This window comes from Stieleria tagensis (assembly GCF_024129865.1).
GTDB classification, from domain to species: Bacteria; Planctomycetota; Planctomycetia; order Pirellulales; family Pirellulaceae; genus Stieleria; species Stieleria tagensis.
Map to the genome: position 1 here is coordinate 57,672 of NZ_JAMYFE010000022.1, position 57,671 is coordinate 115,342.

A 57,671-nucleotide genomic window follows, 5' to 3' on the forward strand; every position below is an offset into this window, starting at 1 on the left:
CAGTACTGCGGCAACGGTAACTTGACCGCCACGATTCGATCCACGTCGACGCTGCGAGCCTTGAGCACGATGCCCATGCCTCCGCTGCCGACCACGCCCAGCACTTCAAATCGTCCCAGTCGACCCAGCGAGTATTCGTCTTCGGTCGGCCCCAGCAATGTTTTGACCAACGACAAAATCGCCGGATGCGCCTGGTCGGTCGCTTGCGGTTGATGCAGAACTTGCGTCGGACTGTCGGCCAAGTCATCCAGCCAGTCACGGCTGGACAACCCGCTGGCCTGCAACGCTTGACGGGATTGGCGAAAGAAAGCATCTCGTTCCGACAGCGCTGCCACGCGATCCTGGCAGGACGGACAACGATCCAGATGTGCCAGCAGCACGTCGTCGGCAAGCGCGACGTCCCCCTCAGCGGCGACCCAGTCGTGCCACTGGTCCTCGTCCGGGCAATCGTCCGGGCTCACTTGTTTCTGGGGGCGCTGCTCGCTCATGTGTCGATCTCCGGTTGGGACTCTCCGGCAAACTGGGTTTCCTCCAGCCGCTCGATCCGCGTGACCGCCTGCCGCAACCGGCGCAGCACTCGGCTGCGGATCGCATAGACCGAACCGATCGATCGGCCCGACAATTCAGCGGCGCGCGCAATCGACACGCCGTCGACGTGGGTTTGCCAAAAGATCAACCACTGCTCGCTTTCCACCTGTGATTTGACTACCGACGCAGCGGTGACGAACAGATGCTGTTGCTGCTCGCGTTGCCAATCCGTTCGCGACTGATCGTCCGGCAGTGGTCGTCCGGCGAGCGACAATTGATGGCTCGTCCCCCCGGTGCCACGCCGCGATAATTGGCGGGTCACAAGATTCAGCAATGCGTTTTCAGAAACTCGGTGCAACCAAGCACTGAATTTCAAAGGGCGATCACTGTCACCGGGCTCGGATTCCGTCGACCATCGCTGGGCCGCTCGAAAGACACGGGCGATGACATCGGCCACCAATGCCTCGGCATCACTGTGCTGCAACCCGCGTGATCGGGCATAGCGATAGATCACCGGCCGATACAACGCATCAAACCGATTCCAAGCGGCATCATCGCGGGGATCCGCAATGCGTTGCAGCAGGGTCGGTTGCGTATCAGGCCAATGGCTCATCGATTTTGACTCTTCGCACTACGGGGATCAGCTCTGGCAATCGGTTCGTACAATGAGTTGACCCACCTCGCGGCGATCTCTGACAAGAAAACTTAAAAAACAACGGCATTGCGACAACCTCGGATTCGGATTTTGAAGTTGCGCTTTCGCGTGGGGCATTGTTTTTGGGTAACCCGAAGCGTCAGCGAGGGATCCCGTTAACTCCCTAAATTCGTCGCTGACGCGTCGGGTTGCGATTCAACCGCAACTGCAAAACTGACATGCCGGGTTGTGGTAAAAGAGCAACTGCAACAGTTTCAGATTTGGCCAGCGTGTCAAATGGGCTGTCAATCTGGCAACCTGCAATTTACCTCGAACTGGGTGCTCAAGTCGGCACTGCCAGAAAAGGTTTTTGTTCTGCAGACACGTCTCAGAAACCGCTTGTAATGGGGAAAAACGGCTCATCGAAATGGCAGTCGAAAAAATTATGGTGGCTTGGGACCCGACTGGCACGGGCTTTGCCTAACACACTCTGCAACGCCACAACTGGCGAAAACGACAGACCGCTCGGCGACGTTCCCGAACCACCGACGGCCTTTAATAAAGCACCCACTACAACCCACTCGGTCCCCAAAGTCACTGCGCGGCTCCCCTTGGCTCTGCCGTCGCCGCAACAAACTTGACCTCACTACGATTTTCACGGAGACAGATTAGTCATGGCGCAAGGCGAAAAAATTATCGGTATCGACCTCGGTACGACCAATAGCGTGGTCGCGATCATGGAAGGTAGTGAGCCGAAAGTGATCCCCAACCCCGAAGGCAACCGACTGACACCCAGTGTCGTCGCGTTCACCGACAAGAAGGAAACCATCGTCGGCGAGCCGGCCCGTCGTCAAGCGGTCACCAACCCGACGCGAACGGTCTATTCGGCCAAGCGTTTCATGGGTCGCCGTCACAACGAAGTCGAATCAGAGGAAAAGATGGTGCCCTATGGCATCGTCGGCGGTGACAACGAATACGTCAAACTGCAAGTCGGTGACGAACAGTACACGCCGCAAGAAATCTCGGCCAAGGTGCTTCGCAAGTTGAAGGAATCCGCCGAGTCGTACTTGGGTCACAAAGTCAACAAGGCTGTGATCACTGTCCCGGCCTATTTCAACGACGCACAACGCCAAGCCACCAAAGACGCTGGCCAAATCGCCGGTCTGGAAGTCGCTCGAATCATCAACGAACCAACCGCCGCCGCACTGGCCTATGGTCTGGACAAAAAGAAAGACGAAAAAATCATCGTCTTTGACCTCGGTGGTGGTACCTTCGACGTCTCCGTTTTGGAAGTCGCCGACAGTGGTGACGAAGAAAACGAGAGCCGAGTCTTCCAAGTGATCAGCACCTCGGGTGACACTCACCTCGGTGGAGATGACTTTGATGAAGCCCTGATCAACTACGTTGCCGGCCAGTTCAAGCAAGACAACGCGATCGATCTGCGGAACGATCCAATGGCATTGCAACGGCTTCAAGAAGCTTGCGAAAAAGCCAAGAAGGAATTGTCGACTCTTCCCGAAACCGACATCAACCTACCCTTCATCACGATGGACCAAACCGGTCCCAAACACCTGACGATGAAGATCACCCGCAGCAAGTTCGAAGAACTGATCGACGATCTTGTCGAACGCTGCCGAAAACCTGTCATGCAGGCCCTGAAAGACGCCGGTTTTGCGGCTAGCGAGATCGATGAAATCGTCTTGGTCGGCGGTAGCACGCGTGTGCCAAAGGTTCGCGAAGTCGTTAAATCAATCTTCGGCAAAGACCCTCACCAAGGCGTTAACCCCGACGAAGTCGTCGCCATCGGTGCGGCGATCCAAGGCAGCGTGTTGGCCGGCGAGCGGACCGACGTGTTGTTGTTGGACGTGACCCCACTGACGCTGGGGATCGAAACCGAAGGCGGTGTGATGACCGCGTTGGTCGAACGCAACACCACAGTTCCGGTGGAAAAGAAGAACGTGTTCAGTACCGCCGCTGACAATCAATCGGCAGTGACCGTTCGCGTGTTCCAAGGTGAACGCAAGATGGCAGCTAACAACCGCTTGCTGGGCGAATTCAATCTAGAAGGCATCCCGGCGCAACCGCGTGGCGTTCCTCAAATCGAAGTCAAATTTGATATCGACCAGAACGGTATTCTCAGTGTTTCGGCAAAGGAATTGAAAACCGGCAAAGAAGCATCCGTTGAGATCAAAGAGGCTGGCGCACTGAGCGACAGTGATATCGAAACGATGCGTCGTGACGCGGAACAGAATGCCGACGAAGACCGTCGTCAGTTCGAATTGGCCGAGGCTCGCAACAAAGCCAACCAACAGGTTCACCAGTTGGAAAAGGACATGAGCGAACATGCCGACAAACTGTCCGACGAAGACAAAGAACCGTTGGGCAAAGCGATCGAAAAAGTGAACACCGCTGCGGCCGGTGAAGACGTGGCGGCTATCAAGCAAGCCACCGAAGAACTTGATGCGGTGGCCAAAGCGTTCAGCAAAGTGTTGTACGAGAAAACCCAAGCAGCCGGCGGTGATGACGCCGCTGCGGCCGGAGCCGCCGGTGCAGCTGCCGCCGGAGCAGACTCGGATGACGACGATGCTATCGATGCCGATTTCGAAGTCAAAAACTAGGCCGACCCGCTGAATCGAATGAACTGTACCGCCACGGTGATTGCCGTGGTGGCGTGGGACGGGTGACACGTCGCCCGTCTTTTTTATGCGCCTTGCGAATCCCTCGCTGGCACCACTTTTCAATTGCAGGAGCACCCCTCAATGGCTTTCCGTTTCGACAAATTGACCACCAAAGCGCAAGGTTTGATCGCCGAAGCACAAGGGCGTGCTACGTCAGCGGGAAACCCAGAAATCACTTCGTTGCATCTGCTATCGGCAATGCTGGATGAAAGTGATGGGATCACCGGTGCGCTGCTGTCCAAGATGAATGCCGATGCCAATCAATTGCGTGGATTGGTCGACAGCGAACTGACAAAACTGCCACAGGTCAGCGGCGGCCGGCAACCGAGTGTCTCCGCAGAACTGCAGTTGGCGTTCAACCAAGCCGCCGAGACCGCGGAATCGTTGAAGGATGAATTCGTCAGCACCGAACACCTGTTGCTGGGGATGGCCAAAGCCAAAACAAAAGTACAAAGCCTGTTGTCGCTGTGTGGAATTAGCGCCGCTGATGTTCTCAAGGCGGCAAGCGAAGTCCGAGGCAGCGCACGCGTGACGGATCAGAATGCCGAAGACACCTACCAGGCATTGGAAAAGTATGGCATCGATCTGACCAAACTGGCCGCCAGCGGCAAACTGGATCCCGTCATCGGGCGTGACAACGAAATCCGCCGCGTCATTCAAGTGCTGTCGCGACGGACAAAAAACAATCCGGTGCTGATCGGACAACCTGGCGTCGGTAAAACCGCAATCGCCGAAGGGCTGGCGCTGCGTATTTTTGAAGGCGATGTCCCCAACAGCTTGCGCAACAAACGTGTGATCTCGTTGGACATGGGCGCGCTGGTCGCCGGTGCGAAATTCCGTGGCGATTTCGAAGAACGATTGAAATCGGTGCTTCGCGAAGTCAAAGATGCCGATGGGCAAGTCATTCTGTTTATCGACGAATTGCACCTGGTCGTTGGCGCCGGCAAGGCCGAGGGATCACCGGACGCGGCGAATCTGTTGAAACCGGAACTCGCACGCGGCGCACTGCGCTGTGTGGGTGCGACGACGTTGGACGAATACCGCCAAAACATCGAAAAAGACGCTGCTTTGGAACGCCGCTTCCAACCGGTCTATGTCGATGAACCCAGCGTGGAAGACTCCATCGCAATCCTGCGTGGACTGAAGTCTCGCTACGAGTCACACCATGGCGTTCGCATCACCGATAGCGCACTGGTCGCCGCGGCAACGCTTGCCGACCGATACATCGCCGACCGGTTCCTGCCGGATAAAGCGATCGATTTGGTCGATGAAGCGACCAGTCGGATCGCGATGGAAAAAGAGAGTGTGCCAGAACCGATCGATCGCATTCAACGTCGATTGCGGCAATTGGAACTCGCCCAGCGTCAATTGGACGACGAGGATTCCGGCGACGCATCGATCGTCACGCGACGCGACGAAATCCATACCGAAATGGAATCGCTGGGTAAAGAGCTAGCCGATCTGCGCGAACAGTGGGAAAGTGAAAAAATCGGCTTGGAAGGCGTGCAATCGATTCGCCAAGAAGCCGAGACACTGGCGCATCAGTTTGCAAAACTAGACACCGAAGCCAAGCAGACTCAATTGCGAGGCGAGAACCCCGAAAACCTGTATCGGGAGATGCTGGAGGTCCAATCGCGCCAAGCCGAATTGCAAGCCAAACTGGATGATCTGGAAGCTCGCGAAGCCAACGCCAACCAAGACGATAAAGAAGCCAACCCGGCATCCGAGCGGCGACTGCTGCGGCGTGAAGTCACGGCCGACGAGATCGCCGAAGTGGTGTCGGCTTGGACCGGCGTCCCGGTCAATCGAATGATGGAAACCGAACGCGCCAAACTGCTGGTGATGGAAGAACGGTTGCACACACGCGTGATCGGTCAAGACGAAGCGGTTCGCGCCGTTTCCGATGCCGTTCGCCGCAGTCGCAGCGGGCTGGCTGATCCGAATCGACCGATCGGATCGTTTCTGTTTCTCGGCCCCACCGGCGTCGGGAAAACGGAATTGTGCAAAGCGCTGGCCGAAATCATGTTCGACGACGAAAACGCCATGGTGCGGATTGATATGTCCGAATTCATGGAACGGCACAGCGTCGCGCGAATGATCGGTGCGCCGCCCGGATACGTCGGCTATGAAGAAGGCGGCAAGCTGACCGAAGCCGTTCGCCGACGCCCTTACAGCGTGGTCCTGTTGGACGAAATTGAAAAGGCGCACCCGGATGTGTTCAACATTCTGCTGCAGGTCTTGGACGATGGTCGACTCACCGACGGCCAGGGCCGAACGGTCAATTTTGCCAACACGGTGATCGTGATGACCAGCAACGCCGGCAGCCAAGAAATTCAACGCATTGCCGCCGAAGGTGGCGACGCCGATGAAATGCAAGATGCGGTGCAACAAGCCCTACGGACGCGTTTCCTGCCAGAGTTTTTGAACCGGATCGATGACACCGTGATCTTCAAACCTTTGGATCAGGCACAGATTCGCAAGATTGTCAAAATCCAACTGGATCATTTGGCCAAACGATTGGAAGCCAACGGTTTATCGCTGGAAGTGACCGATGCCGCGATCGATGAAGTCGCCAAAGAAGGCTATGACCCGACCTATGGTGCGCGTCCCTTGAAGCGGGTCATCCAGCGCGAGATTCAAAATGAGTTGGCAACCACGTTGCTGAAAGGCAATTTTGAAGAAGGTGCAACCATCACCGTCGATCACGACACAACCGGTTTCACGTTCCGATAATAGTAGGTGAGGTGAAACCTGGCGTAGCGGATTCGCCAGGTTGCACCTGGCCTAGGGGTTACTAACAGAGTTGGGCGAGCGTGCGATCGAGATAGCTTTTGGTGTGGTCGAGCAATTGTTCGTAACCGATCGTTTCGACGTCTTCACCGATCAATTCGACTTCCCACGCCCCGCGATAGCCGTGTTCTTGCAATCGTTCCATCAACTCTCGCAGCGGAACGCAACCGTCACCGAGTAGGCAACGATTCATCTCTCCATGCGGGCAATGACGACCATCGCCCAGTTGAACCAAATGGATATGGCGGGCGACATCGGGCAACCAACGTTGCGCTTCACGATCCATTCCCATGTGGTAGGTGTCCATCACCAATCCCAACGATGGATTATCAACGCGTTCGATGATATCCAAAGTAGATTGCAAGTCGTTCACAAACGACCATTCGTCGCCACAGCCTGGGTGAATCGGTTCCAGTGCAAGTTGGATCCCATGTTCGGAGGCGACAGCGGCCAATCGGGAAAGCGCTTGGCAAAGCGTCCGCCGCAGATGGGTTTGGATGTGATTGTTTTTGCCGCCTGCCAAGACGATCAAGGTGTCCGCACGCAGTTCAACCGCTTGCAACACGGCGCTGATCGCGTCCGACACCGCATCTTCGAAAGTACGTCCGTCGCTGCCGGTGAATCCGCCGACCCAAGACAGCGACGTGACACTCATCGAGTGTTCGTCGAGCAGTTCGATTGCACGCTGCAATCCATAGTCATCCAGTTTGGGACGATAGAGTCCAATGCCGTTGAATCCACGCTCGGCGTAAGCATGAACCTCTGATTCCAGATCCCAACGAAGTGTTGATAGCTGGCTTACGGAAAGCGTGTTCATCCGTGCTTCGGCCCTGATGGTTATCTGCAAACAATTCAGCTCGCCCGTGCGAGACTTGCCGTTCCGAATGGGACGACGGCGTGATTGTAGCGGATCGCTCAAGCCACCGATGCGCGAACTGTTTGATGGCAAAAGACTTTTTCGAAGATCGTGTTAAAGCCCTTCAAAAGCCGTTTCCAGCAACTCTTTTTGTTCCAACAGGTGAGCCGCCATGCTACCAGTGCTGGGGCTGGCCGATTCCTCACGTGTCACGGGAACCAAAGTCCATCCGGCGCTGACAAAGTCATCACCAAAGTTCAATTTGATGTACGGCCAGCTGCCCATGTTCAACGGTTCGTCTTGCACAAAATAGACTTCCGAGCCACGCGGCAATCCATCGAGCGCGCCGAGCAGTTCTTGGCTTTCAAGCGGATACAGTTGCTCGATCCGCAACAGTGCAACGTCATCAATCCCGCGTTCCGTACGACTCTTTTTCAGATCATAAAAGATCTTTCCGGAGCACAGCATGACACGTTTGGCTTGGCTGATTTCGACATCGGGATCGTGCAGAATTTTTTCAAACGTCCCTTGGCACAATTCGTCGCGGCTACTGACCACCTCGGGGTGCCGCAGCAAACTCTTGGGCGTCAGCACGACCAACGGCTTGCGCCATTTGCGGATCACTTGCCGGCGGAGCAAATGAAAGTACTGCGCCGGCGTGGTGGGCTGGCAAACTTGAATGTTGTGTTCGGCTGACATCGCCAAGAAACGTTCGACGCGGGCGCTACAGTGCTCCGGCCCTTGGCCTTCGAAACCATGGGGCAACAACATCACCAAACCACTTAACCGATTCCATTTGTCTTCGGCGCTGGCGATGAACTGGTCGACGATCACTTGGGCACAGTTCCAGAAGTCACCGAACTGGGCCTCCCAGAGGACCAAATCGCTAGGCGAATCAAGCGAATAACCGTATTCAAATCCCAGCACCCCGGCTTCGCTAAGCGGGCTGTTGTGCATTTCGATCGGCCCCTGATCATCACTCAGATGTTCCAGCGGCATGTAGGTTTGCCCGGTCTTGACATCATGCAACACCGCGTGACGTTGGCTGAACGTACCACGCTGGCAATCTTGCCCGGTCATCCGCACCCGCAAACCGTCGGACAACAGGGTGGCGAATGCGGCCAGTTCGGCGGTTGCCCAATCAAAGGGCTTTTTGCCGGTTGCCATACTGCGACGGTTGGCGATCAACCGTTTCAGTTTCTTGTGCTGTGAAAAACCACTGGGAAGCCGTGTCGCGGCATCGACCAACTGTTCCAGTTTCTCTTCGTCAAACGTGGTGTCGGTCGGTTCGGCCGGCTCGGGTCCACCGAAAAATTCGCTCCAGTTGTCGGCCAACGTCTGCGTATCGGGAACAAATTTTTCGTGCTTGCTAGCTGCAAACTCGGATTCCAGTTTTTCCGTTCGCTTCTTTTGAATCTTCTCGGCTTCTTCGTCGGTGATTTTGCCAAGCGTTTTCAAGCGGTTCAAATACTGTTCGCGAACGCCCGCACGACGGTCGATCTCGGCGTACATGCGTGGCTGAGTGAATCGCGGTTCGTCGCCTTCGTTATGCCCCCATCGGCGGAAAGCGTACAAATCGATCACCACATCGCGCTGGAACGCGTGACGGAAATCCATCGCCAGCGAAACCACTTGGGCGACCGCTTCGGGGTCTTCACCGTTGACGTGAAAAATCGGCACCTGCAGCATTTTGGCAACGTCGGTTGCATAGGTTGAACTGCGGCCCTCCTCCGGTTCGGTGGTGAATCCGACTTGGTTATTGATGATCACGTGCAACGTGCCGCCGACGCGATAGCCCTTCAATTGGCTTAGATTCAATGTTTCTTGAACCACGCCTTCACCGGCAAAAGCAGCGTCGCCATGGATCAGGATTGTCATCGCCTTGCGGCGTTCGGTGTCACCGCCATGGTCTTGTTTACAACGGGTGCGGCCCATCGCAACGGTGTTGACATATTCCAGGTGACTGGGATTGAAACACAGCGAAATGTGCAACCGGTGGCCGCTGGCTGTTTTCCAGTCGCTGCTGTAACCCAGGTGATAACGGACATCGCCGCCCCCACGACTCATTTCCGGGTTGGGATCGTCGAACGACCAGAAAATGTTCATGGCGCGCTTCTTCAGAATGTTCGCCATCACGTTCAAACGACCGCGGTGCGCCATCCCCATCACGACTTCCAGCACGCCATGCTCGGCGGCTTTTTCCAATGCCAAGTCCAGCATCGGAATCAGCGTCTCGGCGCCTTCGAGTGAAAAGGTTTTCGCCCCGACAAATTTGCGGCGCACGAATTCTTCGAAAATCGAAGCGTCTGCCAAGCGGGCATAAATTCGCCGCTGCACGCTGTGCGAAAGCTCCAACCGATTCTCGGTGCTCTCCATTCGTTGCTGCAACCAATCGCGGATATTGCGATTGTCGATGTGCATGAATTGGGCACCGATCGAGCGACAATAGGTGTTTTTCAGCTTGGTCAATATGACGTCAAGCGTGTCGCCCTGGACATATTCGACCGCCGTCGTCTGCAGCGGACGCTGCAGGTCTTGGTCGCTCAGCCCGTAGCGTTTGGGGCTCAATTCGGGGGCTTCGCCGCGATCCATGCCCAACGGGTCGAGCTGGGCTTTTAAATGCCCCCGGACGCGGTATTCACGGACCAATTGGTTGACGCGATCCTGCATCCGCGACATCCACAACGCCTGGTCGGTGGCTTCGTTGCCCGTGGAACCCTTGCGATTAGCGACCACACTGCGGTCGCCGCCAGTTTTGCCGCCGGGTTTATGGGCGGTTCCATTCGCTGCGGCGCTGCTGTCACCAGCGGCGGCAACTGGCGGTTTCCCGACCAGGAACTGCTCGAAATACTGCCGCCAGGTATCCGACACGCTGCCGGGGTCCTGCACGTATTGGACATACAAATCGTCGATGTAGTCCAAGCTAAAACTATTCATATCAACCGATGCCGATCACGGGCGTGGTCTTTGGAGGGGCGTGTGAACGTGTAACGCAGTCGTTAGGGAACATCGATCGACCTCGCATGTCTTTGCACCCGTTGCACACAGTCTAGAATTAGGTCCGACAAACGTCACCCATCCTGCGGCCAGGCCTGAGCGATTTTTGCAAAAACATCTGTCACATTGCCCGCAGTTGTTGTTGGCCAAATTCAGATCACCACGTTATCGTTCTGTGGTCGCGGCTTTGCAACGGGACAATCATTCCGAGCAAAGATTTCAAAAGTTTGTCATTCGAGAAATCTTCCATCCGGCTTCCGTTCACAGGACACTTTGCATGACCAACCTTCGATTTCGGCGTTCGGCCGTGCTGGCGGTCGCCGCTACGGTGTGCGTGTCCGGATGGGGACTGGTTGCTCAATCCCCACCCGACGCTCCGCTTTCACAGCCGGCACCGTCGCAGCCGACTGAACTGGTGGTGCCTGACCAACCGTTGCCGCCCCGCGGGCCCGCGCCGGACGATCCCGTTTTGCGAGAGCGGATCGAGCGGGCGCTGGACGGCGATCCCGATGCAACCTCCGGCAATCCGCTGCAGAGCGATGTGCTGGATCTGATTCGCCGTCGCGGAAGCCTACTCAAGGGCAGCATACTGGACCCCGACAGCGATTCCGACCAGGATTTCCGTGGGGGGCCGCGCCCGGTCGCCAATCAACCAACCGGTGAATTGAGTTCCCAGCAACAAAATCAATTCTATGCCGCCGAAATGTTGCTCAAGACGGCTCGATTGCTGGGAAAATTGAATTCCGACGACGATCAAACTCAACAACTCGCCAGCCAGATGCGTGGGCAAGCCGCACGCCTGCTGGCCGACGCGCTGTCTGCCGATGAGTTGACAGCGAACAGATTGCCTGCCGATGCAGGCAGGGCTGATTCGCGGCCCTAACACTCATTGCGGCCGACACCCCCTCCCGGCAATCGCTGTGACGCTTGCCACCATCCTCCGTTCCATAATCCACACCGACTGACATTCGCCGTGACGGCACCCACCGAACCGACCCCCGTGCCGCCCCGGCAACCTTCCAAGCGGCTTTGGCTGCCATTGGTTGTCGTGTTGACGTTGATCGCCGGCGCCGTATTTGCCGATTACTGGTCGGCAGAACCATTGGATGTATCGCCTAAATTTGTCGGCCGTGATTCCTGTGTCGCCTGTCACCAGACCGAAGCCGACGCGTTTGCCGGTTCTGACCACGACAAAGCAATGGACCTGGCCACCGCAGAGACGGTGCTAGGCGATTTCAATGATGTCACGTTTGAGCACGACGGGATGTCCAATCGCCTGTTTCGCGACGGCGATCGATTCATGGTTCGCACCGACGGCGAAGACGGCCAGATGCAGGACTTTGAAATCAAGTACGTGTTCGGCGTCTACCCGCTGCAACAGTACATGGTCGAATTCGACCGCCCCGACGACAGCCAGGCTTGCGAGATCGGGCGTTTGCAAGTGCTGCGAATCTCGTGGGACAGCCGCAACAACAAATGGTTTTATCTGCGTCCACCAGACGTCACCGACAAACTGGCCGCCGACGATCCACTGCATTGGACCGGAATCGCACAGCGCTGGCAAACGATGTGCGCCGATTGTCATTCGACCAATTTAGAAAACCATTTTGACACCCAAACGGCCACCTATCACACAACGTTTTCGGAAATCGATGTCAGCTGTGAAGCCTGCCACGGGCCGGGCTCGCTGCACATCAAATTGGCCAACAAAAAGTCGTTGTTCTGGGACCGACACCATGGCTACGGGTTGGCAAAACTAAAAGGCCACGATCCCGAACCGCAACTCCAGACCTGCGCGCCCTGTCACAGCCGCCGCGCCGTGATGGCTACTGGCTTTGAACCGGGTGCGGACTACTTTGATCATTTTCGCATGGAAACGCTCGGCGAGTCCACTTATCACGGCGACGGACAGATCAAAGACGAAGTGTACGTGTACGGTTCGTTCATTCAAAGCAAGATGTATCACAAAGGGATTCGTTGCACGGATTGCCACGACCCGCACTCGCTGAAACGAAAACACCCCGGCAACGAAACCTGTACCTCGTGTCACCAACACGCCGCGGGCAAATACGATGTGCCCGCACACCATCATCACGCCCCCGGCAGCGAGGGCGCCAAGTGTGTGAATTGCCACATGCCACACACCACCTACATGGAATTGGATCAGCGACGGGATCACAGCATTCGAATTCCACGCCCCGACCTATCGGTCAAACTCGGCACACCAAACGCCTGCAGCCACTGTCATGTCAAAGACCAACTGGAAAAGTTTGCCCCCGACCAGCAGGATACATTCCGCAGCCGTGAATACGCGCAGTGGTTGTTGGCTGCCGAGCAGGACGGCGGACAAATCGTCGGAGTGGACGGGGAATCGTTGTCGGAAATGATTCGCAAAACCGACCAGTGGTGTGATGACGCCTGCGCGAAATGGTACGGGGACCAGCGAAACCTGACCCCGCACTTTGCCGAAGCACTCGTGCCGCTGCGGCGGGGTGATGCCGATGCGGAACAGGCCGCTGCCAAGTTGCTGCAGATCAATGACGAGCGCGCACCGGCGATCGCCAAAGCAACGTTGTTGGAAGAACTGGCCCGACGCCGCTACCGCGGATTGCCTAAGATCGCGTTGGAGTTGAGCCAGCAAGCCGACCAGCATCCGATGGTCCGCTCCGCTGCTACCGCATCCTTGGCGATGGCTAATCCCGCGATTGCCAAGCCACGGTTGATGCAGCTGTTGAAAGACGACTCGCGATTGGTACGGATCTCCGCTGGCCGAGCCCTGTTGAGTTCACCGGCCTTTGCCGAACTTTCAGCCTTCGAACGCAACCAGTTGGATCCAGTCATCAAAGAAATTCATCACGAATTGATGGCCACGCCGGACCGCAGTGGCGCGCACGTCAACTGGGCCATGGTCTGTGAACAACTCGGGCGCTATGGCGAAGCGATCGAAGCCTATCAGACCGCGATTCGTGTTGAGCCCCGAACCACGGGGCCACGATCGAATCTATCGAACCTGCTGGAACAACTCGCCCCCAGCGTGCCGCCTGGCGAACAAGCGGCGTTGTTAAAACGTGCCAAGCAATTGAAGCAAGAGGAATTGCCGCTGCTGGCCCGCGATGCCGGCCTGGCACCCGAGTTGGGCGCAATCCAATATCGCTATGGGCTGGCGCTGTACCTGGACGGTCAAATGGACAAGGCCCTCCAGCAGTTGGAAAAAGCCGTCCAGCTGGAACCGGACAACCAGGATTTTCAAACTGCCGTCAAGCTGCTGAAAGAAAAGATGGCCGAAGAATAAAGGGGCATTCCCGGGCGGTTTGTCCCGCAGTCGGATCCCGCCAGAGGTCCGTTTCAGACACATCGCCGCGACAAGGTGTTTACTGTCGCTGATGATTCATCAACCGTGGAACGTTAGCTCACGGTTCCTGATTACCGACACGACATAGGCCAGGGAACCGGACGCTAACGCGTGCCGGCTGATTTGCGCAGATCGTGTTCTGACTGTTTTTCGCAACACTTGACCAACGATGAATTTGCGTCGCTTCGATGCCAATGTCATGAATCATCCGCGACTAGTGCTGGTGGTCAGAGTGATCGTGGCCGTCGTGTGAACCGGCTTGCTTGAGCTCTTCGGCTTTGGCGAGCACTGCGGCCGGGTCGGCCTGAGCCTTCTTTGTACAACCAGCACAGCACAAGTAGACGGGTTTGCCATCGACTTCCAATTTGATCGGCGCGCCCATTGATCCGAGCAAGCTGGTGTTTGCCACAGCACAGAACTTTTGTGCTTCCACGGCACTGCGTTCTTCGACTGGCAACTTGGCAAGTGTTGCAGTCGAGGCCCTCAATTTGGCCACGGTTTTCAGTGTCTTTGCACCTTCTTTTTCCGCGTCTTTGACACAGCCCTTGCAGCACAAAAAGACGGGTTTGCCTTCGATCGCCACCTTCAGCGGAGTGCCCATCGCGCCCAGACGATCGTAGGTCATGATGGGGCAAAAGCGTTGCTCCTTGGCAAGCTTTTGATCCTCAGCCGAAAGCGACGACAGTGCGGCGGTGATCTTCTCTTCCGTTTTCTTGATGTCCTGATGGTTATGAACGGCGTGATCTTCAGCTTCGTGTGCAAACGCAGACAATGATCCAAAGCTACCCGCAATGAGTCCGAGCGTTAGCGATAAAATGAGCGGTGATCGTTTGGTTGACATCAGTAAAATCCTTGGATTAGGGGATGGGGGGAACCAATCGTTCGCCAAGAAGCGGAATCGATGTTCGTTATTGATTTAGATGCGCGGTCCCACCGAATCCTTCACCAAATTCCAAATTCTTTTCGACCAGATACCACAGCGCGAGTTTTCGTGTGCAGCATTGTTTTTTGGTAACCCGACGCGTCAGCGAAGGATCCCGTTTACACCCTAAATCCCTCGCTGACGCGTCGAGTTGCGATAAAAACGCAACTTCAAAACTGACGCGTCGGTTTTTTCAACTCAAATGGATGGGCAAATCGCCACGTTGATCTCTTCACTTGCCCGCTAGTCACTATCCACGGGATCCAGTGGAATTGGCCCCTCCAGGCCGGAGGCCGACACATGAATTGCCGGTGGTATCAGCCACCGGTCTGGAACCTTAACGAACCCGCCAAGCCCCGGAGGGGCGACACAGCTGCCCATCTGTGTCGCCCCTCCGGGGCTTGCGATTTCATTGCCACTCTTTCCGGTGGCTGACGCCACCGGCAGAGGTTGTGTCGGCCTCCGGCCTTATTACTTGAGATCACCCATGGGCTCACGCCCATGGCGACATGCTGCCGCCGCTTCGCGGCTCAGGACCATCTCGTTCTGAGAGACACCGATCATCACCAGAAGCGTCATTCATAAAATCGACGTCCCGAGCGGGCCAGTGAATGGCAACAGCGCAATTTCAAAACTTGCGCGTCAATTCGCTGCCAGCAATGGATCGAGTTCCTGCAATTCACGCAGTCCGATCGCTGTCATCCGACTTCGGCCGGAGTTCCATGTAACGGCGAGTCCCTGATCACTCTCGCTGACGTGCAACTCGCGGTTGCCACGTTGTACCCGTCGGACTGGAAGATCGCCAAAGTTGACGTCCTGCCCACGACATTGTTCGACAACCATGAATGTCGAACCATCCGGTCGCTGACAAACACAGGCAACACAGTTGCACTCGCCGGGGCCACAGCTACATTCGCCCTCGACGCAATGGCAGTCGGGCATCTGAAGCAGCTGCGTCGAAACCAAAATTGCACCATCAAGCAAAGTCGATGCGACCGACGGTTTGTAACCCAGATCCTTCACGACCTGCGCGACGGAAGCCTCTTTGCCACGGTATTTCGTGGACAGTGATCGCATCGCTTCCAAGGTGTCTGATTGCTGAAGTAACACCGCGTCCTGAAAGTTGATCGCAGTGATGCCGTCGAACTGGGAACCAATGTGTTTGGAGCCTAGATGGGAATGCCCTGAATGGGCGACCGGCTGCAGATCCTCGGTCCGTCGTTGGCTCCAGGTCAGAATCAAGATGGATGCCGCGATCGCAGCGAAAATGACCAGGATGCCCCTTGCCCGAGACGACTTGCGATTATCACGTACCAATCCATCGGGCTGCGTTATGGGCTGCCGAGTCACTACGGGATGTTGATCGTCGTTCAGTTGCGCCGCGATCACCGACCATGGGGAAGCTTGCATCGTCGTCGCATCGACATCGCGGGCCAAGCTGCGGATGCGCTCAAAGCTCGCGATTTCGGATCGACACGACGCGCACCCCTGGAGATGTGAACGAACTTGCTGCGACAAAACGAGCGAAAGTTCGTCATCAAAATATGCAGACAGTTGTTCTTTGACGCTTTCACAACGCATCATTGTCACTCTTCAGCAAGTCGATCCGTTCACAATCCAAGCCAAACCTCACGACGATTTCAATGCCCATTCGACGGCTGAATCACAGCGTCGATCTACCGCATTTGGATGCTTTCCAGATCGCGTTTCTTCACGTTGTTTCAATTTTATTGAAATCATGACCGTCAATGAATAGAGCCACCACCCGGCGTTGCATCAAATGATCTCGTTTTTTTCTCGTCAATCCAATCGGTTTGCCTGCCCTGCGACGATGTTGCTTCAGGTCCGATACCGATCGGCAATCGCAATGGCGTGGCAAATTTGTTCTGAAAAAATCCAAACCCCGTGAAGAACCGGACTTGCTGAAGCATCAAAGTTCGCACCTCGGATCGTCGGAACGACAAGCGTCGTAGCTGGCGAGCCGCGGACAGGGTCCCAAAACGGGGCACTGTACGAATCGCGATCACGGAAACCCGAGACGAAGTGTATGCCCGCTTGGCCGGCGATTTGATCGAAGCCGGCTATCGCGTCGTGCGCGCGTTATCGGCAACTGACGCTTTGAAGGCGCGTCGCAAGTACCAACCAGGAATCGTCGTCGCACAGCTAGCGATTCCCAGCAAACACGCATGGCAGTTGGCTCCGAAACTGGCGACAATCGGCAGCAAGACTCGGGTCGTGTTGTATGGCGCTGATATCCCAGTCCATGACTATGCGATGGCGGCCTTTCTGGGTATCGAGCAATTGATCGAGTACCGTGGTGACGTGTTTCGACTTTCAACGCGTTTGCGTCAATTGCTGAGCAGCAGGTCGCCCGAGCAGACGAAATCGGCGTAACGCGATGTGCAGGAACGATCTGTCACACGGATCCAGCAGCCCACCTTGATACCCCAGATGGGTATGAATAGGATGACGAGCAGTGCTGTGTCAATCATCACCAGCCTGCTGGATGTTCCGCGCGTTCGATCATCGGCCTCTTCAACGGATAAACAGGACGCCTGACTTGTTGAGCGATCTACGCAAGACCAACGAGCGAACATTGCCGACCGACGCATTGGTCCACCAGTGCATTAACGGGGACCGTGATGCGATGGCGCAACTGTACGAGCGCTGCAGTGGTCGCGTTTATGCGCTGATGGTTCGAATCGTTGGTCGCCAGGACGCCGACGATGCAATGCAGTTGGCGTTCTTGCAAATTTTTCGCAAGCTCGATCGCTTCGGTGGCAACTCAAGTTTGGAAACGTGGATTTACCGTGTGGCGACCAACGAGGCGTTGCAGTTGTTGCGTCGCCGCAAACGCGACACAGCCGACACATTCAGCTTGGAACCGGAAACGAATGTGAGTCCCAGCGGACTACGGCTAGAAGATGCCGAGATGCTGCAAACCGGCCTCGCAGCGATCGAGCCCCAACTGCGTGCCATCCTGACATTGCGGGAGGTCCAGGAGCTGTCTTATGCGGAAATCGCCGAGGTCATGGACATTCCCGAAGGCACGGTCGGTTCAAGATTAAACCGCGCCCGTCGCGAACTGCGATCCGAGCTCGAACGACTGGGATGGGGGTAAAAACGGTAGCCCTGGCGGCATCGTCTTGAAAGCCTGCTACCTCTAATAAGTGCATCCCACGGTGCGATCAATCTGGGCGACCGTTCCAGCAAGTGTGGCGTTAATCCGGGCGAGTTGAATCTCAAACATCAACAACTCGCGATAGGTTTCGATCAAAGTAAAAAAGTCACTGCGCTCACCCCGGTAGTCCGCGATCGCCAGCTTCAAAGTGTCTTCGGTTCGGGGAATGATGCGATCGCGGTAGATGTCGTTTTGCTCGACCAGCGAATCGGCTTGAGCAAGCAAGCGCCGCAAACGGCCAAAAATCTCGTTGCGTTCGGCTTCATACCGTTGCATCGAACTGCTGGTGCGTAGATTGGCTTCCCGAACGCCTGCATTGATTTTGTCACGCCAAATGGGCAGCGTCGTGCCAAACATGATGCTCAGGTTGTCGTTCCCGTTGGCAACCGGACTGATCACATCGTGTCCGTCACTGACGATGCCCCAATTCAGACCGACTGTGAAGTCAGGGTACTTTTGAAGACACGCCAGCCGTTGCGTTTGACGGTCTCGCTGAATTTCAGCGGCAAGTCCACGAAGGCTGGGATTGCACTGTTCGGCCTGGGCAATCAAAGCGTCCAACTGTTGCGGTGCGTCATCAACGCCAAGCTGATCCATGGCTTCCGGCAAAAGCGAAACCGGTTGTTGCAGCAATGCCGCAAGATCCGCCTGAGCAATTTCCTTTTGTTTCTTTAACTGAACCAACTGATCATCTAGCCGATCGGTTTCAAGCTGCGCGCGGAGCACATCTTGCTGAGTGCCGCCTGCACGGTAGCGCGCTTCGGCGACTCGGGTCAGATCGTCAACCAAGACTTGAGTTTCTTCGATGATTTGATACGCGCGAGTGGCGTACCACACTTCATAGTACGCCAGCCGTACCGACTCGGTAATCTGTCGTTCGATTTGCTCGACCTCTGCCTGAGCAATTTGTGCTTCGCGAGTGACGATCGCCCCTTTGGTGCGCAACTTGTCAGGAAAGGGCACACCCTGCTGAAGCGACATTTGGTTGGCGATCCGTCCGCCTGCTGTTTGCAACGCGTTGTCCGGCAACGGCCAAAACGTGTTGTTGAATTGTGGATCCGGAAGCGCAGTGACTTGCGGGACCCGCTGGAGTTCCGCACTGACACGTTGACGTGCCGCGCGAAGGCTCGGGTGCACGGCAAGCGCTTGATCGACAAAGTACTCGACGGGAGCTGATCGGGAATCAGACGCGGTAGCGCCAGAGTGGGGAGCGTCCGTCATTTCAACCCCCGTGTCGACTTCAGCTTCCAGCATCGCCTCGAACATTTTGCCATCTTCGCCGGCACCGACGGTGTCATTGCCCGCCACCAAGACGCCCTCTCCCGAAGCTGCGTCATCGCCATAGCTGGCCGTCTGGATCACGGGCTGGCGGCCGTCTTGGTCCTGGCGAAAAGTGTCGGCAGACCGGCTATCGGTGGCCGCGGAGCTGAATGTCATGGGTTGTGACGGCGGCGATCGGTCTGGACCCGAAACACACCCGCCCAGGCAAACGGCAAACAGGGACAGACCCAGTCGATGACGTTTTCGCGAGCCCAAAAACAGCGTGTTTTGTTGAGGTTCCATGACAAACTGGCTCCATCCAGCTATCCTTCCAAACGGAAAGTGTGGCGATGAAACAGATTCATCTTGAACCTTTTGCCCACATTTCCGATATACTCGGTATACCGTCTGTAGGTATTTGTTTCGGAAGGTCCAAGTGTTTCACTCTTGCTTCATTCGCACCGTCGTCAATCTTTCACTGATCGTCGCAATGATGATTCAGCCGGGGATTGCATTGGTATTCGCGGATGACTGCCGTGCAAACGGTGCATCGGCCTTCACTTGCGAGGGCTGCGGATGCTGTGAAGTGTCCACAGCGACCGAGCAATGCGGTTGTTGCGACGGACATTCCGAACAGCAGACCGCTGGCGAGTGCTGCATGGACTCCGGTGGGTCTTCCACGCCCCAAACGATGGACGAAGGGGACTCGGTTCAAGCCTCGCTCACCCCGGTGATCGTGCTCAGCACCGCTGATTCGCAGCAGCCTGGCCCCCACCGAATCGTCACCGGTTGCCATTGTGGCTTTCAAAGCCAACCCATGGGTGAACCGTCGCCTGTGCGTCCGGTAATCGAGCAGCGGGAATCCGTTGCCGTCCGATTCACTGATTTGGCAGCGATCTTTGGGGAGGTGGTTTCCGGATTACCCCGCGTGGTGCGCACCGAAGATGCCCCTGCGCCGCGACACTCTCGACAAATCGATCTCTGTATCTGGCGCCTCTAAATCCGCCTGCATTGTCAGTTTCACGCACGTTTCACAGGCTGCGTTAGAGCTGTATCTGATTGAAAGCGGAAGTCATTGAACCGTTCGCTGCTGGTTCAGCATTCAGCCCTTCGATGAAACAAAACTTTGGTGACAACGTTTTCTCGCTGCGCCGCGCGCCCTACCCCATTTGAAATGACAGGGAGGCATCGACCATGAAAAAAGACATCCCAGAAACTGAAACGATTTGCGAAGCCGGTACTGCCTCGACGCCGACCGCGGCCACGCCACCAACATCCGACGCACAGCCCAAAATCGGTGGTTTCAGTTGGCTGATACGCGCGGGGGCAAACGCCGGCATGGTGATAGCGGTCGCTGCGATCGTTTTGATCATGATCGGGTTGGCGCAGCGTTTCCAATGGATCACGCCAGATGGGTTCTTTGGCGGCGGTGGCGCCGAGGGCGTCTCAAATTCCCAGGGCAGCGGCGAGAAGCGATACATCTGCCCGATGATGTGCACGCCGCCATCAACCCAACCGGGGCGCTGTCCCGTGTGCGCGATGGAGTTAGTCGAAGTGACCAGCAATAGCGGTGGTGATGGCATCTCCGTCACCATTGAACCATCGGCGCGTCGGTTGGTCGGAATTCGAACGGCCCAGAGCAAACTGGGTGAAGTGACGCGGACGATTCGCACCATCGGATCCATCGACTTTGACGAAAGTCGTCTGTCGACAATCTCTGCTTACATCGACGGACGCCTCGAGCAACTTTATGCGGACTATGTGGGCGTGCAAGTCCGCGAGGGCGACGACCTGGCGCTGATCTTCAGCCCCAAAATGTTCACCGCACAAACCGAATACGTCGCAAGCTTGGAAAGCAAGTCCGTGGGACGGTTCAGCGTCAACAGTTCTGACCTGCGAGTGATGGCCGAAGAAAACCTTGGCGAGCTGGGGATGACCAGTGAACAGATTGCCGAATTGAAAAAGACTCGCAAGCCGCAGTCGCGCATTCGTATCAAGTCACCGCAAACAGGCACGGTTCTCGAGAAGACCGCTGTCGAAGGAGATTACGTCAAGACCGGCCAGAAAATCTATCGGATTGCCGACCTAACATCCGTTTGGATGATGCTGGATTTGTTCCCCGATGACGCAGCGTTGATTCGCTTTGGTCAGCAAGTCGAAGCTGAAATTCAGTCCAGGCCGGGTGAAGTCTTCACAGGCCGCGTCGCATTCATTGATCCAACGGTTGATCCCACCACACGCACAGTTCAAGTGCGTGTCGAGGTGATGAACTTTGACGGCAAATTACGACCCGGTGACTACGCGACCGCCCGCATCACCGTCCCCGCGATTCCGACCGATTTAGTTTACGACCCTGCACTCTCGGGCAAGTACATCAGCCCGATGCACCCACAGGTGATCCGCGACGATCCCGGCGACTGTCCGCTGTGCGGAATGTCGCTGATCCCCACTCGTCAACTCGGTTATGCCGACAATCCACAACCCCAACAACGCGTCGTTTCGGTGCCCCGGGATGCGGTCTTGCTGACCGGCGACAACGGCGTCATCTATGTTGAAACCGAGCCAGGTCGATTTGAAATTCGCCGCGTCACGGTAGGAGCGTTGAACGACACCCAGGCCGTGATTGTCGAAGGCCTGTCGGCTGGCGAAACCGTTGCGACAGATGGAAACTTCTTGATCGATTCGCAAATGCAACTCGCCGGAAACCCATCGCTATTGGATCCCAGCAAAGCCCCCCGTTTCTCGCCAGGACCGTTGCAGCTACCGGACGGTGATCCGGTGATTTTGGCTGGGGAGTCGGGCGACGAGTTCGATCGAGCTTACAACGCCTACTTCGAAATCCAGCGTGCCTTGGCCGCCGACGTAACACCGGCCCCCGTTGACTTGAACACGTTGATCGAAGCGTTGTCCAAGCTGGAACTGCTGCCGGACGTTCCGGATGATGCACAGCGACGCTTGGCAGCGGCACGACGTGGCGTCTCTCGAATGGACGGTTCCATTGAAACCGCTCGCAGTGCTTTTCGAGGTGTCAGTCACGCCATGTTGAAAGCAGCAACGACGGCTCGTGGCCCTCAAACGGCATCGCATTTGGCTCATTACTATTGCCCGATGGTTCCCGGTGGCGGTGGTGATTGGATGCAGCCCGGTGGCGAGATAGCCAATCCCTATTGGGGGAACGAAATGCTGAACTGCGGAGAAGTGGTTCGCGACATGGCGGTCGATGGCAAGTCGGTTCCTGGAATTGCCCGCGCGGTTCAATAGGGAGACAAACAAGGTGCTCAATCTAATCATTCGCTTTTGCGTCAAAGAACCGTGGCTGGTCGTCATGCTGACGATCGCCGCCTCGGTCGGTGGATATTTCGCATTCAAAGCGGTGCCCATCGACGCCATTCCGAACGTCGGCGAAAACCAAGTCATCGTGCTGACGCCATGGCCGGGACGTTCGCCCAAAGACATTGAAGACCAGGTCACGTACCCGCTAAGCGTTTCCTTGCTGGCGGTACCAGGCGCCGAATCGGTCCGTGGCAAAAGCATGTTCGGTTACAGCTTTGTACAGGTCACGTTCAAAGACGATATCGATTTCTATTGGGCACGCAGTCGAGTTTCCGAACAACTCGGTTCCGCGGCATCGCAATTGCCCGAGGGCGTCGTGCCGCAACTGGGACCCGACGCGACTGGGCTGGGCCAGATTTTCTATTACACCCTGCAACCGCCCAAAGAGGGCATGGGCCTGGCCGACCTGCGCAGCATGCAGGACTTCGTTGTTAAATACGAACTGCAAGCTGTCGAAGGCGTCAGCGAGGTCGCATCGATCGGCGGCTACGTTCGCCAATACCAAATCGAAGTCGACCCGGACAAACTGCGTTTCCACAACGTTTCGCTGGCAACGCTGGCCAACGCAGTCAAGGGTTCGAATGTCGACGTCGGCGCAAAAACGGTCGAGACCAGCGGCATGGAATTCATTGTCCGTGGAAAAGGTTTTCTGGGCACGGGCGGCGACAAAATCAAAGCCATCGCGGACATCGAAGACACCGTCATCATGCAACGCGGTGGTGTCCCCGTTCGAGTGGGTGACGTCGCCCAAGTACAGCTGGGTCCAGATTTCCGCCGGGGCGCCCTCGACTACAACGGATCCGAAGCGGTCGGTGGCGTCGTCGTGATGCGGTATGGCGAAAATCCGCGCGTGGTCATTGATCGAGTCAAGGAGAAAATTGCGGCAATCACCCCCGCATTACAGGGCGTCCAGATTCACGGCGTCTATGACCGTAGCGGCTTGATTGACGAGACGATGGCAACGCTGACACATGCACTGCGCGATGAAATCATCATCACAGCGATCATCATCCTGTTGTTCTTGATGCACATTCGCAGCAGTTTCGTGGTCGCAATTTGCTTGCCTGCCGCGGTGTTGATGTCGTTCATCGCAATGCAGGTTGTTGGCGTCGGTTCGAACATCATGTCGCTCGCCGGGATCGCAATCGCGATCGGGACGATGGTCGACATGGCGATCATCGTTTCCGAGAACATCTATCAGCATTTGGCTGAATGGGAAAAAAATGCCGCGGTTGACTTCAAAAACGGCTCCTCCTGTTCGTCGCACGCCCCCACCGCCACACGCAGCGAAGTCGTTTACGCAGCAGCAATCGAAGTGGCGCCCGCCGTCGTCACTGCAGTGGCGACAACGATTGTCAGCTTTCTGCCCGTGTTTTTTCTGACGGGACGCGACTACCGACTGTTTTCGCCGCTTGCGTACACCAAAACGTTTGCGATTGCAGCAGCCATGATCACAGCGATCACGATTGTGCCTGCCCTAAGCCGATTGTTTCTCAGGAGCACCCGCTATCGCAAACGGACCGCTATCGCAGCCGGAATTGCCTTGGCCGTCTTGGTGGCCGTGACATCGTATTTGATGTGGGGTGATGAACTGGCAGATTACATCGGCGTCAGCCACTGGATCGTCACCTTGGTAGCAGCCTTGCTCGCGTTCCTGTTCGGCTGGCAACTGCTGCGTGAACGCATCCGCCCGATCGAAGAAATCCCGTCCAGTCGTTTCGTCCACTGGATCTACGCGGCTCGATTGAAACATGCACTGAATCACAAGGCGTTCGCATTGTCGTTCCCGCTGGTTTTACTTTTGGTCGGTGTCGGAGCTTATTTTGGGATGCCGACGATTCTGCAACCCGTCGAACGTGTCGCACGGGTGCTCGGGGCCGAACTCAATGACTTCCCCGGCTATGTCGATGCGAAACATATCTTCACCGGTTTGCAGAGCGATGACTGGATCGCACTGGACGAGGGCAGTTGGTTCTATATGCCGACACTGTATCCGGCCGCCAGTTTTTCACAGGCGATGCAAGTATTGCAAACCCAAGATGTGTTGATCGGCCAGATCCCCGAGGTCAAAGACGTGCTCGGCAAGATCGGCCGCGTCGAGTCGGCGCTTGACCCCGCGCCGGCGGCAATGGTGGAAACCTATGTGATGCTCAGGCCTGAGAGCGAATGGCGCGAGGGAGTCACGTCGCGAGACATTTGGGACCAGATCAATCGGGTCGCAACCCTGCCGGGCGTCACGCCGGCATCCGCACTACAGCCGATCGAAGGACGTGTGGTCATGTTGCAATCGGGCATCAAGGCCCCGACGGCAATCCGTGTCTATGGCGATGATTTGACAAAACTTGCCGACGCGGCGATGGACGTCGCCACCACATTGAAAGATTCTCCGTACATCAATCCCGGCACTGTCAATCCAGACATTGTGATGGGAAAACCATACATCGAGTTCACCGTCGATCGTGACGCCGCCTCTCGCTACGGCATGAGCGCCTCGATGGTCAACCAAGTGATCGAAACCGCGCTCGGTGGAATGAACCTGATCAAAACCATCGAGGGTCGCGAGCGATATCCGGTGCGAATTCGATACAACCGTGATTTGCGTGAACGGATTGACCAACTCAACCGCTTGCCCGTTGTGACACAGAGCGGCGCCGTGGTTCCGCTACAGGAACTCGCAAAACTGGAAACCACTTGGGGCCCCGGCGCAATCAACAGCGAAAACGGGCGGTTGGTCGCACACGTTTCATTTATGACCAACGGTCTAAAAGGTGATTTGGAATCCGTCGCTGCAATCGAAGAACAGCTCCGCAAATCGCAATTGCTTCCCGCATCAAACCCCAAACACCTGGCGTTGCCGGCGGGCTACTCGCTCGAAGCTGTCGGCAGTTTTCGCAATCAAATCGAAGCCAACCTGCGGCTCATGTGGATCATCCCGGTGGTGATCCTGATCAACTTGTTACTGATCTATTTTGAGTTCCGTAACTTGCCGATTGCCATGGCGGTCTTTACCGGCATCCCCGTTGCGTTCGCCGGCGGAATGATCTTGGTCGCCTGGATGCAAGTCGAGCTAAACACAGCGGTTTGGGTCGGGTTCATCGCCCTGTTTGGCCTGGCGGTCGACGACGGCGTTGTGATGGCAACATACATTCATCAGCTGTTGAAGAAACGCAACATCAAAAACATCCAAGACATTCGCGACACAGTCTATGAAGCCGGCTTAAAACGCATTCGGCCTTGCATGATGACAACGGTGACCACGTTGGCTGCGCTCATCCCCGTGCTCTTGGCGACGGGGCGCGGATCCGATGTGGCACGCGCCATGGCGATTCCTGTGTTCGGCGGCATGCTCGCTGAACCGTTTACGTCATTCATCGTGCCGACGCTTTATAGCGCCTACCTTGAACTGAAAATGCGTTTCGGTTTCGAAGATGAACTTTGGAATGATCCCCCAAAAAACCCAGCGGAGGATCTGATGAAAGCTGCCTAAGAACCGCCGAAAGAGCAACCAAGACACGAAACTTTCCAACAGTTTCTCTCCCATACTTTTCCATCAAGCTCGTGAAGAATTTCATCGGATCAAGCATCCAAATCCTAACCAACGAAATCAGCGACCGAATGGATTGGTCGCGAAACTTTAATGGAGTCACCAAAATGAAACGTCACCTCTTATTCACTGCCGCGCTGTTCTTGACAACGGCCAGTTCGGTCGGTGCACAAAACGATCATGCTGCCCACAATCATGCGATCCCCAGTCAAACTGCGACAGAGCAACTGACGCGGCCTGTCGCTGGACCGCATGGTGGATCTTTAAAACAATCCGGTGACGTGCAATTGGAGACTGTCGTTTCACAAGCTGGTATTCAGATGTTCGTTTACGACCAGAACGGCCAGCCCGTTTCGGTCAAACAGGGGCGCGGTGCCGCGTCGGTACGCATGGAAGGGAACGCAAAACGCTATCGCTATGATTTGCTTCCCGACGGAAAAGGTGGCCTCACCGCGCCCGTCAACCTTTCTCAAATCGCTGGCCGGCAAATCGAAGTGCAGGTTCAACTCGTTGGCATCTCCCAATCCAGCGGGCAAACGATTTCATTCAATGAGGTTGCAACCGTCCCTGCAAGTGAAATACAACTGGCCGCCGCCGCTATCGCTCGTCAAAAAATCTGCCCGGTCAGTGGCAAGCCGCTGGGCAGCATGGGCGATCCGATTGCTGTCGATGTGAATCAACAGCGTGTGTTCGTTTGCTGTGACGGTTGCGTGAATGCCGTCGAATCAACCCCAGCCAAGTACGCTTCGGGACGCCCTCAAATCACGGTCAGCGCGTCCACCGCAGCTGATGCGGCAGCCATCGCTGCGCAAAAAGTCTGTCCTGTCATGGACGAACCACTCGGCGCAATGGGCACCCCAATCAAGGTCATGGTTGGTGACAAACCAATCTATTTGTGCTGCAAAGGCTGCATCAAAAAAATCAAAGCCGAACCAGCCAAATACCTGGCGATGGTTTATGACTCCGTAAATGCGAATGCCGATGCGGCTTCCGTTTCAGCGGGAACCGAACAAGTTCGATCCGGCATTTTCAAAGTCAGTGCCGAAGACGCTCCCTTCATCGCCGCTCAAAAGAAATGCCCCGTGATGGATGAACCTCTCGATGCCATGGGCGGCCCCTACAAAGTCCACGCCGCCGGCAAAGCGATCTACATCTGCTGCCCTGGATGTGCAAAGAAGATTGCTGCGGAGCCTCAAAAATGGCTAGCCGTTCTGGCACAACAAGGAGTCGACGCGCCCATCCTTCGCTAGGAAAGAACCGGAGAGAGAGAGCAGGCAAAGGCCCCATTGTCCGTCATGCCATTGTCTGTTCCTACAACACGCGCGGAGGCGGTGTCCTGGACGATTGCGATTCACTCGCAATCCATAGACACGCCGCCTCTGCTCGTTTTTTCAATGTCATAGATGTCAAACGATGACGCAGGGATGCCTCTGTAAAGCCAAAGTCATTTAGCAAGTTGCTCCCGGACGCGAGCATCTAGTTTCGCTTGGTCGGCAGCAAAGTGTGCTAGGGCGGCCAAGGTCATCAGACTGTCAATGGCGATGGTGCCGTTGGCAAACTTGTCTCGCCAGCGATCATGCTTGGGAATCTTTCCGTCGGCGGCAATGCGGTTCCGTTCGGGTTCAGACAACTGTGGGAACAGATCATCAATTTCATGCGTCTGGGCGGCGTCGACCAACTCGCTGGCAGTCGACGGTGGATTGAGAATTATCTTTTGAGCAAGATTGCGTTCCTGCTTGGAGACTGTCCAAAGTTTCTCTAGCGAGTTCGTATCAGAATCTGCGTCGGTCGTTTCCAATGCTTCCGGATAATCGACCTTGCGTCGGGAGACCCAAGTTTGCTGTAGCGTTTCGCGAGCCTGTTTAGCGACTTTGGGTGGCATGGTGATCACATCCACTCCTGCCAGCAACGGTAACTGTTTGGCATCCCGCAAACTTGCCGCGATCTGCTTGGTATCGGACTGGGGCAGACCTCTTGCAAAGACTGCTACTTCGCGCTGACTTTCCAGGGTCGTCTGTTCACCGACCAGCTTTCCATCGCCAAGTCCGTTGTCGGCCACGTAGGAATTGAGCCTGCCCAGGAACACATTGACGAACGAAGGATTCGCAAAGGCGGTCGCTAAATAGTTTTGCCGGGCGCTAAACCCGATCGTACAGTTGACACGGATCCCCTCCTCGCGAAGCTGCTTGATTGCCACCAAACCCGCTGGGGTCAATGGAACTTTCACGATGAAATGCTTGGGGCAAATCGCATGACACCGGCGGGCGAAAGCCATCGTCGCCTCCGCGTCATCGGCGATGTCCGTGTGCAGTTCGACGCTAACATCGCATCGGTAGGCTTCGACCAATTTCAACGCATGGTGCGTGTTGAGAATGAACGCGATCTCACGAACCCGATCGTCTAGGACCATGGTTTCCAACAAACGATTTGCATCTGGAATTAAATCGTCGTAAATGCCTTTCTGAACTTCCGCATTGAGCAGTGAATTGTTGGTGGTCAATCCAGAAAACCGGGGGTTCCACAACGGTTCAATTGCGGATTCGTCGCCACTGTCGAGCCAAAGTTCGGTCTCGACATTTTGTGAAATCCGCTGCCAAAATTCCTGATCGGTTTGTTCGTCGGCGGCGGAATCCAGATTGATCCCGCGATGTACAAATTGCTGGATGTCGAAAGACAAATCGGAATTCGGTTCCACAACAAAAATGTCTGATTGACCGGTTGATCGTGAAGCAGCTTGCATGGTTTCTGCCCAGCGTGTTCGAGGATATCGGTGAAACAAATACGTGAATTCGAAGCAGCGGTTCATCGCCCATTGATCCAGACCATGCACGGTGCGGATTACACTGCTCTGTGAGACCATCACCACTGGCGCAAACCAGATGCCCGATCGATGCAGTGGCACGGGAGCGACACTCACTCGTCGAATAATGCGCAACAGTTAGGTTGCAATTGACATACCGAATGGCAAGATCGTTGTTGGCGTTGCAGGGCGGTGGCTGTGTCCATTCACGGGGTCCATCCCCTCTTTACAATGTGTAGTAGATTCCTAATCCCACCCCATACACTACCAATACACAGAACGAATCAACCCCCATTCCCAGAACCGTCTTGTCACGTCGCTCGAGGATTCCCCACAAGTAGAGACTGGTGGCAATGATTCCCAGCGATGCAAGGAACCCCGTCGACGGGTCCAAGGCATCAACAATCGCTCCAGCTCGATAGGCGATATCAGCTGGCAGGAACAAAGCGATCTCAAGGCTGTTCGTGCCCACGATATTCGCGGCCGCCATGCTGTACGCTCCGAACCGAACAGCCGAGTAAGTGGTGCTGACTTCTGGCAAGCTGGTTGCCAAAGCCAGCAAAGTTGCCCCGATAAAGTTTTGACCGATACCCGTTTGCTCGGCGATCGCTTCGCTCGTCCTGGCCACGAAAAATCCTCCGGCTAGCACCGCCAACGACGCAACCGCGAACAGCCCCACGATCGCTTTCAAAGAAACATCAGCATATTTTTCGTGGTATGCGTCCTTCAAGTCTCGCGCCGATTCGGGCGGTTGAGCGATTTCGCCGGTCGGTTTCCATCGCGGTTGTCCCTCGTAGCGATAAATCACCCAAAGCGACGACAAATATGCCAAAAAGAGCAACACAGGCCACGCTCCGACTCCAGCAATACTAAACAATTCGCCACTGGAGATTGCCGCAGATGCCATCGCGGTCAATCCGATCAACATGACACCTAACATCAACAGGGACGAACGCGGCGAAAACAAAGTCAGCGGTTTACCTCTCAAGACGAGCGCGTCGATCAGCGCAAGCACTGCGGTCTGCATCACCACGCCACCCAAGAGATTTGATCCAGCCAGTTTGGCTGCTCCGGAATAGGCAGCAGTCAATGTTGTCGCCAACTCCGGCAAGCTCGTCGCGACACCCAAAATCAATGCGCCGGCGAATGCTTGCCCCAAGCCGGTTCGATCTGCGTAGATGTCGACGTAGCGACTGAGTTTCGTGCCGGCGAACCAGACCACAGCGGCCGCGATTAGAAAGATCGTTGTGTTGGTCGCGAGTGATTGCTCGATGAAATCCATAGAACTCCATGCGTCGGCGCTCGTCTAGTTTGTTAGTCGCGAGCCGTCCAGTGTGAAGCCACACGTTGTGCTGCTCCGGTCGGCCGCCACCGCCTCTGAGCACGTCCGCAATCATCATGCCAGACGGCACAGCATTTGCGTCGTCGCCATCAAAAACCAGAGTGAAACGGATCCACCAGATCACAGGGGCGTTACCGCAGAGACGGATCTGTTGACACCGGCGCGAGTGTTTCGCTTGGTGACAGTGTTTCGCTTGGTGATTGGCGCATAGCCTGTCCCACTGCGATTCATGACTGTCACGGCTGGTCGTGAACCCACCTAGCTGAACGAAAATCCAACAGCGACATGCACCAATCGAGTTTTCAGTCAGCGCTTGATACGGCCGGGAAGGGAGCGGAGCGAATCGCCGAACTTTTTTACTGGATGGCCGGTGGCGCGACCTTGATTTGGATCGTGACGATGGGGCTTGCCGTATACGCGATTTTGTCACGCCGTGAACACTCGGTGCGGATGACTCGATGGCTTGTGATCGGCGGCGGAGCGGTCGTTCCGACGGTCGTCCTGGCGGGGTTGCTCAGCTATGCGCTCGTGATGTTGCCCGAGTTACAGCGGCCCGCTCCGGAGGGCAGTTTGACGATCGAAGTTGCCGGCGTTCGTTGGTGGTGGCGAGTGAATTACATCGATAACACCGGACGGCGCATCCCAACAGCCAATGAGATCTATTTGCCGGTTGATCAGCCTGTTGAATTCAAACTCACCAGTGAAGATGTGATTCATTCCTTTTGGATTCCATCACTTGGCGGCAAGGTCGACATGATGCCAGGACGCACCAATCGCTTGAAACTTCACCCCACACGAACCGGAGTATTTAGCGGTGTATGTGCTGAATTCTGTGGAACCGCTCACGCACAAATGCGATTTCGAGTCGTTGTGACGGACCAACAGACATTCGACGATTGGCTTGTGGGACAAGCACAGGAGCTAGCAGAGCGGCGCGAACCGTCGGCCAATACAGATCCGGCGGACGTGCATCAATCCGCTGCTGAGACGCAAGCAGCAATCGGGAAAACCACGTTCTTTTCCAGAGGCTGTTCAGCCTGCCACGCGATTCGCGGCACGCCAGCCGATGGAGTCGTCGGCCCCGATTTGACTCATTTCGGTTCGCGACTCTCGATCGGCGCGGGCGTGCTGGACAACACACCCGAGAACTTGCGACTTTGGCTGTCGGACACGCATCGAGTCAAACCGGGTGTCCAGATGCCCGATTTCCAAACGCTTCGCGGCGATGAAGTTGATTCCCTAGTCCATTTCTTAGGGGCGTTGAAGTGAACGACCAGGCCCGACGATTGCTTGAAGCGTGGCGGACCCCGAAGGGTTGGCGATATTGGTCCGCGGTCAACAATTCCGAAGTCGGGCTGTGGTACACGATCACTGCGTTTGCGTTCCTGCTGCTTGGTGGCCTGCTCGCGCTCGTCATGCGGATTCAACTGGCGATGCCGGATAACGATTTCCTCACGGCGGAGCAATACAACCAAGTCTTCACGATGCACGGCAGCGTGATGATGTTTTTGTTTGCCGTACCGATTTTAGAAGCGATCTCGATCCTGTTGTTACCTGAAATGATGGGAGCGAGAGACCTGCCGTTTCCACGTTTGTCGGCGTATGGATTTTGGTCGTTTTTAATTGGAGGTGTCTTCGTATGCGGGTCCCTGTTTTTTGGTGCCGGGCCGCGGGGTGGTTGGTTTATGTATCCACCAATGACCACTCAATATCAAAACGATGTGGGAGCTGATATCTGGCTGCTCGGGTTGTCGTTCATCGAAATAGCATCCATCGCCGCAGCGGTCGAATTGATCGTGGGTGTTTTGAAATGCCGTCCGCCAGGAATGCGATTGAATTTGATCCCGCTGTACGCCTGGTACATCCTGGTCGTTGCCGTGATGATTCTGTTCGCCTTTCCACCGCTGATCGCTGGTGATCTGTTGATGGAATTGGAACGGGCGCTCGATTGGCCGTTCTTTGATGCGACTCGCGGCGGCGATCCGATGCTTTGGCAACACCTGTTTTGGATTTTCGGACATCCCGAAGTCTATATCGTGTTTCTGCCTTCGATCGCATTGGTGGCAATGATCGTGCCGACGTTTGCTCGCACACCAATGGTCGGATACGGGTGGATCGTGCTGGCGGCAGTTGGCACGGGCTTTTTGAGTTTTGGATTGTGGGTACACCATATGTTCACGACCGGATTGCCTGGAATCACGATCGGAATTTTCTCCGCTGCATCCGAAGCGGTAGCGATTCCCACCGGCATGCAGATTTTCTGCTTCATTGCCACGCTGCTGGTGGGCCGTGTGACAAAATCAGTTTGCTTGCTGTTTGTACTGGCTGGGCTAGCGACTTTCATCATCGGCGGTCTGACCGGTGTGATGGTCGCGATCGCGCCGTTCGACTACCAAGCTCACGATACGTATTTCATTGTGGGGCATTTGCACTATGTCTTGGTCGGCGGCACCATCTTTCCGATCGTCGCGGGATTCTACTATTTCTATCCGCTAGTCACCGGCAAACTCCTTTCCGAACGACTCGGCACGATCGCATTCTGGTTGATGATGATCGGCTTTCACGTCTGTTTTTTCCCCATGCACATCACCGGCTTGATCGGAATGCCCCGGCGTGTCTACACGTATCCGGCCGGCATGGGATTCGACAATCTGAACTTGATTGCGTCGATCGGTGCATTCGTATTGGCCGGCGGATTCGCTGTGTTCCTGTGGGACTTGTTGCGTCCCAAAGGCAAACAATCTGCCGCGCCAAGAAACGTATGGAACGCGGGTACCCTGGAATGGCTGGCTGAGGTTCCTGACCAACCGTGGGGCGTCCGCAGCATTCCGATCATCGAGTCACGTTACCCATTGTGGGATCAAGCCAATTTCGTTCGTGATGTTGATGAAGGCAACTTTTATCTTGCTGACGCCGAAGAGGGGTTGCGAGAGACGCTTGTGACATCCACCGTTGAAGCAACACCCATTCAGTGTTTGCGTGTTCCCGGTCCCACTTTTTTGACGTTGTGGGCGGCAATCTTCACCGGAGGTGTCTTTATCTTCGGTACCTTTCATTGGTATTTCGCTGCCAGCGCAAGTGGCGGTCTCGCCTTTTTAACGATCCTGGTTTGGCTCTGGACGGGCACCGCAATCATCCCCGAAAAGCCCCAGAAAGACGTTGGATTGGGTTTGACATTGCCGACCTATGTGTCGGGACCAGATGCGGTCGGATGGTGGGCGATGTTCATTACCATGCTCGGTGACATGACCGCGTTCATGTCGCTGGTGTTTGGCTACTTTTTCTACTGGACGGTTCATGAAGAATTCCCACCAGCCGATGCCGAAGGCCCCGGCGTTCTTTGGCCGATGATTTCGCTGGTGGCTGCATTGGCGGCCTGGGGATTGATGCTGTTGTCGCGGCGACTTAACGACCGCGAAAACGCCATGTTGTTTTACATTAGCACCATCGCATCGATTGCTCTGGCATGTCTCGCAGTCGGTTCGCTGGTCGGCGGGCCATGGCTGCACGAGATGGATCCGACGGTGCATGTTTACCAAGCATCCGTGTGCGTGTTGATTCTGTGGACCGTGGTTCATCTGCTGGTCGGTGTCGTGATGCAGTTGTATTGCATCGCCAGACGGGCGGCTGGAAAGATGACTCACCGCTTCAATGCAGACATCATCAATGTGACCCTGTACTGGCACTTCATGGTGCTGACCACCGGCATCACGGCACTCACGATTGCCCTATTCCCGCTGGTGGCTTGAAAGTGATGAAAACCACCAAACCTGCTGCGGACGGTCTGCTCTCTTCCGCCAAACTTTGGACGTTGACGTTCGCTCCGCTCTGCTGGGCCGCTCATTTTCTAGCCAGTTATCTGACGTCCGCAATCTATTGCGCCAAGTACGCTCCAGCCGATGGCGATGGGCTGCCGATTCGAATCGCCGTTGCACTCTTTACGGTCATTGCACTTTCATTGATTGCCTGGATAGGAGGAATCGGTCTGCGAGCGCATCACATGGGAGAAACGAAATTGCCGCACGACGACAACACGTCTCGCAGCGAACAACGTTTCCTTGGCTTTGCAACGCTGCTGCTATCACTCCTCAGTGGTGTCGCAATCCTGTTCACAGCACTCGTCTTCGTGATCATGGAGACCTGTCACTGATGCGATCGACCATTTGGAATGTTGGTTGGATATTGCTTGCGGTGGCGTGGCTGGGACCACTTCCACGCTGGTCGGAAAGTTCATTTGCAGCGCACATGACGCTGCACATGCTGATCGTCGCCGTGGTTGCACCACTGTTGTCAATCGCAATGGCGGGGCTGCGATACGATCCGGTGCGAAAGACACCCTGGTTGTTTTCACCAATCCCGGCTTCGGTGGGTGAGCTGTTGATTGTTTGGGCGTGGCATGCGCCAGGTCTGCATCACTGGGCGCGGCATGACGTATTCGGACTGGTCGTTGAGCAAGGAATGTTTTTGGCCGCTGGAATGTGGGTGTGGCTGTCGGCATTCGGTGGAAGCCAACCACGCAGTTGTCGTCGATCCGCTGCCGGCGTCATTGGTCTGTTGCTGACGTCGATGCACATGACTTTCTTGGGTGCACTGCTAGCGTTGTCGCCGCGTCTTTTGTACCAGCACCAGCATGCTGGATCAGTCTTGTCGCCGTTGACCGATCAACACCTTGGCGGTGCAGTGATGCTAGTGGTCGGCGGAATCGCCTATCTGGCTGGTGGACTTTGGCTGACGAAGGACTTGGTCCGTGGCGCAAGCGTTCCGCTTGCGGATAAATCACACTTGTCGTCAAAGCAAACTGGCAGCTCATGCCACGAGGCAATTCGATGAAACGACGATTCAAAGAACTGGCCATTTTGCTCACCGCACTCGGCATCTTCGGCATGTTGGTTCTTGTCTCGGGAATCGTGCCCATCAAAGCGAGCAGCGGACATTGGCCGATCACACGCTGGACCTTGGACTTTGCCAGCAACCGATCCGTTTCATTACATAGCAGTGGTATCGAGGTCCCTTCCATGGACGAGCCGGGAATAGTGCAAATGGGCGCCGCGACCTTCGACAGCAATTGTCGATGGTGTCATGGCGCACCCGGCTTTACGCAGCCACCGGTTGCGGCACAAATGACTCCCAGTCCACCCGACTTATCTGAAGCAGTCAGCCTGTGGGACGATGCCGAACTGTTTTATATTCTCAAGCACGGAATCAAGTTCGCCGGTATGCCGGCTTGGCCGACTCAGAAACGAGATGATGAAATCTGGCCAGTCGTCGCTTTTTTGCGCGAATTGCCAAAAATCGATGCAAGCGAGTACAGCCAGTTGGTTCAGCCGAATGCTGCCCAGAACCAAAAGGCCCCAACAGCGATCGCCTATCAGGTCGCGTCCGAGTGCACCGCTTGTCATGGCATGGCAGGCGGCCGACCGAGCAACGATCGAGTGCCCGTTCTGGCCTCACAAAGTCGAGCGTACCTCAAGAATTCTTTACTCGCCTATCGATCCGGCCGGCGATACAGCGGCGTGATGACTCCGATTGCCCATCGACTAACAGACCAGCAGATAGACGAGATCGCAAGCTATTTCTCAGAGCAACCTGCCACAACTCTGCCAAAGAACAGCCCACCAAGCGACGTGCAGCGTTCCACGAACTCCGCGGAAACGGGCCGACTACCAATGAACGATCTGATCGAAACAGGTCGCCAGCTCGCCCATCAGGGTGACCAGTCCGCAAAAATCCCCTCCTGTGTCGACTGTCACGGACCCGGAAAAATGAAACGCAGCGAGCAATACCCGTCGCTGGCTGGTCAGCCTGCCCGTTATCTGCAACGACAACTAGAGCTGTTCGCCCAAACCAACCGAGGCGGCAGCGCCAACGTCTCGCTGATGCATTCCATCGCAGATAAACTGAACAAGTCCCAACGCACTCAACTGTCACAGTACTACGCGTCACTCAGTGCCGAGGTCAAGAAGTAGACACGATTTCCAACTCGTCCTGTTTAAACCCAGGCGGCACAATTCAGCCTCAGACGCTGTCATCAGAGCGCTTGCAAATTGCAAACCGCGATAGGCACCCATCGCCGAAGGATGGTTTGACACTGCGACCGCGATGGTTGTCATCTCCGACCACTTCGGGTGATGACCTCTTCTCTCGTTGGGCCTCCAGGTGTTCTTCGCACTCGATACGCTTGATGATCCGACCAGCCTTGCCGCGGTAGCACCGAGGCCACTTTCTTTTACTCCCCATGGGTCGCACACGAAGCTGTGTCCCCTGCCAACACGTCGAGGTGACAGGCCAAAGTGCCGTCCGATCGGGTTCGCGTGCTTCGGCGAACCAGGAGTCCAACGGCGATTCGGGTGATTTGAACAAGAAAAAACCGGGTTCACTTGCCTCGAAAACTTCCGATGCATATATTATGCATACTTGATCGGGGCGATTTTTGGCCCGATGCACGCGAATTGGTTACCGGCCGACTTCAGGGCCGGTCATCACGATCCTTTTCCACAGGAAACCTATGAAGAAAAATTTTTCCCGTACCACGATCACAGTTCCCCATGATTTGAAGTTGCGAATGAAACGGAGCGGCTCTGGCGTCAATTGGTCAGCGATCGCCTGCGACGCCTTCGAAACCAAGCTCGAAGAGATTGGGCCGTTTCAAGAGATCACCACCATCGAAGCGACGGTCGAACGTCTAAAGAAGCTGGCGATCGAAACCACGGAGGAATCGACCGGAGCATCCGAACCATCACCGGCCGGAGAGGCAGCCGGTCGTCACTGGGCGATGAACCTTGCGTCGACCCAACAACTTTCGGCGTTGGAGGATTTCCAAGCGGAAGTCACTCCCGAAAAATGGTCCGAAGTCCTATCGACTCGTGACGGCTGGTTTGAGTTGACTCGCCGCATTGCGACCGACGAGGCCATTGAGCTTGGCGGCTTGCGTGAATTCGAACATGGCTCCGGCGATGAAGCTGCCCCCGGTCGCCCGCGGCGAGAAGAGCGCGGCGGCCCTGACAGACACGGTCGCGGCAGACACGACGGACACCGCCGACGATTCAAGCGAGGCAGGGGCCATGGGAAAGGCCAGCGCCCCGGCGGCTTCCGAGCCCGCGCGTTCTGGCGTTCCATTCTCGAAGAGCGCCCTTGCGAGCCGAACTTCTTTGCCAGCTTTGCCGACGGCGCCCTCGCAGTCTGGCAAGAAGTCAAACCACAGCTTGGATAGCATCGCTGTTTAGCGCCGCAGGCCAGGCGGTTCCGTAGGTCCGTCGAGCCTGAAAAGCAGTACGCCTCTCGCGCGCGGGCATCTGTTGAGGTGGCCATTTTTTGGGGGCCACCTCAAATTGCTTCAATCTTGGACAGCGAGATTGCGTTTTAGAGATGAGATCCAAATGGTTCTTGGAGATCACCATGACGAGGACGCGGACGCAATTAAGACCGCGGTGTTGGTACTAATCCCTGGGGACAATGTGGTGCACATTGTCCATCACGTTTTCATACGCCTGCGGAGGAAGTGCGGGAACGCTCTCTCCATCGCGAAGCGTATTGAAGGCAAGCATGATGGTGACCGGCGCACCGTTTTCCAGACAGCCCGTGATGAAGTGAAAGGGATAGATGGCCAATGAGCGATCCGGAGAAAACACGCCCATTGCCTGGGAATCACCGTGATCGTGAAAGGTGACATTCGCCCATTGCCAGCCGAGTTCTCGAACCAGCTGCTGTCCCCAGAGACAACCGAAGTACACTTCCACATCTTCGCCCTCCGGCGCGGCCACTTCTCCTTTCTGAAGCCGGTAGACAAAGTCATCGACCCGTTCCACAACCGTCTCTGGCGGTGCCGAATTTGGGTCGACACCGAGAAACGTGGCGGCGTCGTTGGCCACTTTGTGGACCAAGTCGACATGCTCGGCCAAAATCGGACTCTCTGAAATACTCGGAGGCGTTGTAGACATCGGATTAATTCAGCAGTGAAAAAGGACAATCGAACTCACACGGGCCATGGCTTTCTAGCAGAATGTTACGTTCATAGGTTTCTTCTGCCCCATGTTACTCGATCAGTCCCTCTGCCATGGCACCGAAGCCTACGATGAGAATCATTCCCGACATCGCAGCCGCAGAAAACACGAACCAACTGTCACTGACAGAGGTTGAAAGCATGACGCCCGTCCAATATGCCCTGCGCACCTTCTGCTTCCTTCTGGCTGGCACTCTGGCGACTGGCGCGCGATCCGCTGACGCCACCGATAGCGCTCAAGCAAAGGTTTTTGACGGCTATCACTACAGCGCTGTTTTTGCCGGCAATCGAAACTTTCGAATTTTCCTCCCACCGAACTACGCGACCGAAACCGGCAAACACTATCCCGTGATCTACTTCTTCCACGGCTGGAATCAGCGGTACTTTGGATCGATGGGGAAAGGGTATTCGGACTACGACAAAGACGATCAGAATGGTGGCGACAACATTCAAAATTTCGTGTCCAAACATGACGTCATCGTCGTGAAGGTCGATGGATTAAACAGGTTTTCAGTCGACCCGCAAAACCTAAGTCCTTACAACGTCAGCACCGTCACGACGTTCCGCCAGTTCCCAACGTACTTCAAAGAATTCGTCGGCTATATCGACAGCCATTATCGCACCATCCCGGATCGAGAGCATCGGGCCGTGTCAGGTCTTTCCATGGGCGGGTTCATGAGCTTTTGGCTGGCAGCCAAATACCCAGACATGATCAGCGCAGCAGGCAACTTTTGCGGATCGACGGAGTTTATGGCAGGTCCACTCGAGTTCCCAACGGAATATGCGCACGCGGAAATGTTCGACAACGTGCGGGGCGTCAGCGTCCGCATGCACAATGGCACTCGGGATCGACTGCGGTTTTACCACCAGGATTTCAATCGATATTGGTTGAATGTGGTACCGCAATACGAATTCCATCCCTATGACGCGTCACATACGGTATGCGGGCTGCACGACATGTTCACTTTCATCATGCAGACGTTTGAATCGCCATTGCCCGTGCCGTCGCAGTGGGATCACATCGACCTCTATCCGTGTTTTGACGTCTGGGGCTATCAGGTGGAAACCAGTCGAACCCGAGCTGGATTCACAATTCTGGAGAACGTTAATCGTGACGGATTCAAAGTCGCCGTTCGGAGTTTCCTGCCCGATGGCCAGCGAATGCCCCATGTGTCAGTGACTGTAAAAACAGCACCGATCTATCTTGCAAATCAGAGTTACCAGATCACCGACGTCACAGGCAATGGCAGGACGCACAACACGTACAACGTGACCAGTGATACCGAGGGCCGGTTGGCCATCGTCACCGATGGCGATCTGCATCACATCGGGATCAACGGAGGGAACGCACACGCAAATTTGTGCCTTTCAGAACTTACGATCGACAACATGCCATGGGCGGAAACCGGCAAAGAGATTCAGTTATCGATCGACTTGATAAACAAAGGGAACACGGACGCTCACGCGATCACTGGAAAACTCATTCCGCTCAGCGAGGGCGTTAAAGTCCTCAAAGACACCGCTGGGTTGCAGCATCTGGCGCCCCGCACTGTCGATCGACTAGCTGGAACACTGACCGTCAAAAACAACAAGCTCGGCATTGAGATTGCCAAGTTTGAATTGCTATTGAAGGACCAACAGGGCAACCAATGGCGAGAGGAATTCGAATTGCGATTGAAAGATCCCGTGCCGGAGATCACCGACTTTGAAATCGCCGACGGCAGACAGGTGACGGTCGTCGAAGCAGCGGTGGATTCCATGACCGGCGTTGTGGGTGCGGGAAACGGCGACGGGATTGCCAACCCAGGGGAGACCATCGTGATTCTCGTAAAGGATGGCAGCAACTACTTGCGAACCAACGCGTACACTCTGAATCCAAAGATCAACGCCAATAACAACGCTATCCGAGTTTCAGATCGTTGGCAGAACTACGACCATATCGGTGGTTCAGCCAAGTACACACAGCCGGTGATCGCATCGAGCGAGAGTGCAGGGGAGTCCGTTTGGTTTTATGTGGAATATTGGCTGCCGGGCAAAATCAGTGGCCAGCATTTAATCAAGAAAGGCAAGGTCAGGATCGACATCACCGGTGAGGACGAAACTGCGCCTCAGATACAATGGGTCCAGGTTTTGACACACGATCGTATTGAAGCAAAAATCGATGACGGGTCAGGGGTCGAAAACGTGACAGCCAAGCTTGTCCCGAACACAGAAAAATCAACGATCCCGCACGTCCAGTGGGACACCGTCCCCGAGGCGTTCAAAGTCGACCTTGTCGACACCGGAACCAACGGCGATGCCGTCAAAGGAGATGGCGTGTTTAGCCGCAAGATCGAGAATCATCCATCGTACTTCTATGACTTGACGGTGGAGACGGCAGATGTACTCGGAAACAGCCAAGTCGATGACTCGCACGGAACGATTTTCATCAAGAACACACGCTGACGATCGGACAACCGGTGACTCCAATCACATTGATGACTTGATACCAAACGATACCTGTTGATTCCTTTGGACGATGGTGGTGAGATAATTGATCGGCAACAATGGGTGACTACGGATTGCGTTCGTTGGGAGCGCAATTCGCATACACGCCCTCTGCTCGGAGACGAAGCCTTGATTCGCTTGAACACATTGCTTGCCCTGATGATCGTTGGGGTCGCTGGTTTGGCTGATGAGAATTGGCCGCGGTTTCGCGGTGCCGATGCGACTGGCGTTGTAGCCGACGATCCAGGTTTGCCGACGGATTGGGACAAGACCAAAAACGTCGCTTGGGTTGCCGATGTTCCAGGGCAAGGTTGGGGAAGCCCGATCGTTGTCGGAGAACGCGTGTTTGTGTCATCCGTGGTCGCCGATGAAGAAAACATCGCACCGAGCGCGGGGCTGTACTTGGGCGAAGGGGTGCGTGATCCGGCCAAGGGTATTCACCACTGGATGGTGTATTGCTTTGACCTGAAGACCGGCGACAAGCTGTGGGAACAAGAGTCCTACACGGGCCGGCCTGTCGTGCCGCGTCACCCGAAGAGTTCGTATGCGGCCGAAACGCCTGCGACCGATGGCGAGCGGTTGTTCGTGCTGTTCGGCGACTTGGGGTTGTTTTGCTATTCGCTCGATGGCGAACTGCTCTGGAAGAAGATGATCGATCCGAAAAAGACCAACATGGATTATGGGGCAGCGGCGTCACCGGTGGTCCATGGCGATCAAGTATTCGTTGTGTATGACAACAAGGAAGATTCGTGGATCGCTTCGTTTGACACAAACACAGGTGACGAGAAGTGGCGGACCAAGCGTGACGAGGTGATGTCTTGGGCGACACCCTTCGTATGGGAGAATGAAATCCGGACCGAGATCGTCGTTCCAGGCCAACGCATCAACCGCAGTTACGATCTCAATGGAAAAGAGCTGTGGCGTTTCGACGGTGAAATGTCGGTCTTGGTCATTCCGTCACCCTTTGCGGCTCATGGAATGTGCTACCTGTCGTCGGGATACGTTGGCGATGCTCATCGCCCAACCTTCGCGATCCGCCCGGGTGCAAGCGGCGATATCGCTCCCGATGGCGACTTTAAAAAGAGTGAATTTATCGAGTGGTACCAACCGCAATGTTCGCCGTACAACACCACGCAGATTGTCTACGGCGACTACCTGTACACGGTCTATGACCAAGGTTTCATGACCTGTCACAACGCGTTGACAGGGGACGAGGTATACGGGAAACGGCGTTTTTCGCCGAAGGGTTCATTTACGTCCTCGCCGTGGGCCTACGACGGGAAAGTGTTTTGCCTGAGCGAGGATGGCTTGACTTATGTGATCAAGGCCGGGCCCGAGTTCGAGATTCTGGACACCAACCCGCTTGACGAACTCTGCATTGCAACACCGAGCATCGCCGACGGTAACTTGTTGGTCCGGACACTGACCAAGGTTTACTGCATCACCAAGGGCGGGCGTGCCACCACCGCCCGGAACTAGTCGGCGTCGGCTTCGGCTTCGGCTTCGGCTTCGGCGATCATGCACACGAAGTCGGGATCGGTCCTAGGTCCGCCATAGCCGTAACGATCGCCCCGGCATTGTGGCAATTGGCCGAACCGCTTGCCCCACGGTTGCCTTAGCTTGAAAGGCGTCAACTCTGGTTGTCGTTGGTAACGCCGTTTGACGCCTCCCGATGACGTTTGAGACGTAATGCAGGCCAAAACGCGACATCGAAGCAATCACGGGCTGCTGGCATGAACATTGCATTGGAAAACAATCAACGTCGCGTGATGCACTGTTTTGTCACTCAATGGAGATCTTGTCATGTTGATGCGAAATCCGAAATACAAAATCAAACACCGGATTGTGCGAGAGCACGGACTGGTTGAGCCTCACGTCACTTTCTCGCCGCATCAAATGCTGCATGGCCAACTCCTGTTGATCCTGTTGTTTGCCCTCGCGATCTTCTTACGCTCGATTGCGTAAAACCTCTCGAAAGCACGCTTGCATCATTCCGAAATTGACCACGCGCATTCACAACACAGTCTCCTGCTGCTAACTCCCGCAGCCATTGGAACCGGTCGTGACGCATTCAATTTGCACAGGAGTGGTTCGATCAATCTGCGAACTGACACTGTGCTTTGGTTTGACGGAATCAATCCAAGTTGCTGTTCCAACCTCACCAAATGGAAATCACCCTCATGGCGCGTAAACAAATCATCATCACCAAAGCCGATCACGAACGCTTGGAACAATTGTTTCTTAGCAGAGTCGCGGGCGCGTTTCGCAACAAACCATACCTGAATGGTCTGCGCGGCGAACTGGATATCGCACAGATCGTTGATCCGAGCGAAGTTCCCTGCGATGTCATCACCATGAATTCGACGGTACGACTGCGCGATATCAAGGAAAAGGAAACCGAGACGTTCACCTTGGTTTACCCCGATGAGGCGAATATTGCCGAGGGGAAACTGTCGATTCTGGCCCCGCTGGGCACTGCGATCCTTGGCTACCGCGTAGGCGATTTGGTGCAATGGCAGGTGCCGACCGGCATGGGGCGCTGGCGTGTCGAAGAACTTTTGTTTCAACCAGAACGTGACCGCGTTGCGGCGTAAGCATTGAATTGAAAACTGAGTGTTGATTTTGTATCCCCGCCTTCTTGGAGAACGCTATGAAAGTTTCCGTTAATTCGTCCATCGAACGACTCAGCCCGTCAGCGCGTGATTCCATTCATGCGCTAATGTCCAGTACGCTGGCACGCTTCACACCGCGAATCTCGCAGGTGTCGGTGTTGGTCATCGACGAAAACGGCCCCCGTGGCGGTGTCGACAAGCTGTGCCGGGTCAATGTGCTCATGCCTGGCATTGGCACATTGACGACGAAGGCACGCCATGAAAAGTTGATGGCCGCTGTTAGCGAAGCAGCCCGACGTGCCCGTCGGATTGTGGTGACAAAAATGAAGCGACCACGCTCGTTACGGCTGCGCAGGCGGACAAAGGGCAATCCGGTCCTCGAAACCGCGCCCGCATCTACTAATGCATCGTCCACCTAAGACCTTCAATCGCGATACACCATCATGTCATCTCCCATCATCGCCGTCAGTCAAACCGATCTTCAGCGGCTTGAATCTGTGCTGGACAGCCATTTCGTCCAAGCGATCGGGAACGACCGCCCTCACTTGAAAGAACTCAAGAATAAGTTGGAGCGCGCGTCCGTTATCGATTGCCGCGAGATGCAGCCCGACATCGTAACCATGAATTCGACGTTCAACTTGTTTGACATAGATCGAAACGAATCAGACACGTTCACGCTGGTGTATCCCGACGAGGCATGCATCGCCGAGGGAAAACTGTCGATTCTATCGCCTCTTGGCGCAGAGGTTTTCGGTCTCCGTGTCGGTGCGACGTTGACCTTGCATGTCTTGAATCACAAGACTCGAAAGCGAGTCGAGAAAATCTCGTTCCAGCCCGAGCGAGCATGGTTCCGCAACCGCGTGATGGCCGAATGACTCACACCGGAGATGAACTACCGAGTCGATTTCTGTTCGAATTCGTAAATTCGGGTGTGTTTCATCGGCGTCCACCAACGCAGGGAAACGCCGCCTGGATCGTACGAGCTGTACCGCTTCTGCACAACAACTATCGTTCGGTTGCCTTCGCCGGTTCGACTCTCTCGCTCGTGCCCTCACTCAACACCACGGCGGAAGCAATGAATGAAATCCCTTGCTGTCCTCGTGTGTCGATCATGACGGTTTCAACCAAAGGTTGATTGACTTGCGTGCCCGCTTTCCACTCGACAATGAAGCTTGCCCCACTGCCGCCGGATTGATCTTCACGTTCGATCACAAATTCGGTCGCCGCCAACGGCCCCAGTCGCAGTGGCTTTTTCAGCATCGACCGCAGCTCTTTCCCAGCGGTATCGAAGAAACGGACAGACGTCACCACGATTTCATCATCGGCGTCGGTGTTGCGAATGTTCAACGTCACTGTAAGCAAATACGGCTCGGCTTTTTGATGATAAACGTGTGAATAGGCTGGTACATACAATCGTTGGCCATCGACCGGATGCCACGGCATGACGTCAATTTCCATCCGGGCTTCGTCCCGCAGACTCGGCGTCTGATGCGGAATGTTGGATTGAAGGGTCCGAAATCGGAACTCAATAAAAAAGACCAGCACAACGATCGGGACGATCACAAACATGAAGATAAGCAGTTTGATTTGCTTGGTGATCTTCTCGGCTTGCTCTTCACTGACTCGGTTCGACATAGCTATTCTTGCGTTCCGTATTTTTCGGTGATGGTGACTGCGGAAGAGGGATCTTCCGTTGCTCGATCTGCTACTTCGGTGCCCGTGGACTCGGATGTTGCTTGCGGATTTATTGCACGCATGATCGTCATGCCGACGTACTCCACCGTCCCTCGCTCGGATATTTCCCGAACTCGCAAAGCAACAGACTCAAATTGCACGGTCGAGCCATGCACGATTTTGTGCTTTGGAAAATGCTCACGGATCAATTCGTCGAGCGTCAATTCGGCGTTCTCGTCCAGCTTGATCTGATAAAATTGTTCCAGCTCACTCACACGGACGGTGCCCCGCAATGGAAACTCCAATTCCGCAGGCAGCTCCTGACTGTGATGATCGCGATGTGCAAAGACACGGTCCACCAAGGAACGCACATTCGGTCGCAAGACAACGATCACATGATCGCCGCTTTCGAGTGTCGAACGCCCTTGTGGTAAGATGGTTTGCTCGTCGCGAACGATCAGAGCAATGACCACGCCTTCGGGCAATGCCAAGTGCTTTACCATTGTCCCAGCGGCGCGACATTCTTCATCCACGAAATAATCGACAATATCGCCATCGACATTTCCAAGCGAACTGATTTCGAGGGTCACCGGCGGCGGCAAACGGGACGGCACGTCCAGTTTTAAGTAACGTGCGACAGCAGGCAATGTCCAGCCCTGCACCAATGCAGAAACAAGCACCACAAAGAAAACGACGTCGAACATCACCGAAGCACCCTCCAGATTGGCCAACATCGGAAACGTTGCCAACGTGATCGGGACTGCTCCTTTGAGTCCAACCCAAGACAAGAAGGTCAGTTCTGGACGCGTGAACTTGAACGGTGCGGCGCACAAGAAAACGGCAACCGGTCGAGCGACAAAGATCAACACGCCTGCGATTGCCAGTGCCGGCATTGCCACTTCCAGCAATCGACTCGGGAATGACAAGATCCCCAAAGCCGTGAACATGAGGATTTGACAAATCCACGCCATTGCATCGTGAAATAACAAGATGCCGCGATGAAAAACGGGACGCTGATTCCCGATCACGATGCCTGTTAGGTAAACCGATAAAAATCCGCTGCCGCCAAATGCCGCTGCCAACCCGAATGAAGTGAGCCCGAGTGCGGTGGCCATGACGGGATACAGTCCAGCGGCTTCCAACCGAATGTGTCTCAACATCAAGGATCCGACCCAGCCGACAAGCAGCCCAACGACTGAACCCAAAACAATCTGGTTCAGGAATAATACGAGCAACCCGCCCCCGAGCGGTACAGCGCCCGACAACACTTGGATCAGACCAATCGTGAGAAAGATGGCCATGGGATCATTCGAGCCACTTTCGACTTCCAGCGTATTGGCCAACTTGGGACGGATATGAACACCGCCACCGCGCAGCACCGAAAACACGACCGATGCATCCGTTGATCCAACGATGCTGCCCAGCAGCAAACCTTCCAGAACGGATAGCCCCAAGATCCACGAAGCTGCCAACCCGGTAATGAGTGCCGTGATAAACACACCGACCGTCGCGAGCACTCCTGCCGGCTTCCACGCCGACTGAATCGATCGATAGGGAGTTCGGATGCCGCCATCAAATAGAATGATGCACAGTGCGACTGTGCCGATCCCATGAGCAAGAGAGTAATTCTCGAACTCAATTCCACCGATGCCCTCCGATCCAGCAAGCATTCCGACAATCAGAAATACGAACAGAACCGGCACGCCCATTCGAGCGGAGAATTTGTTGGACGCGATGCCAAGCAATAGCAAAATGCCCGTAATAAGAATCAGTGTTTCGATGCTGAGCATTGGATTCAATCGCGGAGCGATGACTTTCGATAGCCAGAGGGTTGCATACCTGACGCCCCAACACCACAGCTACACCGTTGAAGTTCAAAATATCAGGTGCAATTTTGGGCATCAGGATACCGGCCTGATCCGCACGCTCGCAATGCGATCAAGTTGGCCGACACATCCATCAAAAACGGACTTCCGATCGCTTCGTTCAGTTTACCGAGTTCGTTAACCTGGACTAGCTTGCAAAAGTCCGCGTTCAAAATTTTCACCTGTACAACGCAGTCGTTGCCCCAGATTGGCACAGACAGGTTGGCGTAGGTCGTCCACAGGTGGAGTGTCATTTCGAGGTGCTCCAACGACAATCCCGCAACGCAACTCAGCTAGAATGAGCAACATGAAACACACCTCCGATTCAACGCCTCAACGTGGTGAACCGATCCCAGAGCATTTCTTCCGTTTGATTTCCGACTTCACCTACGATTGGGAAAGTTGGTTGTCCTGCGACGGCGAAGTCTTGTGGGTGAATCAAGCTGTCGCAAGATTTACCGGCTACACGCCGGAAGAATGTTTGACGATGGACGACTACCCAATCCCCCTGGTGGCCCCGGAAGACCGTTCGCGGATAGCCCGCTGTGTCGATGAAGGCAGCGGCGGAAGCACCGCAAACAATGTCGAATTCCGAGCATTACATCGCGATGGATCACAATGTTGGTGTGCGGTTTCCTGGCAGCCGATGATTGATGCAAGCGGCCAGTCACTTGGATTCCGTGCCAGCGTACGTGACATTTCCGAGAAAAAGCAAATGCGGGAACAACTTTATTTGCACAATGAACACCTGGAGCAACTCGTCCAAGAACGCACCGTTCGAATTGCCAACCTCGAACAACACCGATTGAAGATGGAGAAACTCGCTGCGCTTGGCGAATTAGCCGCCGGTGTCGCTCATGAAATCAATAACCCGCTGGCTGGTATACGCAACGCATTCGCACTCTTTAAACGCAATCTGCCTAAACAGGCCAAGCACTACGACAAACTAGAACTGATCGACAACGAGATCGAACGCATCAGCGGAATCACCCACCAAATGTATCAGCTCTATCGCCCCAGCCAGCAGCGAGCATCAACGTTTTCGCTGAAGCAGGCGATCGACGAAGCCATCACGCTCGCATTGCCGATGTCGCGAAAAGCGAAGGTAAAAGTGGTGGCGTCATTCGGTTCCAATGATGCAGGTCGCCTTGCCAATCCATCGCAGGATGTCACTCAACAGACCGCTGGAGCGGCCAGCGACAACCCAACCGTCGTGTTGCGTGAAGGCGAACTGAAGCAGGTGCTATTGAATTTGATCCACAACGCCATTCAAGCTTCGGAGGCTGGCGACCAAGTGGAGGTTGCAGCTCGAACCGACGAAAAACATGCCTTCATTACGGTAACAGACCACGGTCACGGAATCGCAACACATGTTATTGGCAAAATTTTCGACCCGTTTTTTAGTACAAAGACAGAAACGGTTGGTCAGGGCATGGGACTGGGACTGTCAGTGACGCGAGGCATCATCGAAGCGATGGAGGGAACGATTGAAGTGGCAAGTGAACCGAACGTTGGCACAGAGTTCGTCGTGAGATTGCCAAGACGATTAGAGGGCGATTGTCGCTGATCAAGTGTCGATAGGACTCGCCAAGCCGCAGCCACTTTGAATTGAAACCGATGGAAAACAAACAACGAATCTTGATCGCAGACGACGAACCGCTCTACCGCAACACGACCGCCGAACTGTTGCGTGACGAGGGCTATGAATGCCTGTGTGTCGAAGATGCCAATGATGCCATCGAAGTGCTCAAAGAGCATTCGTTCGATTTGATCCTCTCCGACCTGAACATGCCTGGCAACTTGAAACTCGAGTTGCTGAAAGAAGGCCGAACCAGATATTCACATGTCCCCATGATCGTCATCACCGGCGTCCCCTCGATCCCTTCAGCCATTGAGAGTGTGCGACTAGGCATTGCGGACTATTTGCTCAAACCAGTCAAGTTTGAAGAGTTGCTGGCGGCGGTCCAGCGAGCACTCCTCCACCAATCCGCTGCTACCGGTATCGACTCAGGCACGAAGCCCAATCTCGAATTGCACTCAACGTTTCCTGAGATTATCGGCGAGAGCCAAGTGATGCTGGACCTGCTGGACGTGGTTGACCGCGTGGCATCGAGCAACACCAACGTTCTGATCACCGGTGAAAGCGGAACCGGCAAAGAAGTCATTGCCAGTGCGATCCATCACCACAGTCCACGACGCCAACACGCACTTCAAGTCATCGACTGTACCGCAATCCCTGAATCGCTGTTCGAGTCGGTGTTGTTCGGTCATATCAGGGGATCATTCACGGGTGCCGTGAAAGACCAAGTCGGGTTGCTTCGCGCCTGCGATGGCGGGACGGCATTCTTCGACGAACTCGGCGAACTCCCAGCGACATCTCAAGCGAAACTGCTGCGAGTCATCCAAGAGCATACCTTCACGCCCGTAGGTGACAACGAACCAGTGAGAATCGACACACGATTCATCTGCGCAACCAACCGCGACCTGCAAGCCGAAGTGGATGCCGGCCACTTCCGCCGAGACCTGTTCTATCGCCTCGCTGTGATCCACATCGAACTGCCGCCACTACGCGAACGAGGCGATGACGTATTCTTACTGGCCGAAGCGTTCTTGGAACGTCTTCGCCCCGCGGATTCCAGCATTGTCGGTTTCTCCGACGAAACCATCGAGTGCTTCCGCCGCTACCAATGGCCCGGCAACATCAGGGAAATGCGCAACGTCATCGAACGCTCAATCACACTTGCTCGAGACGACTTGATCCAGCCCAGCGATTTGCCACTGCCGCTGCGCAGTCCTACAACGGAAACAAACGGTGATGTTTCAGACCTGACCGCGGTTTCTCGCGATGAAGCGCTCGACAGCGCCGACCGCAACTACCTGACTCAGTTGCTAGAAAAACACCAAGGTGTAATCGCCAGCGCCGCCCGCCAAGCCGGCCTGTCTCGCCAGGGCATGAACAAATTACTCAAACGTCACGACATCGACGCCGACAACTTCCGGAACTAGTGCTTCATCCCGGCTACCGCTGCACCCCCGACCGATTCGACACCACTGGCGGCATTGTGCCCAGAGCAATGGCCAATTCGTGTCCGCCAAGAAAGCCAAAACGAACACGTCAAACGGCTAGCAGTCGCGACGACGTCGTTTAAAACCCCTTTCCCCTTTTTTGTTGGAGAGTCGGATTTCTAGGCAATGATTTCATCCACGACACGCCCTTCCACATCTGTCAGCCGAAAATCTCGACCGCCATATCGGTAAGTGAGTCGTTCATGATCGACGCCCAACAGATGCAGAATGGTGGCGTGTAGATCATGGACGTGGACTTTGTCGTGCGTGGCATAGTAGCCAAATTCATCGGTCTCACCGTAGCTGAATCCCCGCTTCACTCCGCCGCCCGCCATCCAGTAGGTGAACCCGTGTGGATTGTGATCGCGACCATCTTTGCTTGCCCCCTGAACTGTCGGAGTCCGACCAAACTCGGCGCCCCAGATCACAAGTGTGTCGTCAAGTAACCCTCGTTGCTTGAGATCCATCAGCAGTCCGGCAATGGGCTTGTCGACTTGGGTTGCAAGCTCCAAATGCTTGTCCTTCAAATCTCTGTGCTGATCCCAGTAGCTATGGTTGACCTGAATGAAGCGAACTCCGGCTTCCGACAAGCGTCGAGCGAGCAGGCACTGACGTCCATAGTTATCCGTAGCATCTTCGTCGATTCCATAAAGTCGACGGATTGATTTAGATTCGCGACTGATGTCCAACACCTCCGGCGCTTCCGTCTGCATCCGAAATGCGAGTTCAAACGATTCAATGCGAGCGTCCATCTCCGCATCAGCCGACGTGCGCGCACCGGGGCGTTTCAATCGATCGAGATCTTTTAAAAATTCCAATTGGCTTGCTTGAATCGAGTTCGGTACGCTCTCGTTCGTCAAATTGTTGATCGCTGCCCCCGACTCTTTGATCGCCTCGCCTCGCATGCCTACACGGGTCGCTTGATGAATGGGCGGAAGAAACGCGGAGCCGAAATTCTGCACACCTCCGTGCCCCAAGGTCGGGCTCATCGTGACAAAACTAGGGAGATTCTCGTTCTCAGTTCCTAATCCGTAGCTGATCCACGCCCCCATGCTCGGTCGCACGAAAGTGTCCGAACCGGTGTGCATCTTTAGCATCGCGCCGCCATGAGCTTCATTGGATCCATGAAGTGATTTGATGAATGTGATGTCATCGACACAGCGTCCGACGTTGGGAAACAAGTCGCTGACCCATGCACCTGATTCGCCATATTGGCGAAACTTCCACGGGCTGGCGAGCAGATTCCCGGTCTGGCCGAACTGGACTCGCGGTTTGGCGAAAGGAAGCGGTTCGTTGTTACGAATGGAAAGCTGGGGTTTGTAGTCGAATGTGTCAACTTGTGATGGGCCGCCATGCATAAACAGAAAAATGACTCGCTTCGCCCGCCCCGGGAAATGAGGCAGTCCGGCCAGTTTTTCGCTGGAAGCCTCTGCAACACTGGCCTGTCGAATCAACAGATCCGCCAATGCGATTGAACCGAATCCGGCACCTGCGCGATTCAACAATTCTCGTCGTGTGAGTTCAGCGTTCATGATGCGGTTCCCTATTCGACGTAGATGAATTCATTTGCTGAGATGAACGTTCGGCACAGCGCCGACCAAGCTCGTAATCGGCGATCTGCAGGCTTCAGGCCCATTTCGTCTTGAGCCTCAATGGTCGCAAGGAACTGCTGAATACGAACCACTTCGGACTCCATCGGGATTCGTGAATAGAGTCGTGCGAACGCCATTTGGATAAGTTCTCGATCATCCACTCCGGAGCTCAGCGGACCTCGCTGAAGCAATTGCTTTGCCAGATTCTCTGCTTGCTCCGTCACGAGTGGACTGTTCATCATGAACAAAGCTTGTTGTGGCGTGACCGTGGTCGGACGCTGCGAAATGTGTGTTGCCGGTTCGACGTAATCGAACGCGCTGAACATTTCATCCAAAGCGCTGCGATTGATCTTCAAGTAGATCGCACGCCGACTCGAATCTTTGTCATCCGCTTCGTTTCCGGGGGTCAAATCGAGGTTCCCACCGGCCATCAACACAGCATCGCGGATCGGTTCAGCTTCCAGTCGCCGACGGTTTTGACGTCTCCACAGCCGGTTGTCCGGATCACGTTCTTCGTCTTCGACGATCGGTTGGCTGTCCATCTGATAGGTCGCCGACCGCATGATTAATCGATGCATTTCCTTGAGCGACCAGCGGTTACGAATAAGTTCCAGCGCCAGCCAATCAAGAAGTTCCGGGTGTGGGGGCGGCTCTGCCTGCAGGCCAAAATTGGATGGGGATCGAACCAGCGCCTTGCCAAAGTGCCACATCCAAACCCGATTCACCATCACCCGCGCAGTGAGTGGATTCTCCGGTGATGCGATCCAGCGTGCGAGCTCCAGTCGACCACTCGTTGTCTGCCCTATGGATTCCCCTGCATGCACACTCGCCAGAACCTTTGGCATGGCGCGTGGGACGAGGTCCGTGCCAAGCGTCAGGTGGTTCCCACGAATGTGAACAGCCAAATCCGTCGGTTCGCTCTCCTCCACCGCCATCACCATTTGGTAGGGCGGCATCTGTTGCTCCAGCTCCTTGACAACCTTTTGCTGTTGTTTGAGTTCACTGGCGTCGAAAGACTGGTCGTCTCGGCCCTTCAAATCTCGCAGTCGATGTAACTTTGCCTGTTCTTGGTCAAATCGAGCTTGGAACGGCAATCGTTGAGTGTGGATCTCTTTGGAGGGAAGCGGGCGTTCCATCCACATCGAGACGTGGCCCTTGTGAGCCATCGTTTTCGTGCTGTAAAAAATGCCTGCCAGTGCATAGTAGTCCTCGGCACTGACAGGATCGAATTTGTGATCGTGGCACCGGGCACAGCCAACCGTCAGACCCAGCATGGTACGGCTGACGGTGTCAATCTGCTCATCAACGATGTCAATGATCATCTTGTCTTTGTCTTGTTCAGCCAGCATTTTGGGGCCGATGACCAACATGCCCGTTGCTGTCAGCAGGTCACCAGCCGCCACTTCATCGTCGGGAACCGGAAGCAGGTCGCCAGCGAGTTGCTGCACGAAGAAATCATCTAGCGGCAGATCATCGTTCAGCTTTCGAATGACCCAGTCGCGGTAGCGCCAAGCGTTTGGCAAGCTGTGGTTTTCGTCGGCTCCATTTGTGTTCGCGTAACGGACCAGATCCAGCCAGTGCCGCCCCCAACGTTCCCCATATTGTGGCGAGCTGAGTAGCCGTTCCACAACGCGGTCGAACGCGCCGGGTGATTCGTCGTTTAAAAAGTTCTGAACTTCATCCAAGGTGGGTGGCAGGCCAATCAGATCGAACGTCGCTCGGCGAATCAGCGTTCGCTTGCCAGCAGAAGGAGCTGGGCGGAAGCCAGAATCGCGCAGCTTTCGCAGGACGAATTGATCGATCGGATTCTTGACTTGTTCGCTGTCGGCCTCATCGTATTCCGGTGGTACCCGGTTCGCGATCTTTTTGAAGGCCCAGTGCTCGGCAGCGGCCTCCCAATCAACGGGTTTAAGCTTGCCATGTCGCACATCCGAGCGTGGATCAAACGCGCCCCGCTCAATCCACGTCACGAAATCCGCAATCACCTCGTCAGCTAACTTGCCGTCCGGGGGCATCTCGAACGACTGATGCTTGAGCGATGCAATTAGCAAACTGCCGTCAGGGTTGCCCGGCACAAGGAGTGGACCGCTATCTCCACCCTCGTGCATTGCAGATCGATGATCGACCTGCAATCCACCCCGTACGATCTTTGATTCCGCTGAATGGCATTCGTAACAGTGCTCAACGAGCACGGGGCGTATCCGCGACTCGAAGAACTCGGCTTGCGTATCCAACGGCCGTTGGTCGCGATCATCCGCGAATAACGTCGAACTGAACAACAACAGCGGTGCGAACACACTGATTGCGATGCCAGGCAGGAACACTCCTGAAGGCCACGCTCGTTTCGGATGACTTGTTCGTCGTTTATCGTGCATTCGCAGATCCCTTCCCTCTCCACCGGTAACAACCAGCATACGCTCTCAGTCCGCGACTGTCGGTGTTTTCACCAGGCCCTGTGATCCAGTCAAGATTTTCGGCGGGGTTGGAATAGACAGGTCGATCTGTCCGGACGCCCATGTGTGATTACTCCTGACAAACGGTTCAAAGTCACGCAGAATTCTCATCATTTTGTACCAAGTTCGGAGGTAGGACTTCGGTCTCTAACCCGGACGTCCCAAGCGACCAGCATGCAGAGCGAAGCCCTGAAGTGTCATCTGACGCCTGCGGTTGAGACATGATCATCTCTCGATCCAGCGATAAACTGCGAGCGAGTTTTTCCAGAAGTACTTTTCGGCCACCTCGTGCCCCTTACCAGAAAAGTACTGATCAACAACCTTGTACGACGATTCGTATGAACCGCCGCGCTGGGATACGGGCCAGTTGCTTCCGTAGATCAGCCGGTCTTCGCCAAATTGATCCCAAAGGTAATCGAGCACTGGTAAATAGTATTCGGTTGCGGTTGGTGATTTTCCGAATTCACGTTTCGCTTGTTCAATGAGCCCCGACACCTTCATGGACACGTTTGGTCGCTTGGCAATCTGCGCGACGTTATTCTTCCAATTCGGCGGAATGGCTTTCGGATCGCCCGGTCGCCCGGCATGATTGATGACGATTCGCAAGTCCGGCACCGCCTGCGCCAGCCGATGCATCAAAGGCAATTTCGTGTAGGGCACATTTAGATCGAGTTCTAAATCGTGATCCGCCAACTGCTTTGCTGCGACGATCAATGGATCCAAGTCACCATCCAATGGCACACGATTGTCTCGCCAACGAATCCCACGAAACAGTGGATTCTTCGAAAAGCGAATCAGATGTGATTTGAATTTGGGGTCGCTCGGGTTGAGGTTGCCAACAAACCCAACGATCGAAGGATTTGTTTCTGCCAAATCCAGAACCCATTGATTGTCCTCCACCCACTCACTGGCTTCGACAACCACCGTTTCGCGAACACCCATCGGGCTCGCAACCGCTAGGAAGTCCGTTGGCATCACCTTTCGGTACAAGGAGGATGTCTTTTCCGACGGCCAGGGAACACCCTGTGGTCGCGTGGGATCGTAAAAATGCGTGTGAGTATCGATGACGCGGATAGGTTTCGGCGTCTCGGTGGCAACGGCCATCGGTCTGGACGATGCCCAAACCGTTGCGGCTGCGGCTTGAATGAAATGTCGTCGCTTCACTGCAGGAATTGACTTTGAAGAAAAGGGAAGGTGGAACCGGCCATCCAAGTTTTGATGATAGTGAATCGCTGTATCCTGTTCATGCAATGAAGTGCGCCGTTTAAATCATTTCTTAGCGAAGATCGCCGGACAGGCTCCCGCACCTCGTTGCATCCGGGCACCTTGCCCCTCGCATCCTACCCAACCTCAACACACGTTCGATTCAGTTGGACAAATCGACCGGATGGCTTTGCTGGAGAGGCATCGAAATTCCCTAGCGTTCAACAAATCCCTGAACATCATCCAGTACGATCTTTTGACGCTCGTCCGATGACCGGAGCTCCATTTCGACGTTTCTAAACTCCACATTCTTGGCGTGGCGGATATAGGCACCCCAAGCAGGCAGTGGGCCGAAAAAGAATTGTTCCGGATAGCGAGTTTCATCTTCCGGTACTGCTCGCTTGGCATCTTCATTGGTTCCTTTGCCGGGGTAAGAGACAGTGATGTTTTCCAGCACCACATCCTCCACACGATGTCCCGGGATACCAGCGATCATGATCGGCCCGGCTTTGGCAAAGTCTTTGGGTGTCACCGATTCTCCGCGGGGCTGGATTGTCACGTTTGCGACGACATCGCTGATCCTCACGCCCTTGATCGTGCCAACTTGGGCTCCTTCAGGTTTCCCACCGCTGGGATCTGCTGTGCCCGTGTAAGTGTTCTTGTCATAGATTCTTCCACGGTTTCCTAAACGGATAAAAATCGGCGACCCCACATTGTCCATGACGATCCGCGAGATGTTGACGTTCTCCATCCGACCGCCATCTACAATCTGAAGTTTGATGCCGCCCATGGGGCAATCGAAAAAGTGGCAATTGGAAACATCTACGTCAATGAACCCGCCGCTAGACGAGGCGCCAAATTTGAGCGGAGAGGTGGTGCTGCTCACATTGCAGTTGCGAACAACAATATTGCGACATGGATTCTTGGAACTCTTCAAACAGATCGCATCGTCGTGGGAATGGATCTGGCTGTTTTCCAATAGAACGTTTTCACAGCCATCAAAATCAAATCCGTCGTTGTTCGTGTTGTTGTCGCGCATTTGCAATGTGACCGCGGTGACGTGGACATCTTTGCAGTCAACCAGATGGATTCCCCAGAACGCTGGGTTTTTATAGGTCAGTCCAGAGAAAGTCAGGTCGCGGCAATTCTCAAATCGGAGTAGCCGAGGGCGATTGTCTTTGCCGCCGGGGCCCGATCGTTTCGGAAACGCATCGCGCGATCCACGGCCGTCGATGTTCCGTCGCCGATGGCCGGCGCACCGATTTCAGCTGAGTACGTTTCGGCCGTTGGGCGAATGACTTATCTTTGAGCTTGGCCTCTGGTGAACATGCACAATCAATACGCCACCCGGCCCGGTAAGTATCTACTTGCTGGGCCTGACTAGCCAAAGCAGGCGATCACGGATGGTTCCTGGGTGCCACCCACGATCAAACGGACCAATTGAAATTGAAGTCGTCAACGTAAAAAAATTTCCGGAGTGATAGAATGTCGAATTTGCAATGGATCGTTTCACTTTCGTTAGCTGTTTTTAATGCGTTGCTCGCTGGCACTGCGTTGGCCCAACAGGGCAAGACTCCCGCAGATCTGCAGCGGCAAACCGTGCTGCCTTACGCCGAACAAAAATTCATGGGAAACGTGGGGACTACGTTCGAGAATTCCGACCCGGCCCAGTTCCCGAAACCGATCGTCGCACCGGAAGGGGCGCCAAACGTCTTGCTGATCCTGTTGGACGATGTCGGATTCGGCCAGTTCTCGGTTTCGGGAGGCGGTGTCCCTTCGCCGGCTATGGAAAAGCTGGCGAAAGAGGGTGTGTTCTACAATCGATTCCACACCACGGCCGTCTGTTCGCCGACGCGGGCTGCGCTGTTGACGGGACGCAACCACCACGTTGCGGGGACCGGCAATATCACCGAAGTCGCTACCGGGTATGACGGCTACACCGGCATCATCCCCAAGGATACCGCGACCATCGCCGAAATCCTGCGACAGAACGGTTACATCACTTCCTGGTTCGGCAAAAACCACAACACGCCGGCTTACGAAACCAGTCCGATGGGACCGTTCGAGCATTGGCCAAACGGTTTCGGTTTCGATCACTTCTATGGCTTCATGGCCGGCGATACGAACCAGGTGCGTCCCAACCTTTATGAAAACCAAACGTCAGTCGGAACTCCCCAAGACAAAGATTATTACCTCAGTGTCGACCTCGCCGACAAGACAATTGCATGGCTTCAGAAGATCGAAGCAATTCAGCCGGACAAAGCATGGTTCACCTACCTGGCCCCGGCGGCAACCCATGCCCCCCACCAAGCCCCGCAGGAGATGATCGACCAATTCAAAGGTCAGTACGACATGGGTTGGGACGCATACCGCGAGCAGACGTTTGCGCGGCAGAAGCAACTCGGCATTATTCCGCAGGACGCCGAATTGACACCCCGCCCCAATAGCCTGCCTGCGTGGGGAACTCTCCATGACAACGAGAAGCAGGTTTACACACGGATGA

Annotated in this window: 42 protein-coding genes and 1 pseudogene (2 of these 43 cut by a window edge); 25 read left to right on the top strand and 18 right to left on the bottom strand. The window is 55.2% G+C overall.

What is annotated here, in order from left to right:
- Together NHH03_RS03865 and NHH03_RS03870 are read right to left on the bottom strand one after the other, a co-directional pair.
- Positions 1-488, bottom strand: the 5' portion of a protein-coding gene (locus NHH03_RS03865) for a serine/threonine-protein kinase (protein WP_253154427.1). The gene continues 1,129 nt to the left of window position 1, outside the view; only the first 488 of its 1,617 coding nucleotides appear in the window; it begins with the start codon at positions 486-488; the stop codon falls past the left edge of the window.
- Positions 485-1,141, bottom strand: a complete 657-nt coding sequence (locus NHH03_RS03870; protein ID WP_253154428.1) for an RNA polymerase sigma factor — start codon at positions 1,139-1,141, stop codon at positions 485-487. The genes NHH03_RS03865 and NHH03_RS03870 overlap by 4 nt, the downstream gene beginning before the upstream one ends.
- A 695-nt stretch (positions 1,142-1,836) precedes the next feature.
- On the opposite strand from NHH03_RS03870, the gene dnaK reads away from it, so the two are divergent.
- The gene (gene dnaK / locus NHH03_RS03875; RefSeq protein ID WP_253154429.1) at positions 1,837-3,780 is read left to right on the top strand and encodes a molecular chaperone DnaK; all 1,944 of its coding nucleotides are present in this window, start codon (positions 1,837-1,839) and stop codon (positions 3,778-3,780) included.
- Between the two features lie 141 nt (positions 3,781-3,921).
- Positions 3,922-6,573, top strand: a complete 2,652-nt coding sequence (clpB, locus tag NHH03_RS03880; protein WP_253154430.1) for an ATP-dependent chaperone ClpB — start codon at positions 3,922-3,924, stop codon at positions 6,571-6,573.
- A 61-nt stretch (positions 6,574-6,634) separates the two neighbouring features.
- On the opposite strand, the gene NHH03_RS03885 is transcribed toward clpB, so the two are convergent.
- Positions 6,635-7,447: a sugar phosphate isomerase/epimerase family protein gene (locus NHH03_RS03885; protein WP_253154431.1), complete on the bottom strand. Its 813-nt coding sequence runs from the start codon at positions 7,445-7,447 to the stop codon at positions 6,635-6,637.
- A gap of 153 nt (positions 7,448-7,600) precedes the next feature.
- The gene (locus tag NHH03_RS03890; RefSeq protein WP_253154432.1) at positions 7,601-10,423 is read right to left on the bottom strand and encodes a 2-oxoglutarate dehydrogenase E1 component; all 2,823 of its coding nucleotides are present in this window, start codon (positions 10,421-10,423) and stop codon (positions 7,601-7,603) included.
- Positions 10,424-10,760: 337 nt separating this feature from the next.
- On the opposite strand from NHH03_RS03890, the gene NHH03_RS03895 reads away from it, so the two are divergent.
- Both NHH03_RS03895 and NHH03_RS03900 read left to right on the top strand, forming a co-directional pair.
- Entirely contained in the window at positions 10,761-11,366 is a 606-nt protein-coding gene (locus NHH03_RS03895; protein ID WP_253154433.1) for a hypothetical protein, read from the top strand.
- 90 nt (positions 11,367-11,456) lie between these two features.
- Positions 11,457-13,775 carry a tetratricopeptide repeat protein gene (locus NHH03_RS03900; RefSeq protein ID WP_315861422.1) on the top strand — a complete coding sequence of 773 codons (2,319 nt, stop codon included), beginning with the start codon at positions 11,457-11,459 and terminating at the stop codon, positions 13,773-13,775.
- 274 nt (positions 13,776-14,049) lie between these two features.
- On the opposite strand, the gene NHH03_RS03905 is transcribed toward NHH03_RS03900, so the two are convergent.
- The 3 genes and pseudogenes from NHH03_RS03905 to NHH03_RS28320 all read right to left on the bottom strand — a co-directional run.
- Positions 14,050-14,676, bottom strand: coding sequence for a hypothetical protein (locus NHH03_RS03905; protein ID WP_253154434.1), 627 nt, complete (start codon positions 14,674-14,676; stop codon positions 14,050-14,052).
- A 723-nt stretch (positions 14,677-15,399) separates the two neighbouring features.
- Positions 15,400-16,167: a zf-HC2 domain-containing protein gene (locus NHH03_RS03910; protein WP_253154435.1), complete on the bottom strand. Its 768-nt coding sequence runs from the start codon at positions 16,165-16,167 to the stop codon at positions 15,400-15,402.
- 72 nt (positions 16,168-16,239) lie between these two features.
- Positions 16,240-16,341 (bottom strand): annotated as a pseudogene (locus tag NHH03_RS28320) (anti-sigma factor family protein); the annotation flags it as partial.
- 459 nt (positions 16,342-16,800) lie between these two features.
- Here NHH03_RS28320 and NHH03_RS03915 point away from each other — a divergent pair.
- Positions 16,801-17,151, top strand: a complete 351-nt coding sequence (locus NHH03_RS03915) for a hypothetical protein (protein ID WP_253154436.1) — start codon at positions 16,801-16,803, stop codon at positions 17,149-17,151.
- 169 nt (positions 17,152-17,320) lie between these two features.
- Positions 17,321-17,878 carry an RNA polymerase sigma factor gene (locus tag NHH03_RS03920; RefSeq protein WP_253154437.1) on the top strand — a complete coding sequence of 186 codons (558 nt, stop codon included), beginning with the start codon at positions 17,321-17,323 and terminating at the stop codon, positions 17,876-17,878.
- 42 nt (positions 17,879-17,920) lie between these two features.
- Here NHH03_RS03920 and NHH03_RS03925 read toward each other — a convergent pair whose 3' ends face one another.
- Positions 17,921-19,501: a TolC family protein gene (locus NHH03_RS03925; protein ID WP_253154438.1), complete on the bottom strand. Its 1,581-nt coding sequence runs from the start codon at positions 19,499-19,501 to the stop codon at positions 17,921-17,923.
- Between the two features lie 133 nt (positions 19,502-19,634).
- Between NHH03_RS03925 and NHH03_RS03930 the strand changes: the two genes are divergently transcribed.
- The 4 genes from NHH03_RS03930 to NHH03_RS03945 all read left to right on the top strand — a co-directional run bounded on the left by NHH03_RS03930 (position 19,635) and on the right by NHH03_RS03945 (position 27,325).
- Positions 19,635-20,198, top strand: a complete 564-nt coding sequence (locus NHH03_RS03930; protein ID WP_253154439.1) for a membrane or secreted protein — start codon at positions 19,635-19,637, stop codon at positions 20,196-20,198.
- A 194-nt stretch (positions 20,199-20,392) separates the two neighbouring features.
- Complete coding sequence (locus NHH03_RS03935) at positions 20,393-22,459, top strand: efflux RND transporter periplasmic adaptor subunit (protein ID WP_253154440.1); 2,067 nt, start codon at positions 20,393-20,395, stop codon at positions 22,457-22,459.
- Between the two features lie 13 nt (positions 22,460-22,472).
- A complete protein-coding gene (locus NHH03_RS03940; protein ID WP_253154441.1) occupies positions 22,473-26,018 on the top strand; it encodes an efflux RND transporter permease subunit in 3,546 nt (1,181 codons plus the stop codon).
- 164 nt (positions 26,019-26,182) lie between these two features.
- On the top strand, positions 26,183-27,325 hold the full coding sequence (locus tag NHH03_RS03945) for a hypothetical protein (RefSeq protein WP_253154442.1): 1,143 nt from the start codon (positions 26,183-26,185) through the stop codon (positions 27,323-27,325).
- A gap of 194 nt (positions 27,326-27,519) precedes the next feature.
- On the opposite strand, the gene NHH03_RS03950 is transcribed toward NHH03_RS03945, so the two are convergent.
- Both NHH03_RS03950 and NHH03_RS03955 read right to left on the bottom strand, forming a co-directional pair.
- Complete coding sequence (locus tag NHH03_RS03950; RefSeq protein ID WP_253154443.1) at positions 27,520-28,752, bottom strand: transaldolase family protein; 1,233 nt, start codon at positions 28,750-28,752, stop codon at positions 27,520-27,522.
- Positions 28,753-29,101: 349 nt separating this feature from the next.
- Entirely contained in the window at positions 29,102-30,157 is a 1,056-nt protein-coding gene (locus NHH03_RS03955) for a sodium:calcium antiporter (protein ID WP_253154444.1), read from the bottom strand.
- A 345-nt stretch (positions 30,158-30,502) separates the two neighbouring features.
- Here NHH03_RS03955 and coxB point away from each other — a divergent pair, with 345 nt between their 5' ends.
- The 6 genes from coxB (at position 30,503) to NHH03_RS03985 (ending at position 37,427) form a co-directional block, all read left to right on the top strand.
- Positions 30,503-31,486: a cytochrome c oxidase subunit II gene (gene coxB / locus NHH03_RS03960; RefSeq protein ID WP_253154445.1), complete on the top strand. Its 984-nt coding sequence runs from the start codon at positions 30,503-30,505 to the stop codon at positions 31,484-31,486.
- Positions 31,483-33,966 carry a cytochrome c oxidase subunit I gene (gene ctaD / locus NHH03_RS03965; RefSeq protein WP_253154446.1) on the top strand — a complete coding sequence of 828 codons (2,484 nt, stop codon included), beginning with the start codon at positions 31,483-31,485 and terminating at the stop codon, positions 33,964-33,966. Before coxB ends, ctaD begins: the two co-directional genes overlap by 4 nt.
- Before the next feature lie 5 nt (positions 33,967-33,971).
- The gene (locus NHH03_RS03970; RefSeq protein WP_253154447.1) at positions 33,972-34,367 is read left to right on the top strand and encodes a transmembrane prediction; all 396 of its coding nucleotides are present in this window, start codon (positions 33,972-33,974) and stop codon (positions 34,365-34,367) included.
- Positions 34,367-35,047 carry a cytochrome c oxidase assembly protein gene (locus NHH03_RS03975; RefSeq protein WP_253154448.1) on the top strand — a complete coding sequence of 227 codons (681 nt, stop codon included), beginning with the start codon at positions 34,367-34,369 and terminating at the stop codon, positions 35,045-35,047. Before NHH03_RS03970 ends, NHH03_RS03975 begins: the two co-directional genes overlap by 1 nt.
- Entirely contained in the window at positions 35,044-36,183 is a 1,140-nt protein-coding gene (locus NHH03_RS03980) for a c-type cytochrome (RefSeq protein ID WP_253154449.1), read from the top strand. The genes NHH03_RS03975 and NHH03_RS03980 overlap by 4 nt, the downstream gene beginning before the upstream one ends.
- A gap of 539 nt (positions 36,184-36,722) precedes the next feature.
- Positions 36,723-37,427 carry a hypothetical protein gene (locus NHH03_RS03985; protein WP_253154450.1) on the top strand — a complete coding sequence of 235 codons (705 nt, stop codon included), beginning with the start codon at positions 36,723-36,725 and terminating at the stop codon, positions 37,425-37,427.
- Between the two features lie 226 nt (positions 37,428-37,653).
- Here the strand turns inward: NHH03_RS03985 and NHH03_RS03990 are convergent, their stop codons facing one another.
- Positions 37,654-38,154: a hypothetical protein gene (locus tag NHH03_RS03990; protein WP_253154451.1), complete on the bottom strand. Its 501-nt coding sequence runs from the start codon at positions 38,152-38,154 to the stop codon at positions 37,654-37,656.
- Positions 38,155-38,288: 134 nt separating this feature from the next.
- Between NHH03_RS03990 and NHH03_RS03995 the strand changes: the two genes are divergently transcribed.
- Together NHH03_RS03995 and NHH03_RS04000 are read left to right on the top strand one after the other, a co-directional pair.
- Positions 38,289-40,661, top strand: coding sequence for an alpha/beta hydrolase (locus NHH03_RS03995; protein ID WP_253154452.1), 2,373 nt, complete (start codon positions 38,289-38,291; stop codon positions 40,659-40,661).
- 171 nt (positions 40,662-40,832) lie between these two features.
- Positions 40,833-42,182 carry an outer membrane protein assembly factor BamB family protein gene (locus tag NHH03_RS04000; protein WP_253154453.1) on the top strand — a complete coding sequence of 450 codons (1,350 nt, stop codon included), beginning with the start codon at positions 40,833-40,835 and terminating at the stop codon, positions 42,180-42,182.
- On the opposite strand, the gene NHH03_RS04005 is transcribed toward NHH03_RS04000, so the two are convergent.
- The gene (locus NHH03_RS04005) at positions 42,179-42,337 is read right to left on the bottom strand and encodes a hypothetical protein (protein ID WP_253154454.1); all 159 of its coding nucleotides are present in this window, start codon (positions 42,335-42,337) and stop codon (positions 42,179-42,181) included. The two genes, NHH03_RS04000 and NHH03_RS04005, sit on opposite strands and share 4 nt — an antisense overlap.
- A 169-nt stretch (positions 42,338-42,506) precedes the next feature.
- Between NHH03_RS04005 and NHH03_RS04010 the strand changes: the two genes are divergently transcribed.
- From NHH03_RS04010 to NHH03_RS04025, 4 genes are all read left to right on the top strand, one after another.
- On the top strand, positions 42,507-42,668 hold the full coding sequence (locus NHH03_RS04010; RefSeq protein WP_253154455.1) for a hypothetical protein: 162 nt from the start codon (positions 42,507-42,509) through the stop codon (positions 42,666-42,668).
- 215 nt (positions 42,669-42,883) lie between these two features.
- Positions 42,884-43,297: a nucleoside diphosphate kinase regulator gene (rnk, locus tag NHH03_RS04015; RefSeq protein WP_253154456.1), complete on the top strand. Its 414-nt coding sequence runs from the start codon at positions 42,884-42,886 to the stop codon at positions 43,295-43,297.
- A gap of 56 nt (positions 43,298-43,353) precedes the next feature.
- Positions 43,354-43,734, top strand: a complete 381-nt coding sequence (locus NHH03_RS04020; protein ID WP_253154457.1) for a hypothetical protein — start codon at positions 43,354-43,356, stop codon at positions 43,732-43,734.
- A gap of 24 nt (positions 43,735-43,758) precedes the next feature.
- Entirely contained in the window at positions 43,759-44,190 is a 432-nt protein-coding gene (locus tag NHH03_RS04025) for a GreA/GreB family elongation factor (protein ID WP_253154458.1), read from the top strand.
- 130 nt (positions 44,191-44,320) lie between these two features.
- Here the strand turns inward: NHH03_RS04025 and NHH03_RS04030 are convergent, their stop codons facing one another.
- Together NHH03_RS04030 and NHH03_RS04035 are read right to left on the bottom strand one after the other, a co-directional pair.
- Positions 44,321-44,950, bottom strand: coding sequence for a DUF3124 domain-containing protein (locus NHH03_RS04030; RefSeq protein WP_253154459.1), 630 nt, complete (start codon positions 44,948-44,950; stop codon positions 44,321-44,323).
- 2 nt (positions 44,951-44,952) lie between these two features.
- A complete protein-coding gene (locus tag NHH03_RS04035; RefSeq protein WP_253154460.1) occupies positions 44,953-46,779 on the bottom strand; it encodes a potassium/proton antiporter in 1,827 nt (608 codons plus the stop codon).
- Between the two features lie 382 nt (positions 46,780-47,161).
- Here NHH03_RS04035 and NHH03_RS04040 point away from each other — a divergent pair, with 382 nt between their 5' ends.
- Both NHH03_RS04040 and NHH03_RS04045 read left to right on the top strand, forming a co-directional pair.
- Positions 47,162-48,421, top strand: coding sequence for a PAS domain-containing sensor histidine kinase (locus NHH03_RS04040; protein ID WP_253154461.1), 1,260 nt, complete (start codon positions 47,162-47,164; stop codon positions 48,419-48,421).
- A 50-nt stretch (positions 48,422-48,471) separates the two neighbouring features.
- Positions 48,472-49,860, top strand: a complete 1,389-nt coding sequence (locus NHH03_RS04045) for a sigma-54-dependent transcriptional regulator (RefSeq protein WP_253154462.1) — start codon at positions 48,472-48,474, stop codon at positions 49,858-49,860.
- A 179-nt stretch (positions 49,861-50,039) separates the two neighbouring features.
- On the opposite strand, the gene NHH03_RS04050 is transcribed toward NHH03_RS04045, so the two are convergent.
- The 4 genes from NHH03_RS04050 to NHH03_RS04065 all read right to left on the bottom strand — a co-directional run bounded on the left by NHH03_RS04050 (position 50,040) and on the right by NHH03_RS04065 (position 56,402).
- The gene (locus NHH03_RS04050) at positions 50,040-51,452 is read right to left on the bottom strand and encodes a DUF1501 domain-containing protein (protein ID WP_253154463.1); all 1,413 of its coding nucleotides are present in this window, start codon (positions 51,450-51,452) and stop codon (positions 50,040-50,042) included.
- Positions 51,453-51,463: 11 nt separating this feature from the next.
- Complete coding sequence (locus NHH03_RS04055) at positions 51,464-53,887, bottom strand: PSD1 and planctomycete cytochrome C domain-containing protein (protein ID WP_253154464.1); 2,424 nt, start codon at positions 53,885-53,887, stop codon at positions 51,464-51,466.
- Positions 53,888-54,190: 303 nt separating this feature from the next.
- Positions 54,191-55,129, bottom strand: a complete 939-nt coding sequence (locus NHH03_RS04060) for an amidohydrolase family protein (protein WP_253154465.1) — start codon at positions 55,127-55,129, stop codon at positions 54,191-54,193.
- A gap of 253 nt (positions 55,130-55,382) precedes the next feature.
- A complete protein-coding gene (locus tag NHH03_RS04065) occupies positions 55,383-56,402 on the bottom strand; it encodes a glycoside hydrolase family 28 protein (protein ID WP_253154472.1) in 1,020 nt (339 codons plus the stop codon).
- Positions 56,403-56,881: 479 nt separating this feature from the next.
- Between NHH03_RS04065 and NHH03_RS04070 the strand changes: the two genes are divergently transcribed.
- Positions 56,882-57,671: the 5' end (the start) of an arylsulfatase gene (locus tag NHH03_RS04070; RefSeq protein ID WP_253154466.1), read on the top strand. 1,358 nt of this gene lie beyond the right edge of the window; 790 of the gene's 2,148 nt are visible here — the first part of the coding sequence; the start codon lies at positions 56,882-56,884; its stop codon lies beyond the right edge, outside the window.

Excerpts from the sequence above, each read along its gene's own strand:
- NHH03_RS03870 (WP_253154428.1), bottom strand. The coding sequence starts at position 1,141 with ATGAGCCATTGGCCTGATACGCAACCGACCCTGCTGCAACGCATTGCG.
- dnaK (WP_253154429.1), top strand. The coding sequence starts at position 1,837 with ATGGCGCAAGGCGAAAAAATTATCGGTATCGACCTCGGTACGACCAAT.
- clpB (WP_253154430.1), top strand. The coding sequence starts at position 3,922 with ATGGCTTTCCGTTTCGACAAATTGACCACCAAAGCGCAAGGTTTGATC.
- NHH03_RS03885 (WP_253154431.1), bottom strand. The coding sequence starts at position 7,447 with ATGAACACGCTTTCCGTAAGCCAGCTATCAACACTTCGTTGGGATCTG.
- NHH03_RS03890 (WP_253154432.1), bottom strand. The coding sequence starts at position 10,423 with ATGAATAGTTTTAGCTTGGACTACATCGACGATTTGTATGTCCAATAC.
- NHH03_RS03895 (WP_253154433.1), top strand. The coding sequence starts at position 10,761 with ATGACCAACCTTCGATTTCGGCGTTCGGCCGTGCTGGCGGTCGCCGCT.
- NHH03_RS03905 (WP_253154434.1), bottom strand. The coding sequence starts at position 14,676 with ATGTCAACCAAACGATCACCGCTCATTTTATCGCTAACGCTCGGACTC.
- NHH03_RS03910 (WP_253154435.1), bottom strand. The coding sequence starts at position 16,167 with ATGCAAGCTTCCCCATGGTCGGTGATCGCGGCGCAACTGAACGACGAT.
- NHH03_RS03925 (WP_253154438.1), bottom strand. The coding sequence starts at position 19,501 with ATGGAACCTCAACAAAACACGCTGTTTTTGGGCTCGCGAAAACGTCAT.
- NHH03_RS03935 (WP_253154440.1), top strand. The coding sequence starts at position 20,393 with ATGAAAAAAGACATCCCAGAAACTGAAACGATTTGCGAAGCCGGTACT.
- NHH03_RS03945 (WP_253154442.1), top strand. The coding sequence starts at position 26,183 with ATGAAACGTCACCTCTTATTCACTGCCGCGCTGTTCTTGACAACGGCC.
- NHH03_RS03955 (WP_253154444.1), bottom strand. The coding sequence starts at position 30,157 with ATGGATTTCATCGAGCAATCACTCGCGACCAACACAACGATCTTTCTA.
- coxB (WP_253154445.1), top strand. The coding sequence starts at position 30,503 with ATGCACCAATCGAGTTTTCAGTCAGCGCTTGATACGGCCGGGAAGGGA.
- NHH03_RS03970 (WP_253154447.1), top strand. The coding sequence starts at position 33,972 with ATGAAAACCACCAAACCTGCTGCGGACGGTCTGCTCTCTTCCGCCAAA.
- NHH03_RS03975 (WP_253154448.1), top strand. The coding sequence starts at position 34,367 with ATGCGATCGACCATTTGGAATGTTGGTTGGATATTGCTTGCGGTGGCG.
- NHH03_RS03980 (WP_253154449.1), top strand. The coding sequence starts at position 35,044 with ATGAAACGACGATTCAAAGAACTGGCCATTTTGCTCACCGCACTCGGC.
- NHH03_RS03985 (WP_253154450.1), top strand. The coding sequence starts at position 36,723 with ATGAAGAAAAATTTTTCCCGTACCACGATCACAGTTCCCCATGATTTG.
- NHH03_RS03990 (WP_253154451.1), bottom strand. The coding sequence starts at position 38,154 with ATGTCTACAACGCCTCCGAGTATTTCAGAGAGTCCGATTTTGGCCGAG.
- NHH03_RS03995 (WP_253154452.1), top strand. The coding sequence starts at position 38,289 with ATGAGAATCATTCCCGACATCGCAGCCGCAGAAAACACGAACCAACTG.
- NHH03_RS04010 (WP_253154455.1), top strand. The coding sequence starts at position 42,507 with ATGTTGATGCGAAATCCGAAATACAAAATCAAACACCGGATTGTGCGA.
- rnk (WP_253154456.1), top strand. The coding sequence starts at position 42,884 with ATGGCGCGTAAACAAATCATCATCACCAAAGCCGATCACGAACGCTTG.
- NHH03_RS04020 (WP_253154457.1), top strand. The coding sequence starts at position 43,354 with ATGAAAGTTTCCGTTAATTCGTCCATCGAACGACTCAGCCCGTCAGCG.
- NHH03_RS04025 (WP_253154458.1), top strand. The coding sequence starts at position 43,759 with ATGTCATCTCCCATCATCGCCGTCAGTCAAACCGATCTTCAGCGGCTT.
- NHH03_RS04030 (WP_253154459.1), bottom strand. The coding sequence starts at position 44,950 with ATGTCGAACCGAGTCAGTGAAGAGCAAGCCGAGAAGATCACCAAGCAA.
- NHH03_RS04035 (WP_253154460.1), bottom strand. The coding sequence starts at position 46,779 with ATGCTCAGCATCGAAACACTGATTCTTATTACGGGCATTTTGCTATTG.
- NHH03_RS04040 (WP_253154461.1), top strand. The coding sequence starts at position 47,162 with ATGAAACACACCTCCGATTCAACGCCTCAACGTGGTGAACCGATCCCA.
- NHH03_RS04045 (WP_253154462.1), top strand. The coding sequence starts at position 48,472 with ATGGAAAACAAACAACGAATCTTGATCGCAGACGACGAACCGCTCTAC.
- NHH03_RS04050 (WP_253154463.1), bottom strand. The coding sequence starts at position 51,452 with ATGAACGCTGAACTCACACGACGAGAATTGTTGAATCGCGCAGGTGCC.
- NHH03_RS04055 (WP_253154464.1), bottom strand. The coding sequence starts at position 53,887 with ATGCACGATAAACGACGAACAAGTCATCCGAAACGAGCGTGGCCTTCA.